Origin of the sequence: Acinetobacter sp. CE-15 (assembly GCF_051059255.1) — a bacterium.
GTDB lineage: Bacteria > Pseudomonadota > Gammaproteobacteria > Pseudomonadales > Moraxellaceae > Acinetobacter > Acinetobacter guillouiae.
Window position 1 is genome coordinate 1,268,773 of the sequence record NZ_CP192737.1, and the last position, 57,671, is coordinate 1,326,443.

Annotated in this window: 49 protein-coding genes and 1 tRNA gene (2 of these 50 only partly in view); 28 read left to right on the forward strand and 22 right to left on the reverse strand. The window is 38.9% G+C overall.

The genetic code is table 11. From position 1 onward, the window contains the following. On the reverse strand, nt 1–53 hold the beginning of the coding sequence (locus ACQ7EO_RS05885; RefSeq protein ID WP_434279134.1) for a hypothetical protein. The gene continues 664 nt to the left of window position 1, outside the view; the window shows 53 of its 717 coding nt (coding positions 1–53); its start codon is at nt 51–53; its stop codon lies beyond the left edge, outside the window. Between the two features lie 103 nt (nt 54–156). Here ACQ7EO_RS05885 and lysS point away from each other — a divergent pair, with 103 nt between their 5' ends. Continuing rightward, nucleotides 157–1,683: a lysine--tRNA ligase gene (gene lysS, locus ACQ7EO_RS05890; RefSeq protein ID WP_434279135.1), complete on the forward strand. Its 1,527-nt coding sequence runs from the start codon at nt 157–159 to the stop codon at nt 1,681–1,683. A gap of 77 nt (nt 1,684–1,760) precedes the next feature. Here the strand turns inward: lysS and trpS are convergent, their stop codons facing one another. Next, on the reverse strand, nt 1,761–2,774 hold the full coding sequence (gene trpS, locus ACQ7EO_RS05895; RefSeq protein WP_004717376.1) for a tryptophan--tRNA ligase: 1,014 nt from the start codon (nt 2,772–2,774) through the stop codon (nt 1,761–1,763). 196 nt (nt 2,775–2,970) lie between these two features. On the opposite strand from trpS, the gene ACQ7EO_RS05900 reads away from it, so the two are divergent. The 3 genes from ACQ7EO_RS05900 to ACQ7EO_RS05910 all read left to right on the forward strand — a co-directional run bounded on the left by ACQ7EO_RS05900 (nt 2,971) and on the right by ACQ7EO_RS05910 (nt 6,568). Beyond that, a complete protein-coding gene (locus ACQ7EO_RS05900; RefSeq protein ID WP_434279136.1) occupies nt 2,971–3,897 on the forward strand; it encodes a DUF808 domain-containing protein in 927 nt (308 codons plus the stop codon). A 52-nt stretch (nt 3,898–3,949) separates the two neighbouring features. Beyond that, nucleotides 3,950–4,840, forward strand: a complete 891-nt coding sequence (gene ypfJ, locus ACQ7EO_RS05905; protein ID WP_004823246.1) for a KPN_02809 family neutral zinc metallopeptidase — start codon at nt 3,950–3,952, stop codon at nt 4,838–4,840. Between the two features lie 228 nt (nt 4,841–5,068). Beyond that, a complete protein-coding gene (locus tag ACQ7EO_RS05910) occupies nt 5,069–6,568 on the forward strand; it encodes a cation:proton antiporter (RefSeq protein WP_434279137.1) in 1,500 nt (499 codons plus the stop codon). Nucleotides 6,569–6,691: 123 nt separating this feature from the next. On the opposite strand, the gene ACQ7EO_RS05915 is transcribed toward ACQ7EO_RS05910, so the two are convergent. Further along, complete coding sequence (locus ACQ7EO_RS05915) at nt 6,692–7,666, reverse strand: alpha/beta fold hydrolase (RefSeq protein WP_096734821.1); 975 nt, start codon at nt 7,664–7,666, stop codon at nt 6,692–6,694. A 166-nt stretch (nt 7,667–7,832) separates the two neighbouring features. On the opposite strand from ACQ7EO_RS05915, the gene ACQ7EO_RS05920 reads away from it, so the two are divergent. Continuing rightward, nucleotides 7,833–8,147, forward strand: a complete 315-nt coding sequence (locus ACQ7EO_RS05920; protein ID WP_434279138.1) for an MGMT family protein — start codon at nt 7,833–7,835, stop codon at nt 8,145–8,147. A gap of 48 nt (nt 8,148–8,195) precedes the next feature. Here ACQ7EO_RS05920 and ACQ7EO_RS05925 read toward each other — a convergent pair whose 3' ends face one another. Then, nucleotides 8,196–8,633: a universal stress protein gene (locus tag ACQ7EO_RS05925; RefSeq protein ID WP_315074248.1), complete on the reverse strand. Its 438-nt coding sequence runs from the start codon at nt 8,631–8,633 to the stop codon at nt 8,196–8,198. A 424-nt stretch (nt 8,634–9,057) separates the two neighbouring features. Between ACQ7EO_RS05925 and ACQ7EO_RS05930 the strand changes: the two genes are divergently transcribed. The 3 genes from ACQ7EO_RS05930 (at nt 9,058) to hppD (ending at nt 11,929) form a co-directional block, all read left to right on the forward strand. Next, complete coding sequence (locus ACQ7EO_RS05930) at nt 9,058–9,843, forward strand: enoyl-CoA hydratase-related protein (RefSeq protein WP_434279139.1); 786 nt, start codon at nt 9,058–9,060, stop codon at nt 9,841–9,843. 6 nt (nt 9,844–9,849) lie between these two features. Beyond that, nucleotides 9,850–10,551, forward strand: coding sequence for a hypothetical protein (locus tag ACQ7EO_RS05935; protein WP_004823240.1), 702 nt, complete (start codon nt 9,850–9,852; stop codon nt 10,549–10,551). 322 nt (nt 10,552–10,873) lie between these two features. Beyond that, nucleotides 10,874–11,929 (forward strand): 4-hydroxyphenylpyruvate dioxygenase, encoded by a 1,056-nt coding sequence (hppD, locus tag ACQ7EO_RS05940; protein WP_004717360.1) that lies wholly within the window; start codon nt 10,874–10,876, stop codon nt 11,927–11,929. A 70-nt stretch (nt 11,930–11,999) separates the two neighbouring features. Here hppD and ACQ7EO_RS05945 read toward each other — a convergent pair whose 3' ends face one another. The 4 genes from ACQ7EO_RS05945 to fahA all read right to left on the reverse strand — a co-directional run bounded on the left by ACQ7EO_RS05945 (nt 12,000) and on the right by fahA (nt 15,770). Then, nucleotides 12,000–12,779 (reverse strand): IclR family transcriptional regulator, encoded by a 780-nt coding sequence (locus ACQ7EO_RS05945; RefSeq protein ID WP_270383812.1) that lies wholly within the window; start codon nt 12,777–12,779, stop codon nt 12,000–12,002. A gap of 497 nt (nt 12,780–13,276) precedes the next feature. Next, nucleotides 13,277–13,825: a VOC family protein gene (locus ACQ7EO_RS05950; protein ID WP_434279140.1), complete on the reverse strand. Its 549-nt coding sequence runs from the start codon at nt 13,823–13,825 to the stop codon at nt 13,277–13,279. Between the two features lie 18 nt (nt 13,826–13,843). After that, complete coding sequence (maiA, locus tag ACQ7EO_RS05955) at nt 13,844–14,476, reverse strand: maleylacetoacetate isomerase (RefSeq protein ID WP_434279141.1); 633 nt, start codon at nt 14,474–14,476, stop codon at nt 13,844–13,846. Beyond that, complete coding sequence (gene fahA / locus ACQ7EO_RS05960) at nt 14,463–15,770, reverse strand: fumarylacetoacetase (RefSeq protein ID WP_434279142.1); 1,308 nt, start codon at nt 15,768–15,770, stop codon at nt 14,463–14,465. The genes maiA and fahA overlap by 14 nt, the downstream gene beginning before the upstream one ends. Before the next feature lie 353 nt (nt 15,771–16,123). On the opposite strand from fahA, the gene ACQ7EO_RS05965 reads away from it, so the two are divergent. Then, a complete protein-coding gene (locus ACQ7EO_RS05965) occupies nt 16,124–17,512 on the forward strand; it encodes an amino acid permease (protein ID WP_004823234.1) in 1,389 nt (462 codons plus the stop codon). Nucleotides 17,513–17,598: 86 nt separating this feature from the next. On the opposite strand, the gene ACQ7EO_RS05970 is transcribed toward ACQ7EO_RS05965, so the two are convergent. The 5 genes from ACQ7EO_RS05970 to carA all read right to left on the reverse strand — a co-directional run bounded on the left by ACQ7EO_RS05970 (nt 17,599) and on the right by carA (nt 24,660). Beyond that, nucleotides 17,599–18,222 (reverse strand): CatB-related O-acetyltransferase, encoded by a 624-nt coding sequence (locus ACQ7EO_RS05970; protein WP_209827299.1) that lies wholly within the window; start codon nt 18,220–18,222, stop codon nt 17,599–17,601. A 145-nt stretch (nt 18,223–18,367) separates the two neighbouring features. Then, on the reverse strand, nt 18,368–19,252 hold the full coding sequence (locus ACQ7EO_RS05975) for a class I SAM-dependent methyltransferase (RefSeq protein ID WP_434279143.1): 885 nt from the start codon (nt 19,250–19,252) through the stop codon (nt 18,368–18,370). Nucleotides 19,253–19,702: 450 nt separating this feature from the next. After that, nucleotides 19,703–20,179: a transcription elongation factor GreA gene (gene greA, locus ACQ7EO_RS05980; protein WP_004717337.1), complete on the reverse strand. Its 477-nt coding sequence runs from the start codon at nt 20,177–20,179 to the stop codon at nt 19,703–19,705. A gap of 93 nt (nt 20,180–20,272) precedes the next feature. Continuing rightward, nucleotides 20,273–23,506 carry a carbamoyl-phosphate synthase large subunit gene (gene carB, locus ACQ7EO_RS05985; protein ID WP_004823231.1) on the reverse strand — a complete coding sequence of 1,078 codons (3,234 nt, stop codon included), beginning with the start codon at nt 23,504–23,506 and terminating at the stop codon, nt 20,273–20,275. A gap of 14 nt (nt 23,507–23,520) precedes the next feature. Beyond that, complete coding sequence (gene carA / locus ACQ7EO_RS05990; protein WP_004823230.1) at nt 23,521–24,660, reverse strand: glutamine-hydrolyzing carbamoyl-phosphate synthase small subunit; 1,140 nt, start codon at nt 24,658–24,660, stop codon at nt 23,521–23,523. Nucleotides 24,661–24,979: 319 nt separating this feature from the next. Here carA and ACQ7EO_RS05995 point away from each other — a divergent pair, with 319 nt between their 5' ends. Then, nucleotides 24,980–25,444, forward strand: coding sequence for a hypothetical protein (locus ACQ7EO_RS05995; protein WP_004823229.1), 465 nt, complete (start codon nt 24,980–24,982; stop codon nt 25,442–25,444). 113 nt (nt 25,445–25,557) lie between these two features. Here ACQ7EO_RS05995 and ACQ7EO_RS06000 read toward each other — a convergent pair whose 3' ends face one another. Both ACQ7EO_RS06000 and yhbY read right to left on the reverse strand, forming a co-directional pair. Beyond that, nucleotides 25,558–26,097: a DOMON-like domain-containing protein gene (locus ACQ7EO_RS06000; RefSeq protein WP_004717328.1), complete on the reverse strand. Its 540-nt coding sequence runs from the start codon at nt 26,095–26,097 to the stop codon at nt 25,558–25,560. Nucleotides 26,098–26,108: 11 nt separating this feature from the next. Beyond that, entirely contained in the window at nt 26,109–26,432 is a 324-nt protein-coding gene (gene yhbY / locus ACQ7EO_RS06005; RefSeq protein ID WP_004717326.1) for a ribosome assembly RNA-binding protein YhbY, read from the reverse strand. A 198-nt stretch (nt 26,433–26,630) separates the two neighbouring features. On the opposite strand from yhbY, the gene rlmE reads away from it, so the two are divergent. From rlmE to ACQ7EO_RS06030, 5 genes are all read left to right on the forward strand, one after another. Next, entirely contained in the window at nt 26,631–27,281 is a 651-nt protein-coding gene (gene rlmE, locus ACQ7EO_RS06010) for a 23S rRNA (uridine(2552)-2'-O)-methyltransferase RlmE (RefSeq protein WP_004717323.1), read from the forward strand. A 179-nt stretch (nt 27,282–27,460) separates the two neighbouring features. Then, nucleotides 27,461–29,350, forward strand: coding sequence for an ATP-dependent zinc metalloprotease FtsH (gene ftsH / locus ACQ7EO_RS06015; RefSeq protein ID WP_004823226.1), 1,890 nt, complete (start codon nt 27,461–27,463; stop codon nt 29,348–29,350). A gap of 131 nt (nt 29,351–29,481) precedes the next feature. Then, nucleotides 29,482–30,336, forward strand: a complete 855-nt coding sequence (gene folP / locus ACQ7EO_RS06020) for a dihydropteroate synthase (protein ID WP_004823224.1) — start codon at nt 29,482–29,484, stop codon at nt 30,334–30,336. Between the two features lie 158 nt (nt 30,337–30,494). Further along, a complete protein-coding gene (locus tag ACQ7EO_RS06025) occupies nt 30,495–30,809 on the forward strand; it encodes a DUF5713 family protein (protein ID WP_004717317.1) in 315 nt (104 codons plus the stop codon). Nucleotides 30,810–31,029: 220 nt separating this feature from the next. Next, nucleotides 31,030–31,106: transfer RNA gene (locus tag ACQ7EO_RS06030), tRNA-Met, on the forward strand. Nucleotides 31,107–31,235: 129 nt separating this feature from the next. Here ACQ7EO_RS06030 and ACQ7EO_RS06035 read toward each other — a convergent pair. The 3 genes from ACQ7EO_RS06035 to ACQ7EO_RS06045 all read right to left on the reverse strand — a co-directional run bounded on the left by ACQ7EO_RS06035 (nt 31,236) and on the right by ACQ7EO_RS06045 (nt 34,806). Continuing rightward, on the reverse strand, nt 31,236–32,279 hold the full coding sequence (locus ACQ7EO_RS06035; RefSeq protein WP_434279144.1) for a hypothetical protein: 1,044 nt from the start codon (nt 32,277–32,279) through the stop codon (nt 31,236–31,238). Nucleotides 32,280–32,284: 5 nt separating this feature from the next. Further along, complete coding sequence (locus ACQ7EO_RS06040) at nt 32,285–33,910, reverse strand: NAD+ synthase (protein WP_034612475.1); 1,626 nt, start codon at nt 33,908–33,910, stop codon at nt 32,285–32,287. Between the two features lie 386 nt (nt 33,911–34,296). Beyond that, complete coding sequence (locus ACQ7EO_RS06045; protein WP_244013560.1) at nt 34,297–34,806, reverse strand: hypothetical protein; 510 nt, start codon at nt 34,804–34,806, stop codon at nt 34,297–34,299. 456 nt (nt 34,807–35,262) lie between these two features. Between ACQ7EO_RS06045 and ACQ7EO_RS06050 the strand changes: the two genes are divergently transcribed. The 4 genes from ACQ7EO_RS06050 (at nt 35,263) to ACQ7EO_RS06065 (ending at nt 40,244) form a co-directional block, all read left to right on the forward strand. Next, a complete protein-coding gene (locus ACQ7EO_RS06050; protein ID WP_004823205.1) occupies nt 35,263–36,219 on the forward strand; it encodes a metal-dependent hydrolase in 957 nt (318 codons plus the stop codon). A 377-nt stretch (nt 36,220–36,596) separates the two neighbouring features. Beyond that, nucleotides 36,597–37,550: a metal-dependent hydrolase gene (locus tag ACQ7EO_RS06055; protein ID WP_004717305.1), complete on the forward strand. Its 954-nt coding sequence runs from the start codon at nt 36,597–36,599 to the stop codon at nt 37,548–37,550. 28 nt (nt 37,551–37,578) lie between these two features. Beyond that, nucleotides 37,579–38,424, forward strand: coding sequence for an SDR family NAD(P)-dependent oxidoreductase (locus tag ACQ7EO_RS06060; protein ID WP_004717304.1), 846 nt, complete (start codon nt 37,579–37,581; stop codon nt 38,422–38,424). 293 nt (nt 38,425–38,717) lie between these two features. Further along, the gene (locus tag ACQ7EO_RS06065; RefSeq protein WP_434279595.1) at nt 38,718–40,244 is read left to right on the forward strand and encodes a flavin-containing monooxygenase; all 1,527 of its coding nucleotides are present in this window, start codon (nt 38,718–38,720) and stop codon (nt 40,242–40,244) included. A 43-nt stretch (nt 40,245–40,287) separates the two neighbouring features. On the opposite strand, the gene ACQ7EO_RS06070 is transcribed toward ACQ7EO_RS06065, so the two are convergent. Continuing rightward, nucleotides 40,288–40,890 (reverse strand): DUF2306 domain-containing protein, encoded by a 603-nt coding sequence (locus tag ACQ7EO_RS06070; protein ID WP_434279145.1) that lies wholly within the window; start codon nt 40,888–40,890, stop codon nt 40,288–40,290. A 287-nt stretch (nt 40,891–41,177) separates the two neighbouring features. Here ACQ7EO_RS06070 and ACQ7EO_RS06075 point away from each other — a divergent pair, with 287 nt between their 5' ends. Together ACQ7EO_RS06075 and ACQ7EO_RS06080 are read left to right on the forward strand one after the other, a co-directional pair. Next, entirely contained in the window at nt 41,178–41,846 is a 669-nt protein-coding gene (locus ACQ7EO_RS06075; protein ID WP_434279146.1) for a YARHG domain-containing protein, read from the forward strand. Nucleotides 41,847–41,882: 36 nt separating this feature from the next. Continuing rightward, the gene (locus tag ACQ7EO_RS06080; RefSeq protein WP_239045193.1) at nt 41,883–42,533 is read left to right on the forward strand and encodes a hypothetical protein; all 651 of its coding nucleotides are present in this window, start codon (nt 41,883–41,885) and stop codon (nt 42,531–42,533) included. Nucleotides 42,534–42,857: 324 nt separating this feature from the next. Here the strand turns inward: ACQ7EO_RS06080 and ACQ7EO_RS06085 are convergent, their stop codons facing one another. From ACQ7EO_RS06085 to gltA, 3 genes are all read right to left on the reverse strand, one after another. After that, a complete protein-coding gene (locus ACQ7EO_RS06085) occupies nt 42,858–44,660 on the reverse strand; it encodes an aminopeptidase P family protein (RefSeq protein WP_434279147.1) in 1,803 nt (600 codons plus the stop codon). Beyond that, a complete protein-coding gene (locus ACQ7EO_RS06090) occupies nt 44,657–46,225 on the reverse strand; it encodes a peptide MFS transporter (protein ID WP_434279148.1) in 1,569 nt (522 codons plus the stop codon). The genes ACQ7EO_RS06085 and ACQ7EO_RS06090 overlap by 4 nt, the downstream gene beginning before the upstream one ends. Before the next feature lie 531 nt (nt 46,226–46,756). Beyond that, the gene (gene gltA / locus ACQ7EO_RS06095) at nt 46,757–48,031 is read right to left on the reverse strand and encodes a citrate synthase (RefSeq protein WP_004717293.1); all 1,275 of its coding nucleotides are present in this window, start codon (nt 48,029–48,031) and stop codon (nt 46,757–46,759) included. A gap of 1,070 nt (nt 48,032–49,101) precedes the next feature. On the opposite strand from gltA, the gene sdhC reads away from it, so the two are divergent. The 7 genes from sdhC to lpdA form a co-directional block, all read left to right on the forward strand. Then, nucleotides 49,102–49,500: a succinate dehydrogenase, cytochrome b556 subunit gene (sdhC, locus tag ACQ7EO_RS06100; RefSeq protein WP_126606943.1), complete on the forward strand. Its 399-nt coding sequence runs from the start codon at nt 49,102–49,104 to the stop codon at nt 49,498–49,500. Beyond that, nucleotides 49,500–49,865 (forward strand): succinate dehydrogenase, hydrophobic membrane anchor protein, encoded by a 366-nt coding sequence (sdhD, locus tag ACQ7EO_RS06105; protein WP_004717289.1) that lies wholly within the window; start codon nt 49,500–49,502, stop codon nt 49,863–49,865. Before sdhC ends, sdhD begins: the two co-directional genes overlap by 1 nt. A gap of 12 nt (nt 49,866–49,877) precedes the next feature. After that, the gene (locus ACQ7EO_RS06110; protein ID WP_004717286.1) at nt 49,878–51,776 is read left to right on the forward strand and encodes an FAD-dependent oxidoreductase; all 1,899 of its coding nucleotides are present in this window, start codon (nt 49,878–49,880) and stop codon (nt 51,774–51,776) included. Between the two features lie 14 nt (nt 51,777–51,790). After that, nucleotides 51,791–52,501 (forward strand): succinate dehydrogenase iron-sulfur subunit, encoded by a 711-nt coding sequence (locus ACQ7EO_RS06115; protein ID WP_004717284.1) that lies wholly within the window; start codon nt 51,791–51,793, stop codon nt 52,499–52,501. A 611-nt stretch (nt 52,502–53,112) separates the two neighbouring features. Then, complete coding sequence (locus tag ACQ7EO_RS06120) at nt 53,113–55,950, forward strand: 2-oxoglutarate dehydrogenase E1 component (RefSeq protein WP_004717282.1); 2,838 nt, start codon at nt 53,113–53,115, stop codon at nt 55,948–55,950. Continuing rightward, nucleotides 55,950–57,161: a 2-oxoglutarate dehydrogenase complex dihydrolipoyllysine-residue succinyltransferase gene (gene odhB / locus ACQ7EO_RS06125; protein ID WP_434279149.1), complete on the forward strand. Its 1,212-nt coding sequence runs from the start codon at nt 55,950–55,952 to the stop codon at nt 57,159–57,161. Before ACQ7EO_RS06120 ends, odhB begins: the two co-directional genes overlap by 1 nt. A 60-nt stretch (nt 57,162–57,221) precedes the next feature. After that, on the forward strand, nt 57,222–57,671 hold the 5' portion of the coding sequence (gene lpdA / locus ACQ7EO_RS06130) for a dihydrolipoyl dehydrogenase (RefSeq protein ID WP_004717278.1). 984 nt of this gene lie beyond the right edge of the window; the window shows 450 of its 1,434 coding nt (coding positions 1–450); the start codon lies at nt 57,222–57,224; its stop codon lies off the right edge, out of view.

Sequence of the window (57,671 nt, forward strand, 5' to 3'; positions counted from 1 at the left end):
AAAACATTGAAAAGAATGATACTTTGGGCGAATCCTTGCCAGTATTTATTCATGATTTTTAATTTTTACATGGTTCGTAGAGTTATATTCATACGCATTATGTTGTAAATCTGCTATGCTATGCAACTTCCGTTTTTTAATATAATCGAGGCAGAGATGACGCAACATAACGCTCAATCGACTTCTGAACAACACATTTCCGAAAACGATTTAATTGCACAGCGTCATGCCAAGTTAAAGCAAATTCAAGATCACGCCAAGGAAACCGGTGTTAGCCCATGGCCAAACACATTTAAGCGTGAGCATTATGCGCAAGATCTACAAGAACAATTTGCAGATCAATCTAAAGAACAAATTGAAGCAGGCGAGCAAGTTCACGTATCTGTAGCGGGTCGTGTGATGTTGAACCGTGGTTCATTCATCGTGATTCAAGACATGACCGGCCGTATTCAATTGTATGTGCCACGTAAAGAGCTTGCACCTGAAGTTCTAGAAACTGTGAAAAGTCTAGATCTTGGCGATATTATTGCTGTTCAAGGTTATATCGGTCGTTCTGGCAAAGGTGATTTATATGTTCATATTGAACATTTTGAATTATTGACGAAATCGCTTCGTCCACTTCCAGACAAGTTCCATGGTTTGAATGACACAGAAGTAAAATACCGTAAACGTTATTTAGACTTAATTGTGAATGAAGAAACACGTAAAACTTTTGAAATTCGTGCAAAAGTTGTGTCAGGTATTCGCAACTATCTCATCAATGAACGTTTTATGGAAGTTGAAACTCCGATGATGCATGTGATTCCAGGTGGTGCGTCAGCGCGTCCATTTGAAACACATCATAATGCATTAGATATGCCATTATTCTTGCGTATTGCACCTGAGCTTTACTTAAAACGTTTGGTTGTTGGTGGTTTTGAGCGTGTATTTGAAATTAACCGTAACTTCCGTAATGAAGGTGTTTCAACGCGTCATAACCCAGAATTTACCATGATTGAATTCTATCAAGCTTATGCTGATTACAAAGATCTCATGGCTTTGACAGAAGGTATGCTTGAAAAATTAGCAATCGACATCTTGGGCTCAACAGATGTTCCTTATGGTGAAGAAGTGTATAGCTTCAAAGGTCCATTTAAGAAAATCTCGATGTTTGATGCGATTCTTGAGCATAACCCAAATTTCACTGCTGAAAATGTTTCGGATCGTGAATTCTTGGCAAGATTTATTCGTGAAGAGTTAAAAGAGCAAGTTAAACCAGGTTTTGGTTTAGGTCGACTACAAACCATCGTATTTGAAGAAACTGTTGAAACTCAATTACGTCAGCCGACATTCATTACTGAATATCCTGCGGAAACTTCACCGTTAGCACGCCGAAATGATGATAATCCACATATCACTGACCGTTTCGAATTCTTTATCGGTGGTCGTGAGTTGGCAAATGGTTTCTCGGAATTAAATGATCCAATTGACCAAGCTGAACGCTTCCAAGCGCAAGTTGCTGAAAAAGATGCGGGCGATGATGAAGCAATGCATTTCGATGCTGACTTTATTGAAGCATTGGAATACGGTTTACCTCCTACAGCAGGTGAAGGTATTGGTATCGATCGTTTGGTGATGTTATTTGCCAATGCAGCAAGTATCCGCGATGTGATCTTATTCCCACATATGCGTCATAAAAATTAATTTATGATGTTATAAAAGATGTTGTAAAAAAAGCCACTGAATTCAGTGGCTTTTTTTACTTAGACAATCAGCACATTTTAGAAATGAAATACGCCTAAACCATTTTTGATTTCGTCTAAAGTATCTTGAGTGATGATACGGCATTTTTCCGTACCAGTTTTTAAAATATCCATGATGTAATCTGGATCTTTGGCAAGTTCCATACGACGTTCACGGATTGGTGTAATCAACTCTTTTAACACACCTTCAAGACGTTTTTTCACAGTACCATCGCCTAAACCACCACGACGATAATGCGCTTTAAGTTCTTCAACTTCTTCTTTATTTGGATCAAAAGCATCTAAATAAGTAAAGACAATATTTCCTTCAACCTGACCTGGATCTTCAATACGCAGATGGTTTGGATCGGTATACATTGCATTGACTGCTTTTTTGATGTCTTTATCTGTTGCATCTAACACGATGGTATTGCCCAATGATTTCGACATTTTGGCTTTACCATCAAAGCCAGGTAAACGGCTCATATTGGATAAAAGCGCTTTACACTCAGGTAAAACTTCTTGTCCAATTTGACGGTTTAAACGACGAACAATTTCATTAGTCTGTTCGATCATTGGAATTTGGTCTTCACCAACTGGCACGACAGTGGCTTTAAATGCAGTAATATCGGCAGCTTGTGCAACAGGGTAGCAAAGAAAACCTGCTGGAATATCACGCTCAAAACCACGTAATTGAATTTCAGCTTTGATGGTTGGGTTACGTTCTAAACGAGAAACCGTCACAAAGTTTAAATACAACATAGTGAGTTCATTCAACGCGGGTAAGCAAGATTGAACACAGATTGTGGTTTTTGTTGGGTCAATGCCGACTGCTAAATAGTCTGTTGCTACTTCAAGAATATTACGACGAACTTTTTCAAAGTTATCCGCATTATCTGTTAAAGCCTGAGCATCTGCGAGAAGGAGGTGTTGATGATGAGAATCTTGTAAGCCTACTCGTGAGCGCAAAGAACCTACAAAATGTCCCAAATGTAGTTGTCCAGTAGGACGGTCGCCTGTCAAAATCACAGGACGATTATCTTGATTCGTCATTATCGCTTCCAAAGTCTTTGTATAGACAGTCGTGTTTTATGAATGGGCACTATTGTACGAGATAATTTATTTTAATGTCAGCGAAAAATGGTGTAGAACCAATTTTTATCAATAAATGTGAAAATCTACAAAATTTTATATAGAAAAATGAATTTTCACTTTAAAATGACAGGATAACTAAAATTTTGGATAAAAAATGGCAAGTAGTCTATTAATATTATTAGATGATATCGCAGCAGTGCTCGATGATGTTGCCGTCATGAGTAAAATGGCGGCTAAAAAAACTGCGGGTGTTTTAGGTGATGATTTAGCACTGAACGCACAACAAGTGAGTGGTGTAAGAGCAGAGCGTGAGCTTCCTGTGGTATGGGGTGTCGCGAAAGGCTCCTTTATCAATAAATTAATTTTAGTGCCTTTGGCTTTGCTGATCAGTGTGGTTGCACCGTGGTTGATTAATCCATTGTTAATGATTGGTGGTTTGTTTCTTTGCTATGAAGGCGTTGAAAAAGTTCTACATAGTTTGCAGCATAAAAAAGCCAAAACAGGTGAGGCTGCACAAGAAGAATTACAACAAATCGAAACTGATTTAGCCACATTTGAAAAAGATAAAATTAAAGGTGCGATACGCACAGACTTTATTCTTTCTGCTGAAATTGTGGTGATTTCTTTAGGCACTGTTGCGACGGCAGCATTTGGTACCAAAGTGATGGTGCTATCTGTCATCGCAATTTTAATGACGGTCGGTGTTTATGGCTTTGTCGCCATGATTGTAAAGATTGATGATTTAGGTTTGTACTTAACTCAACAAGCATCAAATGTTAAACAAAGCATTGGCCGTGGTTTACTGGTATTTGCACCAAAGTTAATGAAAACCTTAACGATTGTCGGAACCATCGCAATGTTCCTTGTCGGTGGGGGGATCATCACCCATGCGGTATCAACTTTGCATCATTGGTCAGAAGAAGCCGTTGATCATATTCAACATATTCCAACTGTTGGTAGTGTTATTGGTGCATTAACACCAACGTTAATTAATTTACTGATTGGTATCGTCGCAGGTTTTGCCGTGGTATTGGTTGTTGGACTTATTCAAAAAGTTCGTGGTCAATCCACAACAGCCTAAATGCAAAGCACATCCTAAACGATAGCCAATTTGAAATAAAAAGGACCGATCTATGCGTTGGAAAGGACGTAGAGAAAGTGATAATGTCGAAGATCGCCGTGGCGGTGGTGGCGTAAAAGCGGGTGGGATTAGTATCCTGGGCTTAATCGTCGCTTTTGTTGCATGGAAATTCTTTGGTGTTGACCCACAGCAAGCCTATCAAGCGACCAAACAGGTGACTTCGGCTGGAGCAAGTCAAAATTCCGCACCCACCAATTTAACCCCTGAACAGCAGGAAACGGCATCTTTTGTTAAAACCGTTTTGGCCGATACCGAAGATACTTGGAAACCGATTTTCCAACAACAAGGTGTACAGTACGTTTCACCTAAACTGGTAATGTTTAGTGGTGCGATACAATCAGGCTGTGGTACGGCTCAATCTGCGATGGGGCCATTTTATTGCCCAGCAGATCAAAAAGTGTATATCGATACCCAGTTCTTTAAAGATATGCGCCAACAGATGGGCATCTCAGGGGAAAAAAATCAATCAGAGCTTTCAGCTAAAGATGAAGCGGGTGATTTTGCACAAGCCTATGTAATTGCGCATGAAGTTGGGCACCATGTCCAAAACTTATTGGGAATATCGTCTCAGGTTCAACAAGCACGACAGCGTGCCAGTGAAACTCAGGGCAATCAACTTTCAGTACGTTTAGAATTACAAGCGGATTGTTTGGCTGGGGTTTGGGCTAATCGTACACAACAACGCACCCAGTTCTTAGAACAGGGTGATATTGAAGAGGCGATGGATGCTGCTGAAAAAATTGGTGATGACTACTTGCAGAAAAAAGCACGTGGTTATGCGGTACCAGACAGCTTTACGCATGGCACCAGTCAGCAACGTATGCAATGGTTTAACATTGGTATGAACTCTGGTGATATCAATGCGTGTGATACCTTTAAATAGACAGCTATAGATTGTTGGGTTAAAGAAGAGAACATCATGTTCTCTTTTTTTCTCAATCAATTTTTTTTAAGCGCTTTTTATGTTAAAAAATATAACCAGTAATCATCATATTTCAGTTTTTTTTGTACAATTATCTAGATTGTTAAATGGTCTCTTATTTTATATTTTATAAAAAAATGATTGAGTGTTTGATGTGCATTTAAATTAAAAATCTAAAACAGGTTTCGGATGGGTAACTATTTCTTTCTTCAGGTCTTTACAGTCATTTTTGCGCTTTCTATCGCGACTACAATTTTTAATAAGCGAATATTAGGTTTCCCACAAGCCATTGGTGTTCCCATTGTTTCAGCAATTTTTGTCTTTATTTTGCAATGGGGTGCCAGCTTACTCAATGGCAATCAATTTATCTCGATTAATATCCATAATATTGAAGAAGCTGTACGGCATGTCGATTTTTATGATTTTTTAGTCAATGGTGTCATTTGCTTCATTTTGACCTCTTCAGCACTTAAATTTAAGGTTTCAGATTTAAAAGTTTATTGGAAGCCGATCAGTATCTTGGCAACGATTGCTTTACTGCTCTGTGCTGTATTTTTTGCAGGATTGGTGTTTGGTTTCCAATTCTTGATTGGCAATCCCGTTCCAATTTTAGTTTTGTTGTTACTGGGTTCTGCCTTAGGTGCGACAGACCCGATTGGGATCAAAGGTGTGCTTAGTTCAGTACGTGCGCCGCATCATCTGATTGTTAAGTTGGAAGGTGAGTCCTTATTTAATGACGCAATGTGTATCGCCGTTTTCATGACTTTATTAAATGTTCTTGAAGGAGAGCATTTTAGTTTAGCTGCAACACTACAAACTTTCTTATATGAAATTGTGGTTGCGGTGATTATTGGTTGGGCTTTTGGTCTGGGAATCTTGCGTTTATTACGTGGTAAACACGAGATGGAGTCTTTGATTCTTACCACTGCATTATTGGCATGTGGTTCTTATCTGGTTGCATTATTTGCCCATGCATCCGCTCCGATTGCCTGTGTGATTGGCGGTTTAATTGTCGGTAATAAATGGAAAGAAATTTTACAGGATCGTGAAATTCGTGAGGTCAATCATTTTTGGCATACGGTAGAAGGGATTATTAATTCTTTTCTCTTTACCTTGATTGGTCTAGAAATCTTTATTTTAGATTTAAGCACAAGTCTGATTCTTGGTGGTATTTTTGCTTTCTTTGCCTTGCATCTCTCTCGTTTTGCCGCAAATTATTTAGCTTTTGCATTTTTCCCATCATTCCGCAAAAAAAGCTATAACGGTAGTCTGGCTATTCTTTCTTGGGGAGGGGTTCGTGGGGGGATTTCACTTGCACTGATTCTTGCTGTGGCAAACGTCCCTGAGTTACGTGACTACAGTAGTATTCTAATTGGTTATACCTTTATCAGCGTATTACTTTCAGGGGTCGTCTGTGGTTTGGGTTTACCTGCAGTCATGAATGCCTTTTATTACAATCCAAATGAAGAAACCCAAGGTTTCAAAGGTTGGTATCAGCGCATGTGCAATAAGATGAACCGTAAAGGCATCAAATATATTGTGGGTGAAGATAACGAAGGGTATGAAACCATCACCATTTATAACCCAGAAGCGTTGGTTGACAAGAAAGCTGCAGATGGTGTGGCCTCTGTACATCATCCTGAAAAAGCGCAGGAAATGAAGCGATTGGAAAATCCTGGTAACTTCTAAATGCAGTGCATTCAGTCAAATGAATAGTTAAGGTATAAAATTAAGAAGCTAAAACTTCAATATTCTTAAAGGTTTGTCGCAATAAAAAAGCCAGTAACAATACTGGCTTTTTTATTGGAGCTGTTATTTTGCGTTTTTGCCTAAGAAATCGAGGTAAGGTTTCACCAAAAGTTGCTCTTGTTCTAAAATCGGTAAATGCCCGACTCCTTTTAGAATGATTGGCTCTTGTGCATTTTTCAATAAGCCTTTGAGTTCAGCCGCAGCTTCAACATTGATAATTTGGTCTTTATCTCCCCATGCAATCAATACCGGCTGGTCAATCGAACGTGCTGCAATGGCAAAAGAATCTGGGGTAAATAATTTAGACATGACAATCAGTTGCTCAACCAATTTGGTGGTGTTTGCCGATTGGCTGATCATCAATTTCTCTTGAGCATCTTTTAATTCTTTAGGAATGAAAGGCGGTAGACTGGTGGCAATTTTCATTAAACGATCAAAATCGCCAGGTTTGCTGACAATCATATTACGTAAAGTTGTCGGATCTTTTAAATAAGGAGTATTGGCAGATTTAAATACACCTGCACTATCAATTAAAAATAAAGATTTGGTATCAACAGGGTATTGTGCTGCGTAAAGTAAGGAAATCGAACCACCCATTGAGTGACCAGCGACATTTAAGCCATTGTCTACTTTAATGGCTTCAGCAAAACGACGTAATTTTTCAGTGAGATTGGGCAATGAATAATCAAAATCGTTAGGGACTTTACTGTCACCTTGACCAGGAAGATCAGGAATAATCACATGGTAATAAGGCGTTAAGTAACGTGCCACACGATTCCAGTTGTCACGACTTCCAGCTAGGCCATGAACGAGCATAATGGTAGGTTTTCCAGCTGGTCCGCCTTCACTATAGGCCCAATCAATATCACCGACTTTTACACGTTTGGTTTCCATGCCCGCCCATGCACGTTCTTGCTGAAGCACACTTTGAATGTCAATCGCTGGAGCAGCATAGCTTGTGGTCGATAAGCCTACTGTTACCACAGAACCCATTGCCAATGCCGTCGATAAAATCAGTTTGTTGAAGATTCCTTTCATCTTTGAATACTCTTGTTGTTGTATTTGAGGTACGATTTAAGATTAGATTATGTACAGTCAAATTACATTTGCCTAAAATGTTGAAAGCCTATTTTCAAAGTCAATTTAACGCTGTTTGCCAAGATGATTATGAATATTATTTTTTATTACTTGATTGATCTAAAAAATGTCAAATCATGAACTCGCTCAGATGATTTTACATGTCATCATACAAATTCCCCAAGGTAAGGTTGCCAGTTATGGTCAAGTTGCCAAATATGCAGGCTTACCCAAACATGCACGGTTGGTTGGGCGTGTATTAGGACAGTTACCTGAAGATCATGATATCCCTTGGTATCGCGTGGTTAATTCACAAGGCCGAATCAGCTTAAAAAAGCTGGATGAGAAGGGAATGTGTATTCAGACTGCAAAGTTATTGGCTGAGGATGTTGTGGTTATTGATGGCAAAATAAATCTAAAAAAATATCAATGGGCACCTTAGTTCCTCACTATAAAGATAGTGAGGAATGTTTAAAACAAACGGTGAAAATTATTTAATTACTAAAACAGGGATTTGTAATTCAGTTAATAAGCTTTGCGCTACACTGCCCATAATAATTTTTTTCAGTCCGGTACGACCATGTGAACTGAGAATGACCAAATCAATTTTTAAATCCTGTACAGCTTGATTTAAGGTATGTGCAATATTTTCGCCTTCGAGTAAACGTGTTTCAACTTGCACGCCTTCTGTGGCAAATTGATCTTTTGCCACATTGATATTGGATTGAATAAATTCACGAGCACGCTCAATCAGCATATTGCTTTGACCATGTGCCAAATATTCTGATGCAATATAAGGGTCTAAAGTCATCACCTGTACAACCGTGATTTTACTGTTAAATGCTTTGGCAAATTCAACCGCATGTTTCACAACAGATAATGAAGTTTCTGAACCATCAACAGGAACGAGGATATTTTGATAAGCCATGTCTATTTTCCTTATTTTACCGAAAAGCTGAGTTGAATATTTATTACAATTCTAAGTCTATAGAGTCATCATAACGTGAATATGAGATGAATAAAACCGAGTAAATGTGTAGGGATAATTCATATAAATATCATAAATTTAATTAAAAGCATTGGCATCAAGTTACATCGTTTTTTTGCTTGCAAATGCAGCTGAATAAAAAGATAAATCAATCAATAAAATAAAGATCGAGATGCAATCAAGCATGATCAAAATAAAGCTTTAAATTGTTTAAACAAAAGCCATACACAATTGAGAAAATATAGAGGCTGAATGAAACAATTGGCAAATTGTAAATCCAGTTCTTCCTTTAAAATGTTTTAAATATACATACTGAAAATAATAGGACATTACAATTTAAACCATGGATTAAAAGGAAAAGACAATGGAATATCAAACAATTATAGTCGAAGAAAAAAATGCAGTTGGATATTTGAGCTTAAATCGGCCTGAACAATTCAATAGCTTTACACCGCAAATGTGCCTTGAAATTGTAGAGGTCTTAACACAATGGAAAGATGATACCGAAATCCGCATTATTGTGATTGCTGCGATTGGAAAAGCATTTTGCGCAGGTCAGGCGATAAACCCAGATTTATTTGATGGCGGTGCTATAGACTTGGGTTTGGTCTTGGAAAAATACTTTAATCCTTTATTAGCGCTCATCAATACACTACCAAAAGTGATCATCTGTGCTGTAAATGGCGTTGCAGCTGGTGCGGGAGCGAGCTTAGTATTGTTATGTGATATCGTGATTGCAGCAAGGTCTGCAAGTTTTTCACAAATCTTTAGTAAAATTGGCTTAATTCCAGACTGTGGTGCAACTTGGTTATTGCCGCGTATGATCGGCTTTGCCAAGGCCAAAGCATTGATGCTGACTGCCGAAAAAATCAGTGCAGATGAAGCTGAACGATTGGGAATGATTTATAAAGTGGTAGAAGATGATCAGTTACAGATAGAGGTTGTTGCTTTAGCTGAGCATTTGGCAAGCCAAGCCAGCCTGAGTTTTGCCTTGATTAAACAAGCGATGCGGGTCAGCATGCAAAATGATTTTACCAGCCAAGTTAAAGTTGAGCAGGATTTGCAAAGACAGGCAGGGCAGTCAGCAGATTTTTTAGAAGGTGTTCGCGCTTTTTTAATGAAAGATAAGCCAAATTTTAAAGGACGATAAATAACGATGTTTATCCATAAGATGCAATCGATCAAGACATTAAAATGGATGATGTACGCTGGACTCTTGTTTTTCTCACAGCAGGCAATTGCGGATCAAATCAAAGCAATTCCATGGGTTAAAATGAATACTGAAACAGCTCAAGTCACGCACATTTGCCAAGCATTAAAAATAAGCTGTACTAACAATGCAGAGGTTTGGAAAAAGAAAACCATTAAAGATAATCACTTATATTTAATAGACAAAACACCTCAATTAATTGAATTCGTAAAAGAAAATAATCAGTATGTCATGCTGAATTCTTGGAATTTCAAGCATTATCAACACCATAGTAAAAGTCCTATGGATGAAGTGTTAAGTAGTGATGGTATTCGTATTTATCCAGCATTTTATCCTTTAAATCGTCAAAAGTTCGCCATTGCTGTGGTAAAGCGCTGGAGCGTGAGTTATTCAGGCGGTGGGCGATTGGAAGAGATTGCAGACTTTGTCATGTTAGAGCCGAATGGTGTATATAAACTGGCTCTGGCTGATACACCTTTTCATTCTTATGAGCGGATTCGAGCGTGTTTTTCTCAAGAGGAATATGAAAACTCAACAGATTGCCATGATGAAAGTAGTTCAAATTTATCTATTGAGTTTAAGAACATTGGGAAAACGTATTATCAATGGATATTGAATTATAACGATTTAAGTTGGGAAGCGTTTTAACCTGAAACATCAAATCTAGTAGAAAAGTCTCATAATAATGTAATGCTATTTGCGCGAAAATAGTGTGCTCGACGTTATTAGAATAAGAAATAAAATTACACATAACATAATTTGATTATGTATTGCATAAATTAAAGCTTTCTTGTAGGATAAATTTAGAGTTAAGCGTCAGTGTAAATGCAGCTCAAGGTTAGCGCTTTACATGGACTAAATTATGGAAAGGAAGAGTTCAAATCAGGATGTTTTGTCGATTGACCTAAATACCTGTGATCTTTTCTCGGCATTAAAAAACGGATGAATTTATTCAAATAAGGGAAACTAGATGGATATTTTAGATAACCCATTAGAACTATGTGGCTTTGCTTTTATTGAGTTTGTTTCGACGGAAAATGGATTAGATCAAATCTTTGAAGCAATTGGTTTTGCTAAAGTCGCAAAGCATAAATCAAAAAAAGTTTATTTATGGCGTCAGGGTAATATCAATATTATCTTGAATTATCAACCTGAATCTTATGCATCATTCTTTTTTAAAGAACATGGCCCATCAGCATGTGCAATGGGGTTTAGAACACGCGATGCAGCCAAAGCTTTTAAAAATGCAATTGAACTTGGCGCAGAGCCAATGTATTCGCAAGCAGGACCAATGGAATTAAATATACCAGCGATTAAAGGGATAGGCGGTATGCCAATTTTCTTGGTCGATCGTGATATTTATGAAAATGATTTTGTGTTTTTTGATGACGAAAATCGAAATCCACGTGGAGCTGGTTTAAATGAAATTGATCATTTAACCCATAATGTCTATAAAGGGCGCATGGATTATTGGGCTAATTTCTATGAAAAAATCTTTAACTTCCAAGAAATTCGCTATTTCGATATCAAAGGTGAATATACGGGTTTAACTTCTAAGGCGCTGACGGCACCTGATGGGATGATTCGTATTCCTTTGAATGAAGACTCAGACAAAGGCAATGGGCAAATCGCCGAGTTTTTGGCTGACTTTAATGGTGAAGGCATTCAACATATTGCTTTTATTACCGATGACTTAATTTCAACATGGGATAAGTTAAAAGGTTTAGGGCTGAAATTTATGACGGCACCTCCTGAAACTTATTATGAAATGTTAAAAGATCGTTTACCTGATCATGGTGAACCGACAGAAGAGCTGCAAAAGCGCGGTATTCTGTTAGATGGCAATACCAAAGACGGTCAGAAAAAACTGTTATTACAGATTTTCTCTGAAAATATGCTTGGACCTGTATTCTTTGAATTTATCCAACGTAAAGACGACGATGGTTTTGGTGAGGGCAACTTTAAGGCATTGTTTGAATCAATTGAACGTGACCAAATCCGCCGTGGTGTATTAGAAGCCAAATAACAAAATCGTACTCAATAGAAAAAAGCCAAGAATTAAATTCTTGGCTTTTTTGCGATCTTTCACTAAAAAATTAACGTGTTTGTATGTATTGATTCATCGCAGCAACTTCACGTTTAAATAATTCAAGTTTTTCACTACCCGCGTTGACTGGTAAAAACATTTCACTGTCTAATGCAACAATACAAAATTCCATTGCAAGATGCGCATTGAAAATAGGTAAACCTACAGCATTGATACCAACAAGTAAGTCACCTTGGGCAATTGCCATACCTTGCCGTAAAGTATTTTCTTTTAAAACAAGAAATTCGTCCCAGTTGGTGGGTTTGACCTGACTATGGTTCAGCGTTGCTTTTTCCCATTCGGCGTGCATCAATGGTTTGATTAGCGCTTCAGGTAAATAGGAAGCAAAAACCCGCCCAGCAGCTGAATTGACTAAAGGCATGATCGAACCGACCTTGGTCACAATTGAAATCGGATGATTTGATTCAATCGACTGTACAACTAATGGGCCTTTAGGTGACCATTTGCTGATTTGAATCCCGCAACCAATTTTACTTTGTAGTTCATAAATAAGGTGCTGAACAAGCTGTAAAACATCGGTGTGTTGGATACAGTTTAAGCCTAAACGCCAAGCTTGATCACCAAGCGCATACTGACCATCTTCAAGTTGTTTTGCATAATTCATCCGAATTAAACTGACAAGATAACGGTGTACCTTGGCTGGATGCATATCAAGTTTACTCGACAGCTCTTTTAAAATAATCGGCTTATTATGTTCCAAAAGGGCATTGAGAACGGCTAAGCCCACCTCAAGTGATTGAACCCCACCAGACAACTTTTCTTCAATCATTGAATAACCCTTAATCTGCATACGATCTAGCAGTGTTGATGTGCTGTCGATATTTGATTTACATATTTAACACATAGTGCCTGAGCATTGTACAAAATAGAACTTATCTTTTTAAATGAAATCTCAACAGAGTCTCAGTGAATGTTATCAGCATACAATTGTTTTTGTAGTGCTGCATATGATTTATTAAACAACAGTACATCATCAAAAGGTCTAGACCATTAAATTAAAGTTGAGCTGATAAAAATCGGTATTGGAGTCACAACGCTTCAATACCGATGAGTTCTAGCATTGTCCCACAGCAATATTTTAAATACTGATGGCTGTTGTTAGTTGAAGGTTACATAAGTTCCAGCAAAACGAGCATTGTGTGCCATTAAAGCTGCTTAATATCGTGTTCAACTAGATCTAGGATGCCAAATCACGAATCATTCGATTAATAAACTTAGTAAGTACTCAGTTGGCTTTGGCACCCAGATATACTCAATTGAGCATGATTATGCGCCCAATTCGTCTTCATGCAAAAAATGAGTATGCTGAGGCGCACGTTTGGTACGGCTCCACTCTTCCAGCATTTCTAATTTCATTTCTTCGGTAATTCGTGCAATTTTTGCATCTGCATGCACATCGTTATAGGTCAGTTCTAAACGATGACCATTGGGGTCAAAGAAATAAATCGAGTGGAAAATACCATGGTTGGTGACACCAAGAACTTTAACACCCAGTGTTTCAAGATGCTCTTTTGCAATCAAGAGTGTATCGAGGTCTTCAACTTCAAATGCGATATGCTGAACCCATTGAGGGGTATTTTCGTCACGCCCCATATCGGGTTGAGTGGGCAGTTCAAAAAATGCCAATACATTGCCTTGTCCAGCATCTAAGAATAAATGCATATACGGATCAAAGGCTTTAGTCGAAGGCACATGGTCTTCAGCAAAGGCCAAAATAAAATCCATATTGAGCATTTTTTTATACCATTCCACGGTTTCTTTGGCATCTTTACAACGATAAGCCACATGGTGAATTTTTTTAATCGCAAAGCTCATGATAAAACTCCTTTATCTCTATTCCCAATCTGGTTGTTGTTCTGGGGCTGCATTGAAGAAGGCAGGAAGGGTTAAACAGTGTTGACTAATCGACTCAATCTTTGCAAAAGCGCTTAAATCAATTTTAAAGCGTTTGGCGTTATAGATTTGAGGAATCAAACAACAGTCTGCAAATGTCGGTTGTGTACCAAAACAGAATTGCCCATTTGAATCTTGTAGTTGGGCTTCTAAGCTGTTAAAGCCCGCTATGATCCAGTGTTGGTACCAGTGTTTTTTTTGCTCGTCACTGAGACTGAGATCATGTTGTAAATACTTTAAGACTCTTAAATTATTTAACGGATGAATATCGCAGGCGATCGCTTGTGCAAAAGCACGTACTTTACTGCGCGTGACGATATTGTCAGGCAATAATGAAATTGCTGGATAACGTTCTTCCAGATATTCCAAAATACTGAGTGACTGTAAAAAGCTTTGATCTTCATCCACTAAAGTTGGAACACATTGGCTTGGATTAACGGTTTGGTAACACTCTAGCAGTTGCTCATTCTTGACCAAATGCACGGGCTGTATTTCATAACTTAGTTGTTTGAGGTTCAGTGCAATCCGAACCCGATAAGCCGCAGAGCTACGAAAATAACTATACAGTTTCATAGCTCAAGTCTTCTGTTTGATGAAAGCTAAACTGGCGTGCTGGCAAAATGCTATTAGCAACCTCACCAAAGCCCACTCTGATCCCTGCTTTTTCACAATAGCCTTTCATCACGACACGGTCACCATCTTGCAAGAAACCACGTTTTTCGCCATTCGAGAGGGTTAGCGGTTTGGTGGTATTCCATGTCAGTTCAAGCAAACTACCATAAGCATCTTCTGTAGGACCTGAAATTGTGCCTGAACCCATTAAGTCACCGACTTGGACATTGCAACCTGCAATCGTGTGGTGGGTGAGTTGCTGTGCCATTGACCAATACATATATTTAAAGTTGGTTTGGCAAATTACATCAGCTTGTGCTGATTGAGGGCTTTGAACTTCAATACTGAGGTGAATATCATAGCTGTTGGCAATGTTTTCTTCTAAATAGCAAAGTGGTTTAGGCTGTTGTTCTGGACCTTTGACTTTAAACGGTTCCAGTGCTTGCATGGTCACCACCCAAGGTGAAATTGCACTTGCAAAAGTCTTGGCGTTAAACGGGCCTAATGGTACGTATTCCCATTGTTGAATATCACGTGCCGACCAGTCATTGAGCAAAACCATACCAAAAATATGCTCCCAAGCATCTGCAATCGCGATAGGCTCACCCAATTCAGTCGCTTTACCAACGATAAAGGCAGTTTCTAATTCAAAATCGAGTTTACGTGTTGCAGAGAAAACAGGGCGTTCTTGATCTGGTAATTTGATTTGGCCAGAAGGGCGAACAATATCTTTGCCACTGACAATCACAGAGCTGGCACGACCATTATATCCCACAGGAAGTTCGCTCCAGTTTGGAAGCAATGCATTCTTAGGATCTCTAAACATGGTTCCGACATTGGTGGCATGTTCTTTGGACGAGTAGAAATCTGTATAGCCAGAGACTTGAATAGGTAAGTGCAAAGTGACTGTATTTTGCTTAAACAATGCATTTTGGCGTAAAACCACATCATCACGAAGTGTTGGATTTTCAGCAGAGAGTAGACTTTGTAATGTCGTACGAACCTTTTGCCAGTTGTGTTTACCCGTTTCTATAAATTTATTCAGTGCCGCTTGATTAAAACAATCTTGATGTCCATTGATCGCTAATAGTCCATGTGCCTCTAAGTGGGCAAGGTCTATGACCCAATCTCCAATGGCAACACCCACTCGTTTTGTGCCTTGGGGTGTTTCACTAAAAATACCGTAGGGCAAATTATGTATTGTGAAATCTGATTGTGAGTCAATTTCAAGAAAACAAGTTAAATGTGAGCTCATGATTTGCTTTCCTTGTCTTTAATTTTGTTAGGGGTGATCAAAATCTTTGATATTTTTTCTTAAGCATTTGAAAAACAAATAAATATAAAGTTATTTAGATGCCTTGTTCAAATGACTCAAGCAAGTTGTCAGTGTCTTATGATTTCTATCATACTGAAAATATTTGATTACGCAATACATAATTTGATTACATAATTCATAATAATTGTTATTTGTTGAATTTTCTGCTTATATGCGCGGTTATGAGAAAAGTAAATCAATTATTTTTCGATTAGATATAGGCATTTTTGATTAACTTATGATATACGTAATTTTGAATAAAAAAATTACGAGACAAGGATGAGAATAATCATATGTCAAAACATGAGCAAGGAAACCTGAAACATGGTTTAAGCAATCGGCACATCCAGCTTATCGCGCTAGGTGGTGCTATTGGTACAGGATTGTTTCTGGGTATTTCGCAATCGATTAAGCTTGCAGGTCCTTCAGTCATACTCGGTTATGCGATTGCTGGATTTATTGCGTTTTTAATGATGCGACAGTTAGGTGAAATGGTGGTTCAAGAACCGGTCAGTGGTTCATTTAGTCACTTTGCCTACAAATACTGGGGCTCATTTGCAGGTTTTATGTCTGGCTGGAATTATTGGGTACTCAATGTTTTGGTATGTATGGCAGAGCTGAGCGCAATTGGTCTTTATATTCAATATTGGTGGCCTGAAATCCCGACTTGGATTTCAGCATTGGTGTTTTTTGTTTTAATCAACGGTATCAACTTATTGCATGTAAAATTTTTTGGTGAAATGGAGTTTTGGTTCTCTATCGTCAAAATTTTGGCAATCCTAGCCATGATCGGCTTTGGTTCCTATCTACTTGCAACAGGTACAGCAGGGCCACAGGCAAGCATTAGTAACCTTTGGGCATTGGGCGGGTTTTTCCCATTTGGTGTGGAAGGTTTAGTCATGGCAATGGCTGTGATTATTTTTGCCTTTGGTGGGATTGAGCTATTTGGTATTACCGCAGCAGAAGCGCGTGATCCTGATAAAACTCTGCCTAAAGCAGTCAATCAAATTATTTATCGTATTTTGATTTTCTATATTGCAACACTGTTTATCTTATTTGCACTTTTTCCATGGAACCAAATGGCAGAAGGCGGTAGCCCATTTGTAATGGTATTTGCTTCACTGGATAGTCATGGTGTTGCAACCTTACTGAATTTTGTCATTCTTACCGCAGCTGTTTCGGTGTATAACGGGACCAGTTATTGTAGTAGTCGGATGTTACTTGGTTTGGCGCAACAGGGTAATGCACCGAAGTTCCTTAAGCATATTAATAAGCGTGGTATTCCAACCAATGCGGTTTATGTTTCAGCTTTTGTCACAGTTTTATGTGTACTACTCAATTATGCATTTCCAGAAAAAGCATTTGGTTTATTGATGATGTTGGTGGTTGCTGCAATTGTGATTAACTGGGTGGTTATTTCATGGACGCATTTAAAGTTCCGTAAAGCCATGCAAACACAAGGGCAGACCACCAAGTTTCCAAGTATTGCTTATCCATTCAGTAATTATCTTTGCATTATCTTTATGTTGGGTATTCTGGTGGTAATGTCATTTACCGAGAATATGCGTATTGCGGTAATGATGATTCCAGCATGGATTCTTTGTTTGATGCTTGCTTATTATCTGAAACAACGAAAGTTAAAAAATGCACAGCAAAATGTTGTGTTAAATTCTGATGTATAGCAAAAGATTTTAATCTTTGCAAAAGGGCTAAATTGATATTTAGCCCTTTTTGCTTTCTGTGTGATTATTAACCTATACCGAGGAAATTATTCTGCTGCTTTTAAAAATTTAATCAATTGATTGATATCATCGCTTTGTAATCGCTCTCGAATTTTTAGAATTTGCTTCTCATCTAAATCATACAATTTAACTGACTGTAATTTTTCAATCTGATCTTGAGAAAACCGATATTTAATGATTTTTGCTGGTACACCACCGACAATTGCATACGCTGGCACGTCTTGAGTGACGACTGCACCTGTAGCAACGATGGCACCTTCACCTAGCGTTACCCCTTGCATAATCATGGCTCGACTGCCAATCCAACAGCCATCGCCAATCACCGTATCCCCAGCGGGTAAAAAGCTACGGGTATCAAAAGGAAATGTAGAGATCCAGTCAGGGCGATGTAATTGATTGCCACCCATCATGACTACACATTCCGCCCCAAAACAAACAAAGTTACCAATATATAATTGGTCAATTGGTTTCTCTACAGTTGACGGCTTATCATGCAAATAACGCACCACGCAACGTTCAAATCCCTGATCCCAATATGCCGAATAATAAGAATAATTTCCTTTAATATGAATATTGGGATTTTTCACAGTCTTAGAAATAAACTCAAATTCGCACCAGTGTTTTACGGGGGAGTGAATAGCGTCAGTCATGGGAGTACAAAAGCTTAAGTGCAAAGGCTAGAGCGCGCATTGTAACCTTAGATTGAACTTAGATCTTGATCAGCAATTAAAAAATATTCAGTGCATTGGGTTTAAACATCAATTCTTCAGCGATGCCTTGGCTGGTATTCAAGTATTAACCTATTTTTAAATGGATCAAATGCGTGGCATGCGTATGACGAATATGATCAGCACGATGGTTAAAGTAACGATGGGTAATGTCTTTACCTGATAAATCTTCAACCACCTGATAACCCATCATTGCAACTGCATGATGCAATGCTTGCGAAGAAAACGCACCAATCAAAGGCTCTTTTAAGAAACGGGTAAACTGTGACACTGCGAAGCTACCCAAACGCTCAATACCTTGTAAGGCTCTATAATCAATCGAATAATCCATCACGACTTGGCTATTTTTGCCAGTAAAGGCTGCAATGTTGTGTAAGGTTGCTAGGGTTGCTTGTGGGGTTAAATAATGGGTTGTGCCCAGCCATGAAAAAAATGCAGCTTGGGTATTTTGAAATCCACTACGCGCCAAAGCATCAGACAGTTTTTCTTTTTCAAAATCAATCCCTACAAATTCCACATTGCTTGGGAGCTCACCTGTATTACTGAGCTTTTTTAATTTTTCTAATTTGGTTCTTTGTGTATCAGGATGATCAATTTCAAATATTTTGAGTTGAGGGTATTGCTGGGCCAAGCGTAATACAAAAGAGTCTAGACCAGCGCCAACCAATACATACTGTTGAATATGATCATGTTCAATGGCTTGCTTTAAAAGATCTTCTGTATAGCGAGAACGTCCAACCACTTGTCCAGTCAATTTACCAAAAGTTTGATTCATCAAATTGGAATTTAACGCTTTACGTAGAAGGGCATTATTTAAAAGTAAGCGCCATTGTGAATTGGTCATTTCAAATGCATAAGGGTCAGAGAATACGGGATCGTTGGCATTTAAATGGTGATTGGCCCTAATTGCTGCTGCCGCTTCAGCAGTTTTACTTGCTCGTCCTGCTTTCATCCTCGTCCTCAATGAATTTTAATTTTTCCTCAATGTAATGCATAGAAAATATTTAACAATGGCAATTTACTTTGAGCAGTTGGTGAAAATTGCTAGTTTTCTTGGTATCTATATGGCCGAGGCATTTTATTTAGCTTGGCGCACGATCTGAGCGATGTATAGATGATGTTTGATATTTATTCAATGGATAGGCGAGCAGTGTTATTTTCTGGGTGAATGTAGGATTATTCTGATCTGACTGTTTTTAAATTTTTTTATCTATAGTCACCCTTCACTTGTATGAATAATGAGGTGGTTTGACTATATATCTTGAGTTTTTGACAAAAAATATTTGAGTCTGTTTGTCTTAGTCAATGATTGATGACTGAATATAAAAGTGATTCGTTTTTTGTTATTGATATTATATTTTTAGCCCAATAAAAAGGGCTGAATCATCAGCCCTAGTATGTGTTAAATATATTCAACACTTACCACTTCATATTCGACTTCACCCTGTGGTGTGGTGATTTTGGCTTCGTCGCCTTCATTCTTACCAAGAAGACCACGCGCAATAGGTGAGTTCACTGAGATCTTATTGATCTTAAAGTCAGCTTCATCATCACCTACAATTTTATAGGTTTTCTTTTCTTCAGTATCCAAATTCTCAATGGTTACTGTCACACCAAAAACCACACGACCAGTTTGTTCAAGTCCTTTAACATCAATGACTTGGCAAGCACCAAGTTTACCTTCGATGTCTTGAATACGACCTTCACAAAAACCTTGTTGCTCGCGCGCTGCATGGTATTCTGCGTTTTCTTTTAAATCCCCATGTTCACGTGCTTCTGCAATTGCAGCAATAATACGTGGACGATCAACAGATTTTAGCTGTTGCAATTCTTTCTCTAAGGCGACCTTGCCTTCAGGAGTCATAGGATAACGTTGCATTGTTGTCCCTCAGTTCAGTATTTTAAAAAATACAGGTTTATAAAATGAAAAAAGCCCGCCACCGATAAGATGACGGGACTTATCGGAAACGAATTAACCTAGTGTTTGCAAATCTTGCAAGCGATATACATCCATTGGCAATTTAATTGCTAAAGCTTGGCATACAGCATCAGCACCATTCAAGGTTGTTGTGTAATACACTTTACCTTGAAGCGCAGAGCGACGGATTGAGAATGAATCCTGCTGAGCTTGTTTACCTTCTGTAGTATTGATAATGAGGTGAATCTCGCCATTTTTCAAGCGGTCGACAATATTTGGACGACCTTCTGTTACTTTATTCACACGTTCACATTCAATACCAGCGTCTTTAATGACATCATAAGTACCGCCAGTTGCGATAATTTTGAAGCCTAAATCCACCAATTGTTTCGCAATACCCGCGGCACGAGGTTTATCTGAATGACGTACTGAAATAAATACGTGCTTCACTTCACCTTCAGTTGGTTTACCCGGTAAGCGATCATTAGAGCCTAACACAGCTTTATAGAAAGCTTCACCAAAAGTTGTACCAACACCCATCACTTCACCAGTAGATTTCATTTCTGGTCCAAGGATCGGGTCTACACCTGGGAATTTGTTGAACGGGAATACTGCTTCTTTCACAGCAAAATGCGTTGGGATAATTTCTTTTGTGAATCCTTGAGATTCTAAAGATTGACCCGCCATACAACGTGCTGCAACTTTTGCTAATGATTCGCCGATACATTTAGAAACGAACGGTACTGTACGAGACGCACGTGGGTTCACTTCAAGAATATAAACGTCATTGCCTTTAACAGCAAACTGTACGTTCATCAAGCCAATCACACCAAGCTCTTTCGCCATAGCAACGGTTTGACGACGCATTTCATCCTGAATCTCTGTAGAAAGAGAGTAAGGCGGAATTGAACATGCTGAGTCACCAGAGTGAATACCCGCTTGTTCGATATGCTGCATAATACCGCCGATCACCACATCTTTGCCGTCAGATACACAGTCAACATCGACTTCAGTTGCATCATCAAGGAAATGGTCAAGCAGTACAGGTGCTTCGTTAGATGCTTGTACAGCATCACGCAAGTAACGTTTAAGTTCGTCGTCGTTGTATACGATTTCCATCGCACGACCACCAAGGACATAAGATGGACGTACAACCAACGGATAACCCACTTTAGATGCTTCAGCCATACCTTCTTCAGCAGATTTAACAATGCTGTTGCTTGGTTGACGAAGATTCAAACGTTGAATCATCTGTTGGAAACGTTCACGATCTTCTGCACGGTCAATCGCATCTGGAGACGTACCGATAATTGGTGCACCTGCTTCTTCTAAAGCACGAGCCAATTTCAAAGGTGTTTGACCGCCGTACTGTACGATAATACCTTTTGGTTTTTCTGTACGTACGATTTCTAAAACATCTTCTAAAGTGATCGGCTCGAAGTACAAACGATCAGATGTGTCATAGTCAGTTGAAACCGTTTCAGGGTTACAGTTGACCATAATGGTTTCATAACCATCTTCACGCATTGCAAGGGCAGCGTGAACGCAGCAATAATCGAACTCAATCCCTTGACCAATACGGTTAGGACCACCACCGATTACCATGATCTTGTCACGGTTAGATGGATTCGCTTCACATTCGTCATCATAAGTTGAGTACATGTAAGCAGTATCTGACTCGAACTCAGCTGCACAGGTATCTACACGTTTGTAAACAGGGTATACACCCAAGTTCCAACGGTGCTTACGGAATTGCTTTTGCGAAATGCCCATCAAGTCTGCAATACGTAAATCAGATAAACCTTTACGTTTAAATGCACGGATATTGTCAGCGTTCAAATCACCAAAACCTAAAGTTTTGATTTGCTCTTCAGACTGAATGATGTCTTGGATTTGAATCAAGAACCAACGATCGATATTGGTTGCAGCAAATACTTCATCTAATGTGAAGCCATGACGGAATGCGTCAGCAACATACCAAATACGCTCAGGACCTGGCACTTTAAGCTCTACCAAGATTTTATCTTTCGCGCCTTCAGTACCCACCGCAATTTTCTCATCGAAACCACAAGCACCGACTTCAAGACCACGAAGTGCCTTTTGTACTGATTCTTGGAAGTTACGACCAATTGCCATGACTTCACCCACAGATTTCATCTGTGTTGTGAGTGTTGCATCAGCTTGTGGGAATTTCTCGAAGTTAAAGCGAGGAATCTTGGTTACAACATAGTCGATTGCAGGTTCAAATGACGCAGGCGTTGTACCGCCAGTGATGTCATTTTTCAATTCATCAAGGGTATAACCCACTGCAAGTTTTGCTGCAATTTTGGCAATAGGGAAACCTGTTGCTTTAGACGCAAGCGCAGAAGAACGAGATACACGAGGATTCATCTCGATCACAACCATACGGCCATCTTTCGGGTTGATACCGAACTGAACGTTTGATCCGCCTGTCTCTACACCAATTTCACGTAGTACCGCTAAAGAAGCATTACGCAGTAATTGGAACTCTTTATCTGTTAGTGTCTGCGCAGGTGCAACAGTAATGGAGTCACCTGTATGCACACCCATTGGATCGAAGTTTTCAATGGTACATACAATGATACAGTTGTCGTTTTTATCACGAACAACTTCCATTTCATATTCTTTCCAGCCAATTAATGATTCATCAATCAATAATTGTTTGGTTGGAGAAAGATCAAAACCGCGTTCACAGATTTCAATGAATTCTTCTTTGTTATAGGCGATACCACCACCTGAACCACCCATCGTAAATGATGGGCGGATAATCACAGGGAAGCCGAAACGGGCTTGAATTTCAAGCGCATGTTCCATGCTTTCTGCAACATCAGCACGTGGGCATTCCAAACCAATTTTGCGCATTGCGATATCGAAAAGTTTGCGATCTTCCGCTTTTTCGATGGCTTCTTTGGTCGCACCAATCAATTCAACATTGTATTTTTCTAAAATACCGTTGGCATCAAGTGCCAATGCACAGTTTAATGCCGTTTGACCACCCATTGTTGGAAGAACCGCATCTGGGCGTTCTTTCTCAATGATTTGTGCAACAGTTTGCCACGTAATCGGTTCGATATACGTTGCATCTGCCATAGTCGGGTCAGTCATAATGGTGGCTGGGTTAGAGTTCACCAAAATAACACGGTAGCCTTCTTCACGAAGGGCTTTACATGCTTGCGCACCTGAGTAATCGAACTCACATGCTTGCCCGATGACAATCGGACCCGCACCAATAATTAAGATGCTTTTAATGTCTGTACGTTTAGCCATGATCGCTTCCTTAATTACTTCTTAGATGCTTCAATAAGTTCGATGAAATGATCGAACAATGGGGCACAGTCATGTGGACCAGGGCTTGCTTCAGGGTGACCTTGGAAGCTAAACGCAGGTTTATCTGTACGATGAATACCTTGTAAGGTTTGATCGAACAAAGATTTATGCGTAGCTTTAAGGTTTGCAGGTAAAGTTTCTGCATCTACTGCGAAGCCATGGTTTTGAGAAGTAATCATCACTGTACCATTTTCAAGATTCTGTACAGGATGGTTTGCACCGTGGTGACCATGTGGCATTTTCACAGTTCTAGCGCCAGAAGCTAAAGCTAGAATTTGATGACCCAAACAAATACCGAAAACAGGTAGGTTTGTAGTTTCAACAATGGTTTTTACTGCTGCAATTGCATAATCACATGCTGCTGGATCGCCGGGTCCATTTGACAAAAATACGCCATCTGGATTTAACGCCAATACTTTTTCAGCAGGTGTTTGTGCAGGAACAACAGTTAATTTACATCCGCGGTCAGCAAGCATACGTAAGATGTTGGTTTTGACACCATAATCGTATGCAACAACATGAAATTTTGCTTCTGGTTGAGAAAAGCCTTGGCCCAATGTCCATGAGCCTTCGGTCCATTCAAAACCTTCTGGGTCACAACATTCTTTCGCAAGGTCTAAACCATCTAGACCACCAAAGGCACGTGCTTTTGCAATAGCTTCTTCTTCAGTAATATTATCGCCGGCAAGAATGCATCCGTTTTGTGCGCCTTTGTCACGTAAAATACGTGTCAATTTACGAGTATCGATATCTGCAATGGCAACGACATTATGTTGTTGTAAATATTCGCCAAGAGACTGAGTAGCTCGGAAATTGCTGTGTAATAACGGTAGGTCACGAATGATTAAACCATTCGCCCAAACTTTATGAATTCGACCTGATTCAGCGTCTTCTTCATTACAACCAGTATTACCGATATGAGGATAAGTTAAAGTTACAAGTTGCTGTGCATAACTAGGGTCGGTCAAAATTTCTTGATAACCAGTCATGGCAGTGTTAAAAACGACTTCACCAGTCGTACTTCCCGTAGCGCCGATCGATGTACCTTTAAAAACAGTACCGTCAGCAAGGGCTAAAATGGCGGGGGTGCTCAAACCATAGCTCCTGAACTAAAACCACAAAAATAGGGCTGTAAAAAAGCGAGTAGACGAAAAAAAAGGAAGGCTTACTAAATCCTACCCTCCTCTTGTCTGCTCGCTTGTAACTTAACAGCGCATTATACGCATGAGCCTCTCGAAAGTCTATTTTATTTCGAGGGATAATCTAAGATAAATACCTTGCTATTTAGCATTAATTCTGCTTTTAAAGTGAATTGTTTGAAATTGTAAGTATTTAAATATTGTCAGACAAATCAAAATCTAAAATTTATCCTTTCAATGTATCTTATTGACTCACATTCCAGGGGGAATCAATATGACTATATCTAAAGAAACTGTTACAAATAAAGTAACAAAAGAGACTGCGGCTTTGAAAGAAGTTGTGACTGAAACTACAGAAAATTTAGAGAAGTTAGGTAAAGAAGCACAGCAAAAAGTTGCTGAAGCGGTTACCGAAACTAAAACTAAACTTGAAGCAGAATCAGAGCAATTAACTGAGCAAGTTCAAGATCAAGTACAAAACTTTAAACAAGATTTGGTACAACGTCTTGATGTGATCAAATCACAATTTTCAACTTCACAAAAAGATTTGGTTGAATTGGCTGATTTCTTAAAAGCAGAATTAAGCATTTTAGTGAAAGAGTTAACTGAAGTTGGTAAAGAAATTCGTGAAGATGTTTCACAAATTTCGAGCAAACATAAAGTACAGTTAACTGAAACTTTAAAGCGTTCAAAAGATCATACTTTAGAAGTTTGGAATAAAGTAACTACAAAACAATAAGATATGTAAAGCTTATGTTTTGAGGAAGGCCATTTTTAAGAGAAATGGCAATAAAAAAGTGAGGCTGGTTGCCTCACTTTTTTATTTTCAAGCACAGTTTACATAAGCGTATTTTAAAATGTATGTAACCAATCACGTTTATTGTGAAAGTCGGCTTGTTGGCCACTGTGTTGCATGGCAAAGAAATGTTGACCTTGCGTGGTATTTAAAACAGCGCTTAAACCCAAAAATAAGTCTGACCATTTTAATTTATTGGCAAGCATGAACTCGCTAAGATCTATGCTGACATTTAATCCATAATGCGTGCGCTTTAACTGATTTAATTCAATGTCATAAGCAGCGACTGGTGGCATATTTTCAGGATAACGATATTCTTCAAATTGGTAAGCTTGCCAAGCTTGAGAAGGGGATAGATTAATTTCACGATAATAATCTTCACCTTGCACACCAATAAAAATCTCAAAACAGGTATTTTCCCAAAGAAAATCCTGACGTGGATTAGCTGTAACCAGTTCAGGATAAATTATGAATTGATTGGGATCTCTTAACCAATAACCGACATTGAGCGTATATGGGCTAATTTGTTCAATCGCACCAACTAGGGAGATACTTTGAAAACGACGATCAAATGCATTCAGTTCGAAACTTGCCATGAAAATAAATCTTAATTTGAAAGATGAGCGTGGCGAACTAAATTAGACAATTTTGGATTTTGTTTCGCAGCCTTTTTATAAAGCAATGCAATTTTACCAATTGTTTGAACAACTTCAGCACCAGTGACATTGGCAATTTCAGTAATCGTTGCAGCACGTGCTTCGCGGTCTTCACCTGTAACCTTGACTTTAATTAACTCGTGATCATTTAAAGCACGGTTTAATTCTTCAACGACACTTTCAGTCAAGCCTTTATCGCCAAGCATTACAACAGGGTTTAACGCATGTCCGATTTGACGTAAACGTTTACGTTCTTGGATAGATAGAGCCGCCATAAAAGATAACCTAATTTTAGAAACGACTTAGTATAACAAAAGCCATATCACTACGCTGTAAATTCTGTAGAAATAATCGATGAAGCTTATTCAAAAAAACATATCAATATCTGTCGATTTAAATCAATATGAATACTGCAATGAGAATTTTTTTCACGTACAATCAGAAGTTAGTTATCGGTTTAGATCAAGAGAGTTATGGCTACACGCATTACCAACCAGAAGTTATCCAAAAGTAGTCGTGCGTGGATGAGAGAGCATTTAGATGACCCTTTTGTGAAAAAAGCACAAAAAGAAGGTTACCGCGCTCGTGCTGCATATAAACTTCTTGAAATTCAAGAAAAACACAAAATGATTAAACCAGGGATGACCGTGGTGGACTTGGGTGCTGCACCAGGAAGTTGGTCGCAAATCGCAGGTAAACTGGTCGGTGATAAAGGTTTAGTGATTGCTTCAGATATTTTAGAAATGGATGCTTTACCTGATGTTACCTTCTTACAAGGTGACTTTAGAGAAGAAGAAGTTTTCGAAAAATTGTTAAATATTTTAAATGGACGCACTGTAGACGTTGTAATTTCAGATATGGCCCCCAATACATCAGGTAATAGGGCTGTAGATCAACCTCGCCAGATTTACTTGTGTGAACTTGCATTAGATTTTGCCAACAAGGTTCTTGGACCAAAAGGGCAGTTTTTAGTTAAAGTTTTCCAAGGAACTGGTTTTGATGAGTTCCGAAAGCAAGTCGTGGATAGTTTTGATGTGTTAAAAACAGCAAAACCAGCTGCTTCACGTGCACGTTCAAAAGAAGTTTTTTTAATTGGACAGGGCCGTAAAAAAGTTTCGCAATAGCTGGTGTTTTTGAGGTATGTTCATTCTTCGTAATGAATTGCCAACAAATGCTTGCCAAGTTGTTAAAAATTGTGCATTTTGTACCTTTTTAACCTTTATTGCGAAATTCATTACTCGCTTTTTGTTACGATCAAGCAAGATTGAGCCTGATCAAAATAGTTATATATGGGAATAAAGCTTTGAGCGATTACTTCAAAAATGCCGTATTGTGGCTGGTCATACTGGGTGTGCTGATCTTAATCTTCAGCAATCTCAGTGACCGCAGTAAGCCTTCTGCGATGAATTATTCAGAATTCGTCACAGCGGTGAATGCTGGTCAAATTAGTAAAGTCACAATTGATGGTGAAAGAATAAGCGGCGAAAAAAAGAACGGTTCGAACTTTGAAAGTATTCGCCCAGCAGTTCAAGATCCTGAATTGATGCCTACACTCATCAAAAATAACGTTGTAGTTGAAGGTACTGCACCTCAACGTCAAGGTTTATTGATGCAACTTCTCATCGCAAGCTTTCCTGTGCTTTTAATTATTTTATTGTTCATGTTCTTTATGCGTAACATGGGTGGTGGTGCAGGCGGTAAAAATGGTCCAATGAGTTTTGGTAAATCTAAAGCAAAAATGCTTTCAGAAGACCAAATCAAAGTGACCTTTACCGATGTTGCTGGTTGTGATGAAGCAAAACAAGAAGTTGTGGAAATCGTTGATTTCTTGAAAGACCCTGCAAAATTCAAACGCTTAGGTGCAACAATTCCTAAAGGCGTATTGATGGTTGGTCCTCCAGGTACAGGTAAAACTTTACTTGCGAAAGCGATTGCTGGTGAAGCCAAAGTTCCATTCTTTAGTATTTCAGGTTCTGACTTCGTTGAAATGTTCGTTGGTGTGGGTGCATCTCGTGTGCGTGACATGTTCGAACAGGCGAAACGCCATGCACCATGTATCATCTTTATTGATGAGATTGATGCAGTTGGTCGCCATCGTGGTTCAGGTACAGGTGGTGGTCATGATGAACGTGAACAAACACTCAACCAAATGCTTGTTGAAATGGATGGTTTCGAAGGGAATGAAGGGATTATCGTTATTGCTGCAACAAACCGTGCGGATGTACTAGATAAAGCATTACTTCGTCCGGGGCGTTTCGACCGTCAAGTGATGGTGGGTCTGCCAGATATTAAAGGTCGTGAACAGATCTTGGCAGTGCATTTGAAGAAACTTCCTTCGGTAACAGGTGTTGATCTTAAAGTATTGGCACGTGGTACACCTGGTTTCTCTGGTGCGCAATTGGCGAATCTTGTCAATGAAGCTGCATTGTTTGCTGCTCGTCGTAACAAGAACACCGTCGATATGCATGACTTTGAAGATGCAAAAGATAAGATCTACATGGGCCCTGAGCGTAAGTCGATGGTGATCCGTGAAGAAGAGCGTCGCGCGACTGCTTATCATGAAGCAGGCCATGCCATTGTTGCAGAAATTCTTCCAGGGACTGACCCTGTGCATAAAGTAACAATTATGCCACGTGGTTGGGCTTTGGGTGTAACTTGGCAGTTGCCAGAACATGATCAAACCAGCCATTACAAGTCTAAGATGTTGAATGAACTTTCAATCTTATTCGGTGGTCGTATTGCAGAAGAAGTTTTCATTGATCAAATGTCTACGGGTGCTTCTAACGACTTTGAACGTGCAACCAAAATGGCACGCGCAATGGTGACCAAGTACGGTATGTCAGACAAAATGGGCGTGATGGTCTATGAAGATGAAAACCAAAATGGTTTCTTCGGAAATGTCGGTAGCCGTACGATTTCTGAAGCAACACAGCAACAAGTTGATCAAGAAGTACGTCGTATCCTAGATGAACAGTATCGTGTTGCACGTGATATCCTTGAAAACAACAAAGATATTGCACATGCAATGGTAAAAGCTTTGATGGAATGGGAAACGATTGATCGTGATCAAATCCGTGACATCATGGAAGGTCGTGATCCTCAGCCACCTAAGGTTTATGTGGCTGAAAATCCAGTGCTTGATGTAACCCCTACAGATGGTCCATCAACACCACCGCCATTGCCAGCGACCTGATCAGTCAGTGAATAAACAAGAGCCTCAATCGAGGCTCTTTTTTTATACGAAAAAATTCATAGATGAAAAAAAATCACTGTGCTATTGATTTGAATTGTTAAACTAGCCTGAATTGAATACGGAGAATTGACATGCAACTGATGCCACTACCCAAGCAAATTTTGCAATGTGGGCGTTTGAGTCTGGATTTATCACAAGCACATGTCATGGGTATCTTGAATGTCACTCCAGATTCATTTAGCGACGGTGGGAAGCATGATCAAAAAGATCAAGCTGTTGCTTATGCCAAGCAAATGATGGCTGATGGTGCGACAGTGATTGATGTTGGCGGTGAATCTACACGCCCGGGTGCATCTGTAGTCGAGATTGCCGAAGAAATACGTCGTGTTGTTCCTGTGGTTGCTGAATTAGCCAAATTGGATGTCATTATTTCAATAGATACCTCACAGCCTGAAGTCATTCGTGAGGCGGTTAAAGCAGGTGCACATATTTGGAATGATGTCCGTGCCTTAACTCGTCCACATGCCTTAGAGACTGCTGCAGAGCTTAATATTCCTGTGATTATTATGCATATGCGAGGCGAGCCAACCACAATGAATCATCTTGACCAGTATGAAGATGTTACTCAAGAGGTAATTGCTGAATTACAGCAACGCGTAGATGATGCACTACAGGCAGGAATTCACCCTAAAAATATTATGATAGATCCTGGTTTTGGTTTTGCTAAAAATGCGCAACAAAATTTAAAGCTTCTCAATGAGTTTTATCAACTGAACAACATGGGTTATCCAATTTTATCAGCCTTATCTCGTAAGCGCTTCATTGGTGAAGCTTTAGATGGTGCAGATGCCAATCATCGTGCTGTAGGTAGTGTTGCTGCACACTTGCTCAGTATTCAACAAGGCGCGTGTATGGTGCGTGCACATGATGTAAAAGCAATGTCGGATGCAATTAAAGTATGGCAAGCCATGCGCTCTGCAATTTAATGATGAATGATCAATAGTCCCTGATATTGTTTGATCTTTTTTAAAATTTAGATCATCTACATCTGAAAAATTAATCAGTTAAATTGCCCGATCAATTTGGTGAATTGTATGGTTTGTGTTATATAAGCGCGTGAATTGCTGTTTTATTTTAGGTTGCAATGTTTAACGATCTACTTCTCCCAATGTTCGATGATGAATATTATCCAGATATTCTAGTTGCTGAGGTTAAGCAACTTATTGAAAATTTTGCTAAAAAAGTGGCAAAAACCAGCTTTAGTGATGCAGAAATTTATTCTATGGCAAAACTGACTGTGACTGAAATTAATGAAATGAAGCCACAGTTTGAGGATCTTGATTCTTCTTTGGATGGTACTGCAGCTGATTATATTGCTGAAGCAATGATGATGGTGGTACAAGACCAAGGGTATCTCGATATTGAAATGGAAGAGCTTGTTGCAAATAGAGAGTGGTAAGCCACTCTCTTTTTTTTGCTATCGATTTTTAGAAATAAATAGGGGAGAGAGCTTAATTCCTTACTTATTTATGCTGCTTATTAAGCTGATTTTTTCGATAAAAACATAAATATGTATTAAATTTAAACATTTAAATATCAATTGCTTAAAGTATGAGCATTGGTGTGTTTGAATGCTTGACGTAGGGTAGATAACTTTAGATAATGCGCACACAGTTTATGGCTATGTAGCTCAGTTGGTTAGAGCACCGCACTCATAATGCGGGGGTCACAGGTTCAAGTCCCGTCATAGCCACCATTTTTATAGACCATGCTCACTGCATGGTCTCTTTTTTTGTGCATCATCAAAAGATCAGTAGATACAGATAAAAATTATTATCACGGTATGAATATTTAGAATACTGAAAAAATCCAGTGGAATGTTTGATTAAGCTTTTTCTGCTAAATAATTTTCTATAAATCTTTGTGTTTGCGTGTCAAGGTAGAATGGCGCAATCAAGGATTGAATGATCTCATCCAATAAGCCATGCTGATCTAAAGCACCTAGTGTATGTGGAACAAAGCGATCTGCTTCGATAAATAAATCGTTTTGATCTAACCCAACCGAGTGTAGTAATTCTTGTAAGCTATATTCGCCAAAGTATTCATAAAATGCTTCGACAACATTTAAAATAACCTGTTGCATATATTCTGTTTGACGTAATTCTTTCCAAGTTTCATAAACAAGAATAAAGAATTCTTCAAAATCAATCGATTGAACTTGAGAGAAAGCCTCTTTTAATGAGCGTTGCTTAACTTCATTCCAAACATGTGTAGCGATATCTGCTAGGTCTTCATTAGGCAGTAGAATGATATTGCTGAGTTGGCTACGGATAGCAGTTGCGAGTTGCTGTTCTAATTTAAGCTCAATATTGTGTTGCTGATCTTGAATAAAGCTGATGACTTTCGCACCAATACGGTTATGTTTAACGGTGTATTGACGTAGCTGGTTGAGCCAAGGCGTGTTGCTTTCTAAAATCTGGTTGGCAAGTTGTAGGCTAACCTGTTGAATCTGCGGGTTGTGCTGTAAGTTTTCTTGAATATAGTCTCTTAATTGTTCTAATTCTAAGATTTTAAACATCCACAGTTCAAAAGACTCATCTGAGAGTAGATCATTGAAAATGGTTTGACTATGAATGGCATATTGATGAATTTTTTGAGCGACGACACCGATAAATTCAAGAATATCTGCGCCTAAATTCAATTCAAAAGCATATTTTTGCACCACAGACTGCAGTTGCTCAAGTTGAATCACATTTTTTAAAAGGATTTTGTCTGCATTTTGATAGGTTTGGGAAATAAAATTTTGAATAAATTGTGGATTTTTTTGATCTAAGAGTTGTTTTTTAATAAAGCGAACTTGCTCAAGCAAGAGTGCTTGAGCAAGTTCCTGAGCAAAGCTCGAAGGTGGAGGTGAATTATTCACATTCACGAGGCTTATACACCAGCTTTCCAGCCATTTACAATCGGATAACGGCGTTCACGGCTAAATGCGCGTGAGCTGATACGTGGTCCAATTGAACCTTGACGACGCTTGTATTCGTTGCGGTCGACAAGCTGAATGACTTTTTCCACGATTGCACGTTCAAAACCTTTGGCAATGATGTCTTCTTGGCTTTGTTCTTCCTCAATATATGCATATAGAATGGCATCAAGTACATCATAAGCAGGTAAAGAGTCTTGGTCTTTTTGATCAGGACGAAGTTCTGCTGATGGTGGACGAGAAATAACCCGTTCAGGAATCACCGGCGTTTCAGAAATACTGTTACGGTACTTAGCCAATTCAAAAACAATGGTTTTATAAACATCTTTGAGTACAGCAAAACCACCTACCATATCGCCATACAGTGTGCAGTAACCGACAGAAAGCTCAGACTTATTGCCTGTTGCAAGCACAAGGTTACCAAACTTGTTGGATAAGCCCATAAGCAATGTACCACGTGCACGCGCTTGAAGGTTTTCTTCAGTTGTATCCGCAGGTGAGTTACCAAAGAATGGGAACAAGGTCTGCATAAAGCTATTTACGATAGGATGAATTTCGGCAATACCAAAAGTAACACCCATACGTTTTGCTTGTTCAGTGGCATCTTCCACACTAATTTGTGATGTGTAGGTATAAGGCATCATCACGGCTTGAACTTTATCTGCGCCAATCGCATCAACTGCAATTGCCAAGGTTAAAGCTGAGTCGATACCGCCTGATAGGCCTAAAATTACACCTGGGAAACCAGAGCGTTGTACATAGTCGCGTGTTGCTAAAACCAACGCTTGATAGATCTCAGCCATAGTGTTTAATGCTGGCGCAGCTTCAACCACTTGATAGGCTTTGTTTTCTATTTGGTAGTTAGCAAAGTAGAGATCTTCTTTAAAACTTGGTGCTTGTAATGCAACTTCACCTGAATGGTTAATGACAAAACTGGTCCCATCAAAAATGAGATCATCTTGACCGCCCACTTGGTTGATATAAACCACATTGAGATGGAGCTGTTTTGCCAACTCTTTTAATGTTTCAATACGATGTTGCGGTTTGCCGACTTCATAAGGTGAAGCATTCAAGACCAAAACACTTTCCACATTGAGTTGAGCAAGCTGTTGAACTGTATTTAAAGACCATACATCTTCGCAAATCAGTACTCCGAACTTATGACCTAAGTACTCAAATACAAGATGTTGATGTCCTTCATTAAAATAACGCTTTTCATCAAAAACGCTGTAATTAGGAAGATTTTGTTTGTTGTAAACCCCTAAAACTTGTCCATCTTTCATCACCGCAGCAGCATTGTAGCGTTGACCATCGTCAGTAAGATTGGCAAAACCAAATACCATCACGATGTCTTTAACAGTAGACAGTTTCTCGAAAGCTTGTGCAGTACGCTTTGCTAGGCTTGGGCGTAAAAGCAAATCTTCGGCAGGGTAACCGATTATAGAAAGTTCAGGGAAAACAACAATTTCAGCATTCTGTTTTTTTGCATCATTGGCTTGTTCAATCATTTTTTGAACGTTCGACTCAATATCACCAATGAATGGAGAGAATTGCGCGAGAGCAATTTTAAAACTTTTCATTTAAACCAAATCCTATTCCAATAGGGTAATTTATATACAAATTGTTGATTTTTAAAATGTAGTTATTCAACATATGTATATAGATATCACAGAAATTGCCAAAGGGCGAAACTATAAAATCATTAAAAATCATCAAAAATCTTTATTTTCTTGCAAGGCAAAAATTTCAGACATTGAGTATTTTAACTAAAAAAACGTCAGAAGCTAGTGATTCATTAAGTTTATTCAGTACACCATCAATGACCTCATGAATTTAGTGTATTTTTTTTATAGAAACTAGTGATTTTTCATTATTTTTTGGATTTTATACTGGAAAAAATCAGCTTTAAATATTTTTTGTGAAATGTATCACTTAATTTGTATAAATTAGCATCAATATAAAGCGCTTAAATTGAAGGATTGACTGAATTTTTATCCAGAATAATATTTTCAATTCGATTTAAATAAATATCTTTGGCGATATCACCTTGTTGCTCAATATTGTAATCGAAATAAGCTTTTCCTTGAATGAGGGTGTAGCGATAAGGGTTATATTTACCCAAACTCAGGTAAAGTGCGGACTGTAAAATCGCCCCCTTAAGTAATACATTCTCATGACGCTGATATTGATAAACATGGGCCATTTCATGAATAAAAACAGCTTGATAACCCAAGCTCATACAGGAAAAGTCTTCACAATAGTCTGCATCTTTTAAATGAATATAACCATTGGGCGCCATCAAAATACCAACAGGCTGCCACGGTAAATAAGGATGATTCATCACCTTGACTTGACTGTAGTCAATTAAATCTCCAAATACACTTTGGCTAATACGAATTTCGCCATCTGTCAATTTACGATATTTGAATTGATCCAATCGAAGAAGTTGTACAAAGCGCCAAATGAAATTGAACATTGTTTTATTTTGTGCTGTGTAAAAAGTACATCCATAAGTTTAGCACTGATTCAGTTTGACCCAAAGATTAACTGTGACCCAGATATACCACGATAAAAAACTGTCTATTGTATATATGCTGACATGAAACTTTTCTTGTTGCCTGATTTCAGTTATGTAGCGTATCCGTAGTTAGGGTTCGGTACACCCAAAAATTAAATCATGATTTAAGTAAGCCAAAGCTAATGACTTGTCTGCAAAGGTCATTATTTATCAGTAGAGGCAAGCTCCGCCCTTATTTGTCAGACACTTTATTGAATAGTCATAAATTGCCAATGGATTGACCTGAAATGTCAGTGGTATTTGAATCTAGATGACTTACTTTTCCAACATAAATAGGATTTTTTACTTGAAATGTGAATTTGAACTGGTTTTCAGTCAAATCCTTGATCCCTAAATAAACAATAGGTGCTTCATATGTTACTTGCTAAGCCTGTCAAAAAAGTGTTTGCAAAAGCTTTTCCAAGTCGATTGCCTAATTTAAAAGATCAGATTGCGAATATCCCGATTCGTCACTTCAATTTTAAATTTAGTCCAGATGAGTTGGATGTTAAATTTTTTATGCAAAAAGAGTGGGCGACTGCTTATTTTGCCGCACTGTCAATTTTTTTAACCTATGGTGAAGAGTTGGTGATCGAAACCGCACGACATCATCGTGATCAAATACAAGACCCAGTTTTAAAACAGCGTCTAACCAGTTTGATTGGACAAGAGGCAATTCACTCCAAAGTCCATGAAGAATACAATGAAACCATGATTCCAAATAATTTGCCTGTGCAGTTGTATCGGTTTTTAGCAGAACAGGTTTTTAATCATACTTTTTTAAAATTCCCACAGCCTTTAAAGCTTTCAATGATGGCTGGGATTGAGCATTTCACCGCTGTCTTTGCTCAATATGCCATGACGCATCAAGACATCTTTAATCATTCTCTTGATGAAAAAACTCGTGCTTTATGGTTATGGCATATGCTGGAAGAGTCTGAGCATAAAGATATTGCTTATGATACTTATCAAGTGCTTTCTGCAAACTATCCATTACGAATTTCAGGATTCTTTATTGCGTTGATTACTTTGGGTCTAGGTGTGGGTGCTGGCGCATTGATGTTGCCATTTTTACGACGTCCAATGAATAGCTTAAGTCTAAGCTTTTGGAAAGAGGCAAAGGGCAGTTGGGATTTATTATTTAGTCGAGACAATGGTGTTTTTGGTAGCAGTTTAGGTCATATTTTTGATTATTTGCGTCCAGACTTTCATCCTAATGATCATGATACAACTGAGCTTTTAGACTATTTCAAAAAAGAATTACTTGATCCTGAAACAGGCACACTCACCCCTTATTTTGTTAAAGCGTTTACCCCAGCTTTACGGATGTAATTTTATTCAATCTTAGCATTCAAATTTTCTATTCAATATAAAAACGATGTTGTAGATCGATACTGAGCTTTTCCATCAATTTTTGAAGGAAAAGCTTTTTTTTAAAAGCTGTGATTTTAACCAAGCACTTTATAAAAATTGTTTTTAAGGGACATTCTTTATCAGTGGAGGCAACTCTTAAAAGTGATTGTCTGACAATTATCTAAGGTTGTCATAATTTGCAAACCGAATGAATGCATGTGCCAATGGTAATTGACAAAGCATGTCGTAATTTTTAGCCATCAAAGTAGAGTTTTTACTCAAAAGGCGATCTGTAGCTCATCAGCGTAAAGACGATGAAATGGATTGCCATATTAAATGAATAAAGAGTACCAGCTATGTTCGCTAAGCCAATTAAGAAAGCCGTTGCTAAAGTTTTTGCTGCGGCACCATTCAGTCTGGAAAATCAAACGCCGATTATTCCAATTCGTCATATGAAGTTTGATTTTGATCCAGCGCAAGTAGATCACCGATTTTATATGGATGCAGAATTGGCAAGTGCATATTTTGCGTCATTGTCGATTTTCTTAACTCGTGGTGAAGATCTTGTAATTGATACTGCTCGTTATCATCGTGATTTCATTACCGATCCATTATTAAAGCAACGTGTCACCTCATTGATTGGTCAAGAGGCGATTCATTCAAAAATGCATGAAGAGTTAAACGACGCTTATTTAATCCGTGATTTGCCAGTAAAGCTGTTTCGTACTTGGGCTGGCTGGGCATTTGAATATGGGTTTGAGCGTCTTCCACAACCGATGAAATTGTCGTTGATGGCTGGTATCGAACATTTTACTGCGGTACTTGCAGAATACATGATGAATCATGAAGAAGTGTTCTTCCGTTCGCAAGATGAAAAACAACGGGCAATCTGGATGTGGCATATGCTTGAAGAATCGGAGCATAAGGATATTGCTTTCGATGTGTTTCAAGAATTATCCAATAACTATTTATTACGTATTGCTGGATTCTTTCCCGCATTGATCACGATTTTGGTGCTGATTTCAGCTGCATCATTTTTAGTGCCTTTCTATCGAAATCCTAAGAACCTGATTAGCTTACGTTATTGGAAGGAGATTCCATATAATTTTCGCCTGATCTTTGGCTTAAAAGATGGTGTTTACGGCAGCAGCTTTAAACATATTTTTGATTATCTGCGTCCCGATTTTCATCCAAATGATCATGATACATCTGAATTTTTGGACTATTACAAAGAGAAACTGCTGAATCCAAAGACAGGTCTTCTTACGCCATATTTGACGAAAGAATTTTATCCTGCATTGCGTTCATAAAAACCTAAAAGAGATGGATTTAAAGTTTATGGGTATTTTTTCTAAAAAAGTTAAGCCGAGCCAAAATGCTTATGCGGTCGTGACTGGCGCAGGCAGTGGCATTGGACGTAGTTTTGCAATGGAACTTGCAAAACGCGGAGGAACAATTGTTTGTGCTGACATAAATCTGGATGCAGCCAAAGAAACAGTCAGTTTGATTGAATCACAAACTTCAGCTAAAGCATTTGCTGTGCAATGTGATGTGGGGGTGAAAGAGCAAGTAAAAGCACTTTCAGAACAAGCCGAAAAATTAATGAATCACCCTGTAAGCCTGATCATTAATAATGCGGGTGTAGGGCTGGGCGGTAAGTTTGATGAAGTGTCACTGGAAGATTGGCAATGGTGTATGCATGTCAACCTCTGGGGGGTTATTCATGGTTGTCATTATTTTGTTCCTCAGTTTAAGCAACAAGGTTATGGGGCAATTATCAATGTTGCTTCAGCTGCGGGTTATACAGCAGCTCCCGAAATGACCGCTTATAACGTGACCAAATCCAGTGTATTGGCATTGTCAGAAACCCTTTCAGCAGAGCTTCGCGGTGACAACATTCGAGTGAATGTGCTGTGTCCAACATTAGTGCCTACAAATATTATGAAAAATGGTCGTTTGCCTGGTCATTATGCGGGTTTAGCAGATGATTTACTGATGAATCATGCATTTACCACCAGTGATCAAGTGGTGATTAAAACCTTAAATAACTTGGATGCAGGCAAGCTGTACACCATTCCTCAGCCAGATGCAAAACTGTTTTGGATATTAAAACGTGCATCACCCACCTTATATGCCAAAGCGCTGGGTATCGGATATCCATTATTTAATAAATACATCAAATAAGCTGCGAGTAAATCAAGATGACAACAGAAACAACTTTAGCTACGCCGCCTAAAGAGAAAAGCGTAGAGCAAAACTCAACCCAAACTACAGTTGAAGACATTAAACAGGTGACTCAATCGAATACAGCACAAGACAAATCGCTTGAAGCAAAACAGCTTAAAGAAAAAGTACCTGTAGAGAAGCAAGTTGAGGCAAAGACTGTTTCAAAGCCAGCGAAAGCAAATCACCCTAAAGCTGAAGTCCAAACTCCAGCTAAAGCTAAAAATAAGGCTGAGGTAAAAGTAGAAACACAAATAAGTGCTCAATCTAAAAAGCTTGAACAATCGGCTGAAGAAAAAGCGCCAAAGACTCAGCACAAAGAAGCTCTGCACATCTATGACACCATCGTGGTTGGTGCGGGTATTTCAGGGATTGCTGCTGCTTATAAAATGAATCAAGCAGGCTATAACGATTATGTGGTCCTTGAAAAAGCCAGTCGTGTGGGGGGAACATGGCGCGACAATAATTATCCGGGCTGCGGTTGTGATGTACCCTCAGCACTTTATTCATTTTCTTTCTCACCAAGCCATAAATGGAGTCATTTATTTGCCAAGCAACCAGAAATTCTAAGCTATTTAGAAGAGGTGGTGGAAAAATATGACCTTGGTGAGAAAATTGAATTTAATAATGAATTAATCAGTGCCAAATGGGATGAAGCACAACATATTTGGCACTTAGAAACATCTAAAGGTCAATATCAAGCCAAGACAGTGATCTTTACGACAGGACCGATTACTGAGCCTGCTTTGCCGAAATTAAAAGGAATTGAAAGTTTTAAAGGTGAAATGTTCCATTCAGCACGTTGGAATCATGATTATGATTTAACGGGTAAGCGTGTTGCAGTGATTGGTACAGGGGCTTCTGCAATTCAGTTTATCCCACAAGTACAACCTTTAGCGAAACAGCTGATCGTGTTCCAGCGTACAGCACCGTGGGTACTACCCAAGGCGGATATGGAGTTAAATGAAACGGCTAAAGGGATCATTTCTCGATTCCCAATCATTCAACAAACTTGGCGTAATAGCATTGCACAGATTTTAAATGGAATTAACTTTGGATTGCGTAATCCTAAAGTATTGGAACCTGTGAATTTCCTAAGTAAGCAATTACTCAAACTGCAAATTAAAGATGAAACCTTGCGTAAAGCAGTGACACCGAACTTTACTATTGGATGTAAGCGCTTATTGTTTGCAAACAATTATTATCCAGCACTACAACAAGATAATGTGAATCTGATTGCACATGGTTTGGTTGAAATTGATGGAAATACAGTGGTTGCAGCAAATGGTGAACGTCATGAAGTGGATGTGATTATTTGGGGAACAGGCTTTGAAGTTTCACATCCTCCGATTGGTAAGCGGGTTTATGATAGTAATGGTCAGGTACTTGCTGAGCGTTGGAAAAATAGTTCACCTGAAGCATATTTGGGTGCCAGTATTGAACATGTTCCGAATGCGTTCTTGGTCCTCGGTCCAAACATTCTGGTCTATGATTCATTTATTGGTATCGCGGAAGCACAAGTCGGCTATATTGTTGATGGCTTGCTAAAAATGCGCGAGCAAAAATTCACTCGCTTTGAAATCAAAGCGGATGTGCTTGCCCAGCATAACAAACGTCTGCAGAAACATTTAAAAACCACTGTATTTAATGCGGGTGGGTGTAAGTCTTATTATCTAGACGAAAATGGTCGTAACTTTGCAGCATGGCCATGGTCACTACAACAATTACGTAACCAATTAAAACAATTAGATTTAAACCATTATAGCGTGAGTAAAAAATAAGCTTAGCATTCAATTGCTGAACACTTTTTATGAGAGCCCTAAATTAATTTAGGGCTCTTATTTTTTGTCTTGTGCGACGATGTAATCGAATAATAATGATTTCAGCTAGGATTAAATTGACCACCCAACCTAACCAAGATTCTAACTGATAGATGTGAATTGGGGTTAACCAATCAAAATAAGGTTGTAACTGATAAAGCATGATTTTCCATGTCCTTAAGCTCAGCGCTGAAAGACTGAGTGCAAAACTACGGATCATCCAGTCACGATGTAAAATCCAGCGCTTTTTCAATAAAAAGTACAAAGCGGATAGGGTGGTGATCGCCCAGAGTGAACTTAATAAGACAAAGCTGATTTGTGTGGATAACCCTCCAGCCGCGGAAAAAGCTAAAATTAAGCCACTGGGTAAAGACAGCCCCAAAATGGTGATGATGTAGAGCCAACCACTCCAGCGATGAATTCGGGGATAACGCGTGCGAAAGACACGGAAAAACTGTGTAAATCCAGCGATGAGTACAAAACTACTGCTGATCACATGGATTTTAAAAGCCACCTGCCAAGGTTGAGTATTGACTACATCTTGCTTTAACAAGAGAAAATGCTGATCAGTTTGCCATGGGAAATATTGCAAACATATTGCGACCATGAGATAGCATAAATAAGCATAGATCACGAGTGAAATTAGACTCAAGCTTGAATATGCCAAGGTAGTTTTTGTTTTGTTCATCATTGCTTATAATGGAATGGTGATTGAGAAATTATAATGGAAGATAAATTGAAACAGCGTATTTATGTTTGGGTATGGCATAGATTTTAAAATAAACCATAGAGAATCCTGATTTATTTATCTTAAAGTAGATCACAAAGCAAACAATTTAATCTAAAATCAATGTGAAAATGCATCCAATATCTTCATAACAAATAGGTATAACAATGAATAAAAGTTTAATCGCACTCGTTGGATTAGGAATGATTGGTTTCCAGAATAGTTATGCACTGGATATTCAACAGTTGCAAAAATCTTGGTCTGGAAAATATGATGAGCAGAAAATTGCTGTTTTCATCCAATCTATCGATCGTAATCAGGTCAAAGGCTATAGTGTTCTTGGTAAAAATAAACAAAATTTCTCAGGGAAAGTACAGACAACTTCACAAGGCTATAAAATTACCGCAACAGAAAGTGGCGCTAAAGCAAGTAGTGGTGTGTTTACGTTTACTGTAAAACAGAATCAACCGAATGTGTTGGAGTCTAGTTGGGAATCTACAACGGCTAAGGTTAAACCAAAATATTTTGACTTAACGCCGCAACAGTGTCGCTTTCAAAAAGATGTCGGTGATTATCCAGTCGCATCACAACGTTTATTAAAAGATGAGGATCTACAAATTCCTCCTGAAGAACTGGACTGGATGCGTAATGAAATTTATGCGCGTCATGGTTATTCATTTGCCAATAAAGAGATTGCCTCTCAATTTGCTAACGATAATTGGTATATGCCATGCAGTACCAATGTTGAAAATCAATTAACTCAGATTGAAAAGACCAATATCCAACGTATTAAAAAAATTCGTCCGTATATGGCGAAAATGGAATGGGGTCGTTAAGCACACAATCAATCACAAAATCTGAGAATTTATCTTATGCTTCACTATCCTTCAGTTCGATTGAGTATTATGGTTTTTGTTTTAAGTTCATCTGCCCTAAGTTTTGCAGCAACACCTACAGATCAAGCAGTGATCAACAGTATAACGAACCTAAACGCTTCTCAAGCTACACCCGCCAAAGCGATAATGATTGATTATATAAAAGAGGTTCGTTTGTTGTCAGGAGAGCTGGCTTATCTCTCTGGTGTAACATTTGAAAATGCAGGACGAAATTTTTGGGGAGGCTATATATTGACGCGCCCAAAACTAAAACAATCTCGAATACTTGAGTTCGGTGGTCAAGCCAATGATTTCACAGTACATACGGTGCAATATCGAGCAAAACCAATCGATTTGATTGAAATAGAATCTGCAGGCTCGGGTCAGGGGCAAGTTTCCCAGACAACTGATTTAGTCTATTTTGATGGATGGAAAGCTAAAATTATTGTAACTGCTGAATCTTCGAGTGATCCGGGGCGTTTTAGTGAGAAGTTGGGTGAGGAAGATTGTAAAACGGGTGGGGAAATTGTTTCAAGTTTAAAGATTTTATCCGCCAGCAATGAAGTGATTAAAACTATTCAATCATCCAATGCGTGTAAAAATGCAAAAGTTACAACCAAAACGGAAAAAATTAAAATCGTACTATAAGTACCCGTGTTGATTGCAGTGCTCGGTGATTCGATCAGATGGGATTCACTTTTTCCATCTCTGAAAAATGAAGCATCATCTGTGCAAAGTAATTAAACTTAAAATGTAAGGCAGGGTAGTCACAGCATTCATATCACCGTCCGATATATTCGACGCTTAATTTTATTATTGAAGATAAACGATATTTTGTTGTATGTGTTTTCCATAAACTCACTATGCTAAAAAGTGCAGAATTTTATCTTTATTATATGCATCAATGGTATATAGATTTTCAAAAAAGCGCACAGTCAAAAGGCTCTGCGCTTTTTTGATTGATATGAAGAGTTAAATAGCTTGGGTGTTTTCATTTAGCCAGTTTAAAACATCATCTTCTAAGTGAGGTGCTAATCGTTCTCTGACTGTTTGATGGTACTGATTCAACCATGCTTTTTCATCATGACTGAGTAGGTCTAAAACGATACACGTCAGGTTAATCGGGCACAGTGTTAGTGTTTCGAATTCTAAAAATTGACCATAGGCCGTATCTTCAAAATGCTTAATTTTGTTGACGACAAGATTCTCAATTCGAATGCCGTACTTGCCTTGATGGTATAAGCCTGGTTCATTAGAGGTAATCATCCCTTCGCGCATCTTGGTGGATGGTGTGACTGGGGCATAATATGAAATCACTTGTGGGCCTTCATGAACATTCAATGCATAGCCGACACCGTGACCTGTACCATGACGATAATCCAAACCATATTTCCACAAGGTTTGACGTGTGATCGAATCTAAAAGAGGTGATGCAATGCCTTCTGGGAAAACGCTTTGTGCAAGTGCAATATGGCTTTTTAACACCAAAGTGTAATCACATTTTTGTTCAGCGCTTGCTGTGCCTATGGGAACAACGCGGGTAATGTCTGTGGTTCCTTCATCATATTGTGCGCCTGAATCAATCAGCAGCAAACCATCACCACTAATCTCGCTAAAGCTTTCTTCAGTAGCGCGATAGTGTGGTAATGCACCGTTGGCATTAAAGCCTGCAATTGTCGAGAAGCTTAATCCAATAAAACCTGCTTGTTGTGCACGAAAGCCTGAAATTTTTTCGTCGATGGTGAGTTCATTGATCGATTCTTTATCAGCCAATGCGTTATCTAGCCAATGAAAGAAATGACATAGGGCAACACCATCTTTGGTCATTGCACTGCGCACATGTGCAATTTCTGAAGGATGTTTACGTGATTTAAATAAACTGCTTGGATTAATGTCTTGGACTAAATGACTTTGCTGCTCAATGGCCTGTGCAGATGAAATTGAGACTTTAGCAGGATCAATTAAAATATTTTGTTGTTTAAGTTCGAGCAAAAACTCGATGCTTGCGTTATAAGCTAAGATTTCAATGTTATCCAAAGCAAATCTTTGCTGCATTTCAGTTGAAAGTTTTGCATCATCAATAAAAAGCACAGTTCGAGAATGGTCAATATATAAGTGTGCTAAGAACACGGGATTATATTCAACATCACGCCCCCTACAATTCAAAATCCAAGCAATATCATCGAGTGCAGAAATAAAATGCCCCGTTGCTTTTTTCTGAATAAGTTTGTGACGGATCGCGGTTATTTTTTCTAAGCGTGTTTGCGCATTTAAATCATCTGCCATTTGCCAAATGGGTTGTAGGGGCAGTGCTGGGCGTTCAGTCCAAATTTCATCAATTAAATCTAAGTCTGTTTGGATTTCAAATTGCTGGGATTGAGCAACTTGACTTAACGCATCAAACTGTAAGGCGGAAATGGTGTGTCCATTGACTGAAATTTTTGTGTTTTTGGGTAGATGTTGTGAAAGCCAAGCCAAATGTGTTGATGATTCATCAGGTGTCTGCTTTTGTAAAACGTAACCTGTATTTTCCAGTTGCTGTTCAGCTTGTACCCAATATCGACCATCTACCCATAAACCTGCGAAGTCTTGAGTAACTACAATTGTGCCGACTGAACCTGTAAAGCCTGTTAGCCATTGACGTATTTTCCAATAATCAGGTAAATATTCTGACATATGTGGATCTGCACTCATGGCGATAAAAGCATCCTGCTGATATTTCTTCATAATTGTACGAAGGTTTTCTAATTTGTTGGCAGGTGACAAACTGTTCATACTTTTTCCAATTGCATATCAATAGATTTTTGAGAGGGGGTCGATGTTTGATTGAGTAATTTACGAATCGGTTTTCTCATTAACCATAGAACGAGTGCGCCAAGAAGTAAAGCGATGACACATCGCACAAATAGCAAGGGTAATTGGTCAACTTCAAGGATAGAAACATGACCACCGATTAAACCTGCCATCAAGTTTCCTAAAGCAGATGCTGTAAACCAAAGCCCCATCACTTGTCCACGAATGATGGTTGGGGCAAGTTTAGTCATGGTTGAAAGACCAACAGGGCTTAAGCATAATTCACCTAGTGTTAAAAGCAGGAGGCTTGATGCGATCCACAATGCAGAAACAGTTCCACCATTTTGGGTGATCAAGTAACTGGCAATGCTCATCACGAGAAAACCACCCGCAGCGAGAAGTAAAGCAATAATGAATTTGGTGATATAGCTAGGGTCACGATTTTGTTTGCCTAATTTAACCCAAAGCCATGCGATGATCGGTGCGAAAATAATAATGAAAAGCGGGTTAATCGATTGAAACCAAACTGCGGGTATTTCAAAGCCAAAGAATTGGCGATCTGTAAAGTCTTGGGCGAAAAGATTGAAAGATGTTGGTTTTTGTTCAAATGCTGACCAAAAAAGTGCAGCGGTGATGAGTAAAATAAAACAGATAATGATTTGTTTTTTCTCGGTATTATTCAAACCAGCAAAGAGCAATAGATAGCTGAAATATAAGGCAATACAAATACAGATTGTGATCGTGAAATATGTGGCGATCTGAATTGGATTGATGTTAACTATCCCAAGAGAAACTAGACCGATAATCAAGCCAACAACGGCAATAAAACCTATGATCATTTGGGGTGCTTTAGGATTGTAATGTACAGGACGAGCCCAGTTATTTTCATTGCCTTGCACATGATTAAATTGTTTTAATTGAGGCACAGTTATTAACTTAAAAATCAGTAAGGCGATTAACATTCCAACGCCACCGATTCCGAATCCCCAGTGCCAACCATGTTCTTTAACCAATAAACCAGTCAATAGTGGGGCAATCAACGAACCTAGATTAATTCCCATATAAAAAATGGAAAATCCTGCATCACGCCGTGAATCTTGAGCCTGATATAAAGTGCCAACAATGACGGAAATACAGGTTTTAAATAAACCAGAACCGATCACAATCAAAACTAAACCAAAATAAAAAAAGAAATGTCCAAATAAAGCTGCCAATGCAATGGATAAATGTCCGAGTGCGATGATCAGTGAGCCGTACCACACAGCGCGCTCCTGACCGAGATAATTGTCAGCAACCCAACCACCCAATACAGTCATTAAATACATACTGCCTGCAAATAAGCCGACAATTGCTGATGCTGTTGGGCGATCTAAACCGAGACCGCCATCAGCAACTAAAGCCGCCATATAGAGGATTAATAAAGGGCGAATACCATAATAGGAAAAACGTTCCCAAAGCTCGGTAAAAAATAAACCTTTTAATGGTTGGGGGTGACCAAAAAAAGCTTGATCTGGGTCGTGTACTTGTTTGGATAAATGTTGAGGCATCTTCAAGTCCTTTGAAAATGTATTAATAAAAAAATTTTAAACAATATATAAAATAAAGTTATTTGTTGGGTGTTTTTTAAAGTAGTGATTTGTAAGTTTTATCGTAAAAATATAAATTTCAGTTTTCTATGCTTATTATTCGTATTGTTATGTTTTGATTTTAAATGAATTTTAAAATAAATACATTAGGGTCTGTTGACACTTCATAAATGGCTTGCGTTGTAGGTTAAAATTGAGCAGGCAAGGCATGAAACGAAGAGAATAGCGAGACTATTTTCGAGTTTCATAACGTAGGCTGAGATAATTTTAGCCACAACCCTTCGGGACTAGTGTATTTTTTGCCGCTACGTCGTTACGAACTACTTATTTAGAATGACTAAATTTCATACTTCGTGCCTAGTATCGCCTAAAAAATACACGTAGTCGCAAACGTAGACGAATTGTCAAAAGACCCTATACCAATTGGTATGAATATGTAATAAAAAACCACCCCAAAGGGTGGTCTCTTGTTCGATCTGAACGCGTAACGAATTAACGTTTGATATCGCGTTGAGTTTCGCCAGTATAAAGCTGACGAGGACGACCGATTTTGTACGGGCCGCTGTGCATTTCTAACCAGTGGCTGATCCAACCAACTGTACGTGCAAGCGCAAAGATTACCGTAAACATTTCTGTTGGGATACCAATCGCTTTAAGGATGATACCTGAATAGAAGTCTACGTTCGGGTAAAGTTTACGTTCGATGAAGTACGGATCGCTTAATGCAATACGTTCAAGTTCCATTGCAAGCGCAAGTTGTGGATCATTGATACCAAGTGCACTTAACACTTCGTCACAAGTCTCTTTCATTACTTTTGCACGTGGATCGAAGTTTTTATAAACTCGGTGACCGAAGCCCATAAGTTTAACTTCTTTAGTTTTTACTTTTTCCATGAACGGTGCAACATTTTCTACAGAGCCGATTTCATCGAGCATCTTAAGAACAGCTTCGTTTGCACCACCATGCGCAGGTCCCCAAAGTGCAGCAATACCCGCAGCAATACATGCATAAGGGTTAGCGCCTGTAGAACCAGCTAAACGTACTGTAGACGTTGATGCATTTTGTTCATGGTCAGCATGAAGCGTAAAGATACGATCCATTGCTTTAGCAAGAATAGGGTTAACTTTGTAATCACGATCTGCTGGAGTAGCAAACATCATGTACAAGAAGTTTTCAGCATAGCTTAAATCGTTACGTGGATATACGAACGGTTGACCGATTGTATATTTGTAAGTCCAAGCAGCTAAAGTAGGAATTTTAGCAACTAAACGAACTGCAGTGATTTCACGGTGGTCTACGTTTTCAACGTCAAAACCGTTGTGATAGAACGCAGATAACGCACCTACTACACCACACATAACCGCCATAGGATGAGCATCACGACGGAAACCATTGAAGAAACGGCTAACTTGATCGTGAACCATTGTGTGGTTGCGGACTTTGTTTTCGAAGTCTGTTTTTTGTTCAGCAGTTGGAAGCTCACCGCTTAACAATAAATAGCAAGTTTCTAAGTAAGAAGCTTGAGTTGCAAGTTGAGCAATCGGATAACCACGGTGTAAAAGAACGCCTTTATCACCATCAATGAAAGTGATTTTAGACTCGCAAGAAGCTGTCGCCATAAAACCAGGATCAAAAGTAAAGTGACCTGAAGCCAACACATCCTTAACGTCGATTACATCTGGGCCCAATGTGCCGCTGTAAATTGGTAATTCAATTTTTTTGCCATCAAGCTCTAGAACGGCTTTCTTGCCAGTTGCTGCAGACATTCAATAGATCTCCTGTCCTGGTGGATATTTTATCTAACTTGCTGAGTCATCTTGTAATGTACAAGTCAGACGGATCAAAAATTGCTATTTAGCTTAGTGAGTACTGAAATTTTGTCAATTATACTTATGGATGAAAAAACAATGTTTTCATCAGTAGTTAGTCTAACTTTAACCAGTAAGATTGATCATTAAATTTCAGAGTCGGTCAGTATAATAAGGTAAATTCTAAAGAAGGTGCAGAAAAATAATTGTGATTGCTAGACAGGAAATGGCATTTTTGACCAATATTTTGTGGCTTTTGTAAGTTGCGAAATGCATTGTTGCTGTTTTAAAACCATCTGAATTTCACGACTTACATAGCTTTTGCCATTATTTTTGTGTAAAAAACACCCAAATGAGTTGATGAAATATTTATTTTCATTTTAATGCTTAATTGATTAAAAAATAGTTTTTATTGAAGCTTTTAAAGGATAAAAAATAATCGAATCAGTATAAAAATAGGCATTTAGTTGCCTTAGGAATAATCAAATACCATAAAATCTTGCAGCTAAATTATGAATTATTCACAAACTAAGTCTTTCTTTCTTATTATAAAGCTTTCAGTCAAATCACTGAATTAAATGGCACCCATTTAAAATAGGAATAAAGGACTATTTTAAAATAACATGTTGGGTATCTACTAAAGCTTAACCAGCTGATGAAAAATAAAACAGCAGGGAGAAATTAACCACAGGACGATTTTGTCCGTAATGTTGTGCTTTAGTCTAAATTTATAAAAATAATATAAGACGTAATTATGTATAAAAGTAATATGTTTAAATGTCATAAAAAATAACGAGATAGCCTTGAAAAACAAAGGTGGGTGATCTGCTTTATTTTTCAAATGGGTGTAAATGATTCTTATTTGAGTGATTTTTAAAGAAAAAGCCAATTTCGATGGTTTGTATTTTGACAGTGCACGTTTTATAATTCAGTGTCGTTTAAAGTTCAGGCAATTAAATTTGTCTGACAATGCTAGCTTTCCTTCGAATTAATTCCAACAAACTCCGGATGGAGTTTTTACTTACAGGATGCCCGCTGTGAAAAGCAACAGACCTGTCAATTTGTCCATGGGTCAAGTTTTAGATGTAAACTTAAAATCCCCTGTGGCTATTGCATCAATTCTACACCGTCTATCAGGTGTCATCGTATTTTTACTCGTACCGGTACTTTTGTGGCTTTTAGACAAGTCTTTGTCTTCGCCTGAAGGCTTTGCTCAAGTTCAAGCAATCTTTGGTGGCTTCATTGTACGTTTTATCGTATGGGTATTTGTCGCTGGTTTATTATTCCATTTCATTATGGGTATTAAGCACTTACTTGCTGACCTAGGCTTTGCTGAAGAGTTGCAAAGTGGTCGCGTAGCAGCAACTATTGCATTAATCTTGGCTGCGATATCGGTTATCGCTTCATTTGTATGGATCGTTCTCTAATGAAAAGTGCTACAGGTTTAACGGGTTCAGGTTCTCGTGATTGGTATATCCAACGCGTAAGTGCTGTAGTTCTAGCTGTTTATACTGTTGTGGTATTAGGTTGGATTCTGTGCAATGGCGGATTTAACTATGAGCAATGGTTTGGCTTTATGATGACACTTCCGATGAAGATTTTATCTTTATTGGCAGTCTTATCTCTTGTTGCGCATGCTTGGATTGGTATGTGGCAAGTATTCACTGACTATGTGACTACTCGTCAGATGGGTCCTTCAGCTTCAGGTTTACGCATCGTGTTAACTTCAGCAGTGATTATTGCTGTTATTGCATATGCGATCTGGGCAATCCAGATTTTTTGGGCGAATTGATAGGAAAATGTCATGGGCGCTTTAACCCCTAAAGAAGATTATTCAAATATTCCAAGCCAGTTCTTCGATGCAGTCATCGTTGGTGGTGGTGGTTCAGGTATGCGTGCTTCATATCAACTTGCTCAAGCAGGTTTGAAAGTTGCAGTGCTAACTAAAGTATTCCCAACACGTTCTCACACTGTTGCGGCTCAAGGTGGTATTGGTGCATCGCTTGGTAACATGCAAGACGATAACTGGCACTATCATTTCTATGACACGGTAAAAGGTTCTGACTGGTTAGGTGACCAAGATGCAATCGAATTTATGTGTCGTGAGGCGCCTAAAGTTGTTTATGAGCTTGAACACTTAGGTATGCCATTTGACCGTAATGCTGACGGTACAATTTATCAACGTCCATTTGGTGGTCACTCTGCGAACTATGGTGAAAAACCAGTTCCGCGTGCTTGTGCTGCTGCCGACCGTACAGGTCATGCGCTTCTTCATACGCTTTATCAAAGTAACGTGAAAATGGGTACTCAATTCTTCGTTGAATGGATTGCATTAGACTTAATCCGTAACGAAGCAGGTGATGTACTCGGTGTAACAGCAATTGACCAAGAAACAGGCAAAATTGCTGTATTCCAAGCCAAAGCAACATTGTTTGCTACAGGTGGTGCTGGTCGTGTTTACCGTGCATCTACCAATGCTTATATCAATACTGGTGATGGTCTTGGTATGGCTGCTCGTGCGGGTATTCCATTACAAGATATGGAATTCTGGCAATTCCACCCAACGGGTGTTGCTGGTGCAGGCGTATTGTTAACGGAAGGTTGTCGTGGTGAAGGTGCAATCCTTCGTAACAAAGATGGCGAACCGTTCATGGAACGTTATGCTCCAACTTTGAAAGATTTGGCTCCGCGTGACTTCGTATCACGTTCTATGGACCAAGAGATCAAAGAAGGTCGTGGTTGTGGTCCTAAAGGTGATTATATCCTACTTGATATGACTCACTTGGGTGCAGATACCATCATGAAGCGTTTACCATCTGTATTTGAGATTGGTAAGAAATTCGCAAACGTGGATATCACCAAAGAACCAATTCCAGTTGTACCAACAATCCATTATCAAATGGGTGGTATTCCGACCAATATTCATGGTCAAGTGGTTATTCCTGAAACAGCGAAAAATGCAGCAGATTTCTATGCAGGTTTTGATAAAGCTGCAAACGAATACACAACCAACGGTACAATGAATTACACAGTGCCTGTAAAAGGCTTCTATGCAATTGGTGAGTGTTCTTGCGTGTCTGTACATGGTGCAAACCGTTTAGGTACAAACTCATTACTTGACTTGGTTGTATTTGGTAAAGCTGCTGGTGAACACATCATCGATTACGTGACTAAACATCACGGTGATGAATACCAACCACTTCCAAATGATGTACTTGTGAACACGTTGAAACGTATCAATCATTTAGATGATTCTACTTCTGGTGAAAATGCACAAGAAGTTGCGGATGCGATTCGTGATATCGTTCAAGACCACGCGGGTGTATTCCGTACTCAAGCCTTGCTTGATGAGGGTGTTAAGCAGATTCTTGCGATTGAACCACGTGTACGTAACATTCATTTAAAAGACAAATCTAAAGTATTTAATACTGCACGTATTGAAGCTTTGGAAGTTGAAAACTTATACGAAGTAGCGAAAGCAACATTGATTTCTGCTGCTGCACGTAAAGAATGTCGTGGTGCACATACTGTTGTAGATTATGAATTGCCTGCTGATGATGAGCACTATTCATATGGTCGTCGTGACGATGAGTGGATGAAACATACTTTATGGTATTCAGCTGATAACCATCTTGAATACAAGCCAGTACGTTACAGCCCATTGTCTGTAGACCCAATTGAACCTAAACCACGTACATTCTAATCGGGAGAAATAAGATGAGTAGAGGTACACGTACATTCGAAATCTACCGCTATGATCCTGATAAGGATAAAGCACCGTATATGCAGACTTTTAAACTAGAGTTGACGGATAAGCATCGTATGTTGCTTGACGCGCTTTTAGCATTAAAAGTTCAAGACGAATCATTAACATTCCGTCGTTCTTGCCGTGAAGGTATTTGCGGTTCAGATGGTGTGAATATCAATGGTAAAAATGGTCTTGCGTGTTTATGGAACCTGAACGATTTACCTGAAAAAATCGTCATTCGTCCATTACCTGGTCTGCCTGTGGTTAAAGATTTAGTTGTGGATATGAATCAGTTCTACGATCAGTATGACAAAATTCATCCATTCTTAATCAATAATCAACCTGCACCACCAAAAGAGCGTTTACAATCTCCAGAAGAGCGTGAGCACTTAAATGGTTTGTATGAATGTATTCTTTGTGCATGTTGTTCAACATCATGCCCATCATTCTGGTGGAACCCGGATAAATTTTTGGGTCCTTCAGCATTGTTGAATGCATACCGTTTCATTATTGATTCTCGTGATACTGCGACACAAGATCGTTTATCACGTCTTGATGACCCATTCTCATTATTCCGTTGTAAAGGGATTATGAACTGTGTGTCTGTATGTCCGAAAGGCTTGAATCCAACAAAAGCGATCGGTCATATCCGTAGCATGTTGCTCGATCAAGCGGGTTAATACGATGTGAAAAAAGGGCGTACATCTTGGGATGTACGCTCTTTTTTTATTGGATTTTTAATGAGATGGTTGTTTTTTGTTCGAGTGAATGGGATCTAAGCTTTAAGCATTGAAAAAGTATCAACAGACCCGATATAAATGGATGGATAATAATAGATTATTTCTTGTATGTATTTCGCTAATTTATAGGTGGTATGTGTCAAAAAAATCAATTGAAGTGACAGATCATGTTAGGATTTAACAAACCACTATATGTGAAAAACACACCATGTTTTTGGTACATTTTTTCTACATAAGTGTGATCCAGATCAGTTTATAAATAATTTTATAAGCGAAGATTAGAACCGCTTTAGAAAAAGCAAAAAAGCCTTTGTTTTTTCTAAGTCGATTTGCAAAAAATTGCTCAGCTTCGGTTGAGTATATAAGTGAGTGATGATGCCATTGAGGGCGTTATGATTCATTGTATGCATTAGTAAAAGCTAATGTTTATAACGCCCCTTGGTCATGAGTATCTGATGGGTGAATGTCAATTTACCGATTTGGCATTATCAATCATGGGAGTGCTTAAAAAGCACCCTCTAATGTTTTTGCAATAGGAAATGGGTCCACAAATGCAAGAAGTTGCTGACGCATTGCGTCTTGATACTGAACTTTCCGCTGATAGTGCAGCGTATATTGAAGAGCTTTACGAACAGTACCTTTCTTCTCCAACCTCAGTAGGTGAGGATTGGCGTCAATATTTCGATAAATTCCCTAAAGGTGACCAACCACACGGAAACATTCGTGAGCAATTCTTATTATTAGGTCGTAATTCAAGTCGTGTTCAGCCTGTTGTGCAAAGTGAAGTAAGTACTGAGCATGAACGTCGTCAAATCGGTGTTTTGCAACTGATTGCAGCATACCGTAACCGTGGTCATCAAAAAGCGAAGCTTGATCCACTAGGTTTGGCTAAACGTGAAGATGTGCCAGATTTAGATCTCGCTGCACATGGTTTAACCAAGTCTGACCTAGATACAGTTTTCAATGCTGGAAATTTGGCGATTGGTAAAACTGAAGCAACTTTAGGTGAGATGGTTAGCGCAATGGAGGCAACATACTGTGCTTCTATTGGTGCTGAATATATGCACATTGTTGACACCAAAGAAAAACGCTGGATTCAACAACGTCTTGAAGGTGCACGCGGTCAGTTCGGTTTCTCGGCAGATCAAAAGAAACACGTACTTGAACGTTTAACTGCTGCTGAAGGCTTAGAAAAATTCCTCGGTAATAAGTATGTTGGTGCGAAGCGTTTTGGTGTAGAGGGTGGTGAATCTTTCATTCCAATGGTAAACGAACTTATTCAACGTGCAGGTTCTGTAGGTTGTAAAGAAGTCGTAATTGGGATGCCACACCGTGGTCGTTTAAACTTACTTGTGAACATCATGGGTAAAAACCCAGCTGATTTGTTTGGTGAGTTTGAAGGTAAAACTTTAGCTAAAAAAGGTTCAGGTGACGTTAAGTATCACCAAGGTTTCTCATCAAATGTGATGACACCTGGTGGTGAAGTTCACTTGGCTTTGGCATTTAACCCATCGCATTTAGAAATTGTTGGTCCTGTGGTTGAAGGTTCAGTTCGTGCACGCCAAGTACGTCGTAAAGACATTGGTGGTGATGACGTATTGCCTGTAATCGTACATGGTGATGCTGCATTTGCTGGTCAAGGTGTCAACCAAGAAACCTTCCAAATGTCACAAACGCGTGGTTATACCGTAGGTGGTACGGTTCATATCGTAGTCAACAACCAAGTTGGTTTTACTACATCTGATCCACGTGATGCACGTTCTACAGAATACTGTACTGACATTGCAAAAATGATTCAGGCGCCAATTTTCCATGTCAATGGTGATGACCCAGAATCTGTATTGTTTGTTGCGCAATTGGCACATGATTTCCGTCATACATTCCGTAAAGATGTTGTGATTGACATGTTCTGTTATCGTCGTCGTGGTCATAACGAAGCAGATGAGCCAGCAGCAACACAACCAATGATGTATCAAGTGATCAATAAAAAAGCGACTACACGTACGCTTTATGCGGATCAATTGGTACAAGAAAAAGTATTAGATCGTTCTGATGCAGATGCTTTAGTTGAAAAATATCGTGAAGATCTTGAAGCAGGTAACCATGTTGCCAATGCTTTAGTGCTTGAACCAAATGATAAAATGTTTGTGGACTGGAAACCGTATCTAGGCCATGAATATACAGATGTTTGGGATACGACTTTCCCAATCGAACGCTTAAAAGAAATTGGTACAAAAATGCGCGAATTACCAGAAGGTTTCGTGATGCAACGCCAAGTATCTAAAGTGATCGATGAACGTTTGAAAATGCAAACTGGTGAAATGCCATTAAACTGGGGTGCAGCAGAAACTTTAGCTTATGCTTCTATCCTTGATGATGGTTTCTTGGTGCGTTTGACTGGTGAAGATGTTGGTCGTGGTACATTCTCACACCGTCATGCCAAGCTACATAACCAAGTTGATGGTTCGGTTTATATTCCACTGTGTCATATCAAAGAAAACCAGCCACGTACTGCAATTTATGACTCATTATTGTCAGAAATGGCTGTGCTTGCATTTGAATATGGTTATGCAACAACATTGCCAAAAAGCTTGGTAATCTGGGAAGCTCAGTTCGGTGACTTTGCAAACTGTGCGCAAGTGGTTATTGATCAGTTTATCTCATCTGGTGAAACCAAATGGGAACGTGTGTGTGGTTTAACATTACTTCTTCCACATGGTTATGAAGGTCAAGGTCCAGAGCATTCATCTGCACGTCTTGAGCGTTTCTTACAGTTATGTGCTGAAGAAAACATGCAAGTGATTACACCAACGACACCTGCACAGATTTTCCATGCAATGCGTCGTCAGGCAATTCGCCCAATTCGTAAGCCAATGATCGTGACTTCACCGAAGTCATTGCTTCGTCATAAACTTGCAACTTCAACTTTGGAGGAGCTTGCAACTGGTACATTCCAGACTGTGATTGATGAAGTGGATCAAATCAACAAACAAGATGTAACACGTGTTGTACTTTGTGGTGGTAAAGTTTATTACGACTTACTTGAAAAACGTCGTGAAGAAAACTTGAACATTGCGGTGGTACGTGTTGAACAATTGTACCCATACCCAGAAAAACGTCTTGCTGAAGTGCTTGCGACATATCCAAACATAAAAGAACTTGTTTGGTGTCAAGAAGAACCGAAGAACCAAGGCGCATGGTTATTCATTGCTCCTCGTTTATACGAAGGTGTAATGAAGTCTGCTCTACAAGTTCAAATTAGCTATGCAGGACGTGAAGCTTCAGCTGCACCTGCATGTGGCTCACCATATTTGCATGCAAAACAACAAGCTCAGCTCGTGAATGACGCACTTGCGATCGTAGCTGAACAATCAGGAGAATCTAAATAATGGCAACCGAAATTAAAGCACCGGTGTTCCCAGAGTCAGTTGCTGACGGAACAATTGCAACTTGGCACAAACAACCAGGTGAAGCGGTATCACGTGATGAAGTCATCTGTGATATTGAAACGGATAAAGTTGTTTTAGAAGTTGTTGCTCCTGCTGATGGTACTATCTCTGCAATCATCAAAAATGAAGGCGACACAGTTCTTTCTTCTGAAGTTATTGCGACATTTGAAGAAGGTGCTGTTTCTGGTGCTACTCAAACTCAAGCAGTTCAATCTGAAGAGAAAGTAGAACAAGCTGCGGCACAAACTCAAGCGGGTAATGCACCTGTTGTTGAACGTGCTCAAGTACAAGATCAAGCACCTGCAGTGCGTAAAGCTTTAACTGAAACAGGTATTGCTGCTGTGGATGTAGATGGTACTGGTCGTGGTGGTCGTATCACTAAAGAAGATGTTGCAAATCATCAAACTAAACCAGCTGCTGCTGTAACACCATTAAGCGTTGCAGTGGGTGAGCGTATCGAGAAACGTGTTCCGATGACACGTTTACGTAAGCGTGTTGCTGAACGTCTTCTTGCTGCTACACAGCAAACTGCAATGTTGACTACGTTTAACGAAGTTAACATGAAACCTGTGATGGAAATGCGTAAGCAATATAAAGATGCTTTCGAAAAACGTCATGGTGCACGTTTAGGCTTTATGTCATTCTTCGTTAAAGCTGTAACTGAAGCACTCAAACGCTATCCTGCGGTAAATGCCTCAATCGACGGTGATGATATTGTTTATCATGGTTACTATGATATCGGTGTTGCGGTTTCTTCTGATCGTGGTTTAGTGGTTCCAGTATTACGTAATACTGACCGTATGAACTATGCTGAAGTTGAATCAGGTATTGGTGCATATGCTGCAAAAGCACGTGAAGGTAAATTAGCAATTGAAGATATGACTGGTGGTACTTTCACAATTACCAACGGTGGTACTTTCGGTTCATTACTTTCAACACCTATTTTGAACCAACCACAAACTGCTATTTTAGGTATGCACAAAATCCAAGAGCGTCCTATGGCTGTAAATGGTCAAGTTGAAATTCTTCCAATGATGTACTTAGCGCTTTCTTATGACCATCGTATGATTGATGGTAAAGAAGCTGTAGGCTTCTTGGTAACTGTTAAAGAGTTACTTGAAGAGCCAGCTAAACTAATCCTTGACCTTTAATTCTTTAGAATAACAACACGAGTTTAGAGTGATCCTTTAAACTCGTTTTTGGAGATAAGCATGTCTCAGTTTGATTTAGTGGTAATCGGCGGTGGACCAGGTGGTTATGAAGCGGCAATCCGTGCTGCTCAACTTGGTTTCAAAGTTGCGTGTATCGAAAAACGTGTACACAAAGGTAAGCCATCTTTAGGTGGTACTTGCTTAAACGTAGGTTGTATTCCTTCTAAAGCACTTTTAGATTCTTCACATCACTATGAAGACACTCTTCATGGCTTAGATGTTCACGGTATTACAGTTGAAAATGTCCAACTTGATCTTCAAAAGCTTCTTGCTCGTAAAGACAAAGTTGTAGATAACTTAACTGGCGGTGTTGCTCAATTGCTGAAAGGCAATGGTATCGAGTGGTTACAAGGTACGGGTAAATTACTTGCTGGTAAAAAAGTTGAATTCACACCATTAGAAGGTGGTGATGTTCAAGTTTTAGAACCTAAATTCGTAATTCTTGCAACT

Excerpts from the sequence above, each read along its gene's own strand:
- fahA (WP_434279142.1), bottom strand. The coding sequence starts at position 15,770 with ATGAGCTCACATTTAACTTGTTTTCTTGAAATTGACTCACAATCAGAT.
- ACQ7EO_RS05915 (WP_096734821.1), bottom strand. The coding sequence starts at position 7,666 with ATGAAAGGAATCTTCAACAAACTGATTTTATCGACGGCATTGGCAATG.
- ACQ7EO_RS06085 (WP_434279147.1), bottom strand. The coding sequence starts at position 44,660 with ATGAACAGTTTGTCACCTGCCAACAAATTAGAAAACCTTCGTACAATT.
- ACQ7EO_RS06060 (WP_004717304.1), top strand. The coding sequence starts at position 37,579 with ATGGGTATTTTTTCTAAAAAAGTTAAGCCGAGCCAAAATGCTTATGCG.
- hppD (WP_004717360.1), top strand. The coding sequence starts at position 10,874 with ATGGATATTTTAGATAACCCATTAGAACTATGTGGCTTTGCTTTTATT.
- ACQ7EO_RS05900 (WP_434279136.1), top strand. The coding sequence starts at position 2,971 with ATGGCAAGTAGTCTATTAATATTATTAGATGATATCGCAGCAGTGCTC.
- ypfJ (WP_004823246.1), top strand. The coding sequence starts at position 3,950 with ATGCGTTGGAAAGGACGTAGAGAAAGTGATAATGTCGAAGATCGCCGT.
- ACQ7EO_RS05965 (WP_004823234.1), top strand. The coding sequence starts at position 16,124 with ATGTCAAAACATGAGCAAGGAAACCTGAAACATGGTTTAAGCAATCGG.
- ACQ7EO_RS06050 (WP_004823205.1), top strand. The coding sequence starts at position 35,263 with ATGTTACTTGCTAAGCCTGTCAAAAAAGTGTTTGCAAAAGCTTTTCCA.
- ACQ7EO_RS06055 (WP_004717305.1), top strand. The coding sequence starts at position 36,597 with ATGTTCGCTAAGCCAATTAAGAAAGCCGTTGCTAAAGTTTTTGCTGCG.
- odhB (WP_434279149.1), top strand. The coding sequence starts at position 55,950 with ATGGCAACCGAAATTAAAGCACCGGTGTTCCCAGAGTCAGTTGCTGAC.
- ACQ7EO_RS05970 (WP_209827299.1), bottom strand. The coding sequence starts at position 18,222 with ATGACTGACGCTATTCACTCCCCCGTAAAACACTGGTGCGAATTTGAG.
- carB (WP_004823231.1), bottom strand. The coding sequence starts at position 23,506 with ATGGCTAAACGTACAGACATTAAAAGCATCTTAATTATTGGTGCGGGT.
- folP (WP_004823224.1), top strand. The coding sequence starts at position 29,482 with ATGCAACTGATGCCACTACCCAAGCAAATTTTGCAATGTGGGCGTTTG.
- ACQ7EO_RS06000 (WP_004717328.1), bottom strand. The coding sequence starts at position 26,097 with ATGGCAAGTTTCGAACTGAATGCATTTGATCGTCGTTTTCAAAGTATC.
- sdhC (WP_126606943.1), top strand. The coding sequence starts at position 49,102 with ATGCCCGCTGTGAAAAGCAACAGACCTGTCAATTTGTCCATGGGTCAA.
- ACQ7EO_RS05975 (WP_434279143.1), bottom strand. The coding sequence starts at position 19,252 with ATGAAAGCAGGACGAGCAAGTAAAACTGCTGAAGCGGCAGCAGCAATT.
- greA (WP_004717337.1), bottom strand. The coding sequence starts at position 20,179 with ATGCAACGTTATCCTATGACTCCTGAAGGCAAGGTCGCCTTAGAGAAA.
- ACQ7EO_RS06025 (WP_004717317.1), top strand. The coding sequence starts at position 30,495 with ATGTTTAACGATCTACTTCTCCCAATGTTCGATGATGAATATTATCCA.
- ACQ7EO_RS05945 (WP_270383812.1), bottom strand. The coding sequence starts at position 12,779 with ATGATTGAAGAAAAGTTGTCTGGTGGGGTTCAATCACTTGAGGTGGGC.
- ACQ7EO_RS06090 (WP_434279148.1), bottom strand. The coding sequence starts at position 46,225 with ATGCCTCAACATTTATCCAAACAAGTACACGACCCAGATCAAGCTTTT.
- lysS (WP_434279135.1), top strand. The coding sequence starts at position 157 with ATGACGCAACATAACGCTCAATCGACTTCTGAACAACACATTTCCGAA.
- rlmE (WP_004717323.1), top strand. The coding sequence starts at position 26,631 with ATGGCTACACGCATTACCAACCAGAAGTTATCCAAAAGTAGTCGTGCG.
- ACQ7EO_RS05925 (WP_315074248.1), bottom strand. The coding sequence starts at position 8,633 with ATGGCTTATCAAAATATCCTCGTTCCTGTTGATGGTTCAGAAACTTCA.
- ACQ7EO_RS06070 (WP_434279145.1), bottom strand. The coding sequence starts at position 40,890 with ATGGTCGCAATATGTTTGCAATATTTCCCATGGCAAACTGATCAGCAT.
- ACQ7EO_RS06110 (WP_004717286.1), top strand. The coding sequence starts at position 49,878 with ATGGGCGCTTTAACCCCTAAAGAAGATTATTCAAATATTCCAAGCCAG.
- ACQ7EO_RS05910 (WP_434279137.1), top strand. The coding sequence starts at position 5,069 with ATGGGTAACTATTTCTTTCTTCAGGTCTTTACAGTCATTTTTGCGCTT.
- ACQ7EO_RS05930 (WP_434279139.1), top strand. The coding sequence starts at position 9,058 with ATGGAATATCAAACAATTATAGTCGAAGAAAAAAATGCAGTTGGATAT.
- trpS (WP_004717376.1), bottom strand. The coding sequence starts at position 2,774 with ATGACGAATCAAGATAATCGTCCTGTGATTTTGACAGGCGACCGTCCT.
- ACQ7EO_RS06075 (WP_434279146.1), top strand. The coding sequence starts at position 41,178 with ATGAATAAAAGTTTAATCGCACTCGTTGGATTAGGAATGATTGGTTTC.
- ACQ7EO_RS05935 (WP_004823240.1), top strand. The coding sequence starts at position 9,850 with ATGTTTATCCATAAGATGCAATCGATCAAGACATTAAAATGGATGATG.
- ACQ7EO_RS06120 (WP_004717282.1), top strand. The coding sequence starts at position 53,113 with ATGCAAGAAGTTGCTGACGCATTGCGTCTTGATACTGAACTTTCCGCT.
- yhbY (WP_004717326.1), bottom strand. The coding sequence starts at position 26,432 with ATGGCGGCTCTATCTATCCAAGAACGTAAACGTTTACGTCAAATCGGA.
- gltA (WP_004717293.1), bottom strand. The coding sequence starts at position 48,031 with ATGTCTGCAGCAACTGGCAAGAAAGCCGTTCTAGAGCTTGATGGCAAA.
- ACQ7EO_RS06040 (WP_034612475.1), bottom strand. The coding sequence starts at position 33,910 with ATGAAAAGTTTTAAAATTGCTCTCGCGCAATTCTCTCCATTCATTGGT.
- ACQ7EO_RS06045 (WP_244013560.1), bottom strand. The coding sequence starts at position 34,806 with ATGTTCAATTTCATTTGGCGCTTTGTACAACTTCTTCGATTGGATCAA.
- sdhD (WP_004717289.1), top strand. The coding sequence starts at position 49,500 with ATGAAAAGTGCTACAGGTTTAACGGGTTCAGGTTCTCGTGATTGGTAT.
- ACQ7EO_RS06115 (WP_004717284.1), top strand. The coding sequence starts at position 51,791 with ATGAGTAGAGGTACACGTACATTCGAAATCTACCGCTATGATCCTGAT.
- ACQ7EO_RS05920 (WP_434279138.1), top strand. The coding sequence starts at position 7,833 with ATGTCAAATCATGAACTCGCTCAGATGATTTTACATGTCATCATACAA.
- ACQ7EO_RS06080 (WP_239045193.1), top strand. The coding sequence starts at position 41,883 with ATGCTTCACTATCCTTCAGTTCGATTGAGTATTATGGTTTTTGTTTTA.
- maiA (WP_434279141.1), bottom strand. The coding sequence starts at position 14,476 with ATGAAACTGTATAGTTATTTTCGTAGCTCTGCGGCTTATCGGGTTCGG.
- ACQ7EO_RS05995 (WP_004823229.1), top strand. The coding sequence starts at position 24,980 with ATGACTATATCTAAAGAAACTGTTACAAATAAAGTAACAAAAGAGACT.
- ACQ7EO_RS05950 (WP_434279140.1), bottom strand. The coding sequence starts at position 13,825 with ATGAGCTTTGCGATTAAAAAAATTCACCATGTGGCTTATCGTTGTAAA.